Origin of the sequence: Nocardiopsis sp. NPDC006198 (genome assembly GCF_040613895.1) — a bacterium.
Classification (GTDB): domain Bacteria; phylum Actinomycetota; class Actinomycetes; order Streptosporangiales; family Streptosporangiaceae; genus Nocardiopsis; species Nocardiopsis tropica.
Genome location: NZ_JBEXSY010000012.1, coordinates 1 through 57,048, shown reverse-complemented (window position 1 = coordinate 57,048; position 57,048 = coordinate 1). Strand labels below are relative to the sequence as shown.

The 57,048-nt window shown below is 73.0% G+C and carries 50 protein-coding genes (1 of these 50 only partly in view); 25 read left to right on the top strand and 25 right to left on the bottom strand.

All coding sequences use genetic code 11. The features are described from left to right. The 3 genes from ABZ234_RS11020 to ABZ234_RS11010 all read left to right on the top strand — a co-directional run. A protein-coding gene (locus tag ABZ234_RS11020) for a hypothetical protein (protein ID WP_355011861.1) crosses the window boundary here: on the top strand, nt 1-166 show its 3' portion. It extends 806 nt beyond the left edge of the window; 166 of the gene's 972 nt are visible here — the last part of the coding sequence; its start codon lies beyond the left edge, outside the window; the stop codon is at nt 164-166. A gap of 149 nt (nt 167-315) precedes the next feature. Then, a complete protein-coding gene (locus tag ABZ234_RS11015) occupies nt 316-1,581 on the top strand; it encodes a sensor histidine kinase (RefSeq protein WP_267950195.1) in 1,266 nt (421 codons plus the stop codon). Continuing rightward, nucleotides 1,533-2,180, top strand: a complete 648-nt coding sequence (locus ABZ234_RS11010) for a response regulator transcription factor (protein WP_267944492.1) — start codon at nt 1,533-1,535, stop codon at nt 2,178-2,180. The genes ABZ234_RS11015 and ABZ234_RS11010 overlap by 49 nt, the downstream gene beginning before the upstream one ends. 58 nt (nt 2,181-2,238) lie before the next feature. Here the strand turns inward: ABZ234_RS11010 and ABZ234_RS11005 are convergent, their stop codons facing one another. The 5 genes from ABZ234_RS11005 to ABZ234_RS10985 form a co-directional block, all read right to left on the bottom strand. Further along, nucleotides 2,239-4,197, bottom strand: coding sequence for an AMP-binding protein (locus ABZ234_RS11005; RefSeq protein ID WP_352985343.1), 1,959 nt, complete (start codon nt 4,195-4,197; stop codon nt 2,239-2,241). Between the two features lie 142 nt (nt 4,198-4,339). After that, a complete protein-coding gene (locus ABZ234_RS11000; protein ID WP_352985354.1) occupies nt 4,340-5,506 on the bottom strand; it encodes a multidrug effflux MFS transporter in 1,167 nt (388 codons plus the stop codon). A 285-nt stretch (nt 5,507-5,791) separates the two neighbouring features. Then, nucleotides 5,792-6,229 carry a DUF3037 domain-containing protein gene (locus ABZ234_RS10995; RefSeq protein WP_355011860.1) on the bottom strand — a complete coding sequence of 146 codons (438 nt, stop codon included), beginning with the start codon at nt 6,227-6,229 and terminating at the stop codon, nt 5,792-5,794. Next, the gene (locus ABZ234_RS10990) at nt 6,226-6,993 is read right to left on the bottom strand and encodes a HipA family kinase (RefSeq protein WP_355011859.1); all 768 of its coding nucleotides are present in this window, start codon (nt 6,991-6,993) and stop codon (nt 6,226-6,228) included. Before ABZ234_RS10990 ends, ABZ234_RS10995 begins: the two co-directional genes overlap by 4 nt. 332 nt (nt 6,994-7,325) lie before the next feature. Next, nucleotides 7,326-8,036, bottom strand: a complete 711-nt coding sequence (locus ABZ234_RS10985) for a hypothetical protein (protein WP_267944495.1) — start codon at nt 8,034-8,036, stop codon at nt 7,326-7,328. A 149-nt stretch (nt 8,037-8,185) separates the two neighbouring features. Between ABZ234_RS10985 and ABZ234_RS10980 the strand changes: the two genes are divergently transcribed. The 5 genes from ABZ234_RS10980 to ABZ234_RS10960 all read left to right on the top strand — a co-directional run bounded on the left by ABZ234_RS10980 (nt 8,186) and on the right by ABZ234_RS10960 (nt 12,903). After that, a complete protein-coding gene (locus tag ABZ234_RS10980; protein ID WP_355011858.1) occupies nt 8,186-9,253 on the top strand; it encodes a MoxR family ATPase in 1,068 nt (355 codons plus the stop codon). Nucleotides 9,254-9,257: 4 nt separating this feature from the next. Next, on the top strand, nt 9,258-10,226 hold the full coding sequence (locus ABZ234_RS10975) for a DUF58 domain-containing protein (protein WP_344176150.1): 969 nt from the start codon (nt 9,258-9,260) through the stop codon (nt 10,224-10,226). 77 nt (nt 10,227-10,303) lie between these two features. Further along, entirely contained in the window at nt 10,304-11,251 is a 948-nt protein-coding gene (locus tag ABZ234_RS10970) for a VWA domain-containing protein (RefSeq protein WP_267944498.1), read from the top strand. Between the two features lie 141 nt (nt 11,252-11,392). Then, nucleotides 11,393-12,133, top strand: a complete 741-nt coding sequence (locus ABZ234_RS10965; protein ID WP_267944499.1) for an HAD family hydrolase — start codon at nt 11,393-11,395, stop codon at nt 12,131-12,133. Further along, the gene (locus tag ABZ234_RS10960; RefSeq protein WP_355011857.1) at nt 12,130-12,903 is read left to right on the top strand and encodes an NUDIX domain-containing protein; all 774 of its coding nucleotides are present in this window, start codon (nt 12,130-12,132) and stop codon (nt 12,901-12,903) included. The genes ABZ234_RS10965 and ABZ234_RS10960 overlap by 4 nt, the downstream gene beginning before the upstream one ends. A gap of 37 nt (nt 12,904-12,940) precedes the next feature. Here the strand turns inward: ABZ234_RS10960 and ABZ234_RS10955 are convergent, their stop codons facing one another. Both ABZ234_RS10955 and ABZ234_RS10950 read right to left on the bottom strand, forming a co-directional pair. Then, on the bottom strand, nt 12,941-14,206 hold the full coding sequence (locus ABZ234_RS10955) for an APC family permease (RefSeq protein ID WP_267944501.1): 1,266 nt from the start codon (nt 14,204-14,206) through the stop codon (nt 12,941-12,943). A gap of 342 nt (nt 14,207-14,548) precedes the next feature. Then, nucleotides 14,549-15,055 (bottom strand): dsRBD fold-containing protein, encoded by a 507-nt coding sequence (locus tag ABZ234_RS10950; protein WP_267944502.1) that lies wholly within the window; start codon nt 15,053-15,055, stop codon nt 14,549-14,551. Between the two features lie 140 nt (nt 15,056-15,195). On the opposite strand from ABZ234_RS10950, the gene ABZ234_RS10945 reads away from it, so the two are divergent. The 4 genes from ABZ234_RS10945 to ABZ234_RS10930 all read left to right on the top strand — a co-directional run bounded on the left by ABZ234_RS10945 (nt 15,196) and on the right by ABZ234_RS10930 (nt 19,160). Further along, nucleotides 15,196-15,852, top strand: coding sequence for a methyltransferase (locus ABZ234_RS10945; protein ID WP_267944503.1), 657 nt, complete (start codon nt 15,196-15,198; stop codon nt 15,850-15,852). Nucleotides 15,853-15,974: 122 nt separating this feature from the next. Continuing rightward, on the top strand, nt 15,975-16,535 hold the full coding sequence (locus ABZ234_RS10940; protein ID WP_267944504.1) for a TrmH family RNA methyltransferase: 561 nt from the start codon (nt 15,975-15,977) through the stop codon (nt 16,533-16,535). A gap of 235 nt (nt 16,536-16,770) precedes the next feature. Continuing rightward, nucleotides 16,771-18,153: a hemolysin family protein gene (locus tag ABZ234_RS10935; protein ID WP_267944505.1), complete on the top strand. Its 1,383-nt coding sequence runs from the start codon at nt 16,771-16,773 to the stop codon at nt 18,151-18,153. Then, on the top strand, nt 18,150-19,160 hold the full coding sequence (locus tag ABZ234_RS10930; RefSeq protein ID WP_267944506.1) for a hemolysin family protein: 1,011 nt from the start codon (nt 18,150-18,152) through the stop codon (nt 19,158-19,160). The genes ABZ234_RS10935 and ABZ234_RS10930 overlap by 4 nt, the downstream gene beginning before the upstream one ends. Nucleotides 19,161-19,464: 304 nt before the next feature. Here ABZ234_RS10930 and ABZ234_RS10925 read toward each other — a convergent pair whose 3' ends face one another. From ABZ234_RS10925 to ABZ234_RS10915, 3 genes are all read right to left on the bottom strand, one after another. Beyond that, entirely contained in the window at nt 19,465-19,893 is a 429-nt protein-coding gene (locus ABZ234_RS10925) for an organic hydroperoxide resistance protein (protein ID WP_267944507.1), read from the bottom strand. A 65-nt stretch (nt 19,894-19,958) separates the two neighbouring features. Continuing rightward, nucleotides 19,959-20,450: a MarR family transcriptional regulator gene (locus ABZ234_RS10920; protein ID WP_267944508.1), complete on the bottom strand. Its 492-nt coding sequence runs from the start codon at nt 20,448-20,450 to the stop codon at nt 19,959-19,961. Nucleotides 20,451-20,600: 150 nt separating this feature from the next. Continuing rightward, nucleotides 20,601-22,148: an aldehyde dehydrogenase family protein gene (locus ABZ234_RS10915; protein ID WP_355011856.1), complete on the bottom strand. Its 1,548-nt coding sequence runs from the start codon at nt 22,146-22,148 to the stop codon at nt 20,601-20,603. A gap of 201 nt (nt 22,149-22,349) precedes the next feature. On the opposite strand from ABZ234_RS10915, the gene ABZ234_RS10910 reads away from it, so the two are divergent. Both ABZ234_RS10910 and ABZ234_RS10905 read left to right on the top strand, forming a co-directional pair. Continuing rightward, nucleotides 22,350-23,444 (top strand): pyroglutamyl peptidase, encoded by a 1,095-nt coding sequence (locus ABZ234_RS10910; RefSeq protein WP_355011855.1) that lies wholly within the window; start codon nt 22,350-22,352, stop codon nt 23,442-23,444. 143 nt (nt 23,445-23,587) lie between these two features. Next, nucleotides 23,588-25,225, top strand: a complete 1,638-nt coding sequence (locus ABZ234_RS10905) for a polysaccharide deacetylase family protein (RefSeq protein WP_355011854.1) — start codon at nt 23,588-23,590, stop codon at nt 25,223-25,225. A gap of 147 nt (nt 25,226-25,372) precedes the next feature. Here ABZ234_RS10905 and ABZ234_RS10900 read toward each other — a convergent pair whose 3' ends face one another. Next, the gene (locus tag ABZ234_RS10900) at nt 25,373-26,785 is read right to left on the bottom strand and encodes an aldehyde dehydrogenase family protein (RefSeq protein WP_355011853.1); all 1,413 of its coding nucleotides are present in this window, start codon (nt 26,783-26,785) and stop codon (nt 25,373-25,375) included. 59 nt (nt 26,786-26,844) lie between these two features. Between ABZ234_RS10900 and ABZ234_RS10895 the strand changes: the two genes are divergently transcribed. Continuing rightward, on the top strand, nt 26,845-27,498 hold the full coding sequence (locus ABZ234_RS10895) for a TetR/AcrR family transcriptional regulator (protein WP_355011852.1): 654 nt from the start codon (nt 26,845-26,847) through the stop codon (nt 27,496-27,498). 183 nt (nt 27,499-27,681) lie between these two features. Here the strand turns inward: ABZ234_RS10895 and ABZ234_RS10890 are convergent, their stop codons facing one another. From ABZ234_RS10890 to ABZ234_RS10875, 4 genes are all read right to left on the bottom strand, one after another. After that, complete coding sequence (locus ABZ234_RS10890; protein ID WP_355011851.1) at nt 27,682-29,142, bottom strand: aldehyde dehydrogenase family protein; 1,461 nt, start codon at nt 29,140-29,142, stop codon at nt 27,682-27,684. 92 nt (nt 29,143-29,234) lie between these two features. After that, nucleotides 29,235-30,083, bottom strand: coding sequence for an ABC transporter ATP-binding protein (locus ABZ234_RS10885; RefSeq protein ID WP_355011919.1), 849 nt, complete (start codon nt 30,081-30,083; stop codon nt 29,235-29,237). A 64-nt stretch (nt 30,084-30,147) separates the two neighbouring features. Then, entirely contained in the window at nt 30,148-31,005 is an 858-nt protein-coding gene (locus ABZ234_RS10880; RefSeq protein WP_267944515.1) for an ABC transporter permease, read from the bottom strand. Continuing rightward, nucleotides 31,002-31,865, bottom strand: a complete 864-nt coding sequence (locus ABZ234_RS10875; RefSeq protein ID WP_355011850.1) for an ABC transporter permease — start codon at nt 31,863-31,865, stop codon at nt 31,002-31,004. Before ABZ234_RS10875 ends, ABZ234_RS10880 begins: the two co-directional genes overlap by 4 nt. A 295-nt stretch (nt 31,866-32,160) precedes the next feature. On the opposite strand from ABZ234_RS10875, the gene ABZ234_RS10870 reads away from it, so the two are divergent. Continuing rightward, entirely contained in the window at nt 32,161-33,324 is a 1,164-nt protein-coding gene (locus ABZ234_RS10870; RefSeq protein ID WP_267944517.1) for a 4-hydroxybenzoate 3-monooxygenase, read from the top strand. An 81-nt stretch (nt 33,325-33,405) separates the two neighbouring features. On the opposite strand, the gene ABZ234_RS10865 is transcribed toward ABZ234_RS10870, so the two are convergent. Further along, the gene (locus ABZ234_RS10865) at nt 33,406-34,071 is read right to left on the bottom strand and encodes a lytic polysaccharide monooxygenase (protein WP_355011849.1); all 666 of its coding nucleotides are present in this window, start codon (nt 34,069-34,071) and stop codon (nt 33,406-33,408) included. A gap of 751 nt (nt 34,072-34,822) precedes the next feature. Further along, entirely contained in the window at nt 34,823-36,631 is a 1,809-nt protein-coding gene (locus ABZ234_RS10860) for a protein kinase (protein ID WP_355011848.1), read from the bottom strand. Nucleotides 36,632-37,217: 586 nt separating this feature from the next. Between ABZ234_RS10860 and ABZ234_RS10855 the strand changes: the two genes are divergently transcribed. Together ABZ234_RS10855 and ABZ234_RS10850 are read left to right on the top strand one after the other, a co-directional pair. Further along, on the top strand, nt 37,218-38,471 hold the full coding sequence (locus ABZ234_RS10855) for a cytochrome P450 (RefSeq protein WP_355011847.1): 1,254 nt from the start codon (nt 37,218-37,220) through the stop codon (nt 38,469-38,471). 201 nt (nt 38,472-38,672) lie between these two features. Further along, nucleotides 38,673-39,827 (top strand): endo-1,4-beta-xylanase, encoded by a 1,155-nt coding sequence (locus tag ABZ234_RS10850; protein ID WP_355011918.1) that lies wholly within the window; start codon nt 38,673-38,675, stop codon nt 39,825-39,827. Here ABZ234_RS10850 and ABZ234_RS10845 read toward each other — a convergent pair. Then, nucleotides 39,751-40,719: an MBL fold metallo-hydrolase gene (locus tag ABZ234_RS10845; protein ID WP_355011846.1), complete on the bottom strand. Its 969-nt coding sequence runs from the start codon at nt 40,717-40,719 to the stop codon at nt 39,751-39,753. The genes ABZ234_RS10850 and ABZ234_RS10845 overlap by 77 nt on opposite strands. Nucleotides 40,720-40,841: 122 nt before the next feature. Next, complete coding sequence (locus tag ABZ234_RS10840) at nt 40,842-41,702, bottom strand: serine hydrolase (protein ID WP_267944522.1); 861 nt, start codon at nt 41,700-41,702, stop codon at nt 40,842-40,844. 38 nt (nt 41,703-41,740) lie between these two features. Between ABZ234_RS10840 and ABZ234_RS10835 the strand changes: the two genes are divergently transcribed. Together ABZ234_RS10835 and ABZ234_RS10830 are read left to right on the top strand one after the other, a co-directional pair. Further along, complete coding sequence (locus tag ABZ234_RS10835) at nt 41,741-42,709, top strand: LysR substrate-binding domain-containing protein (RefSeq protein ID WP_355011845.1); 969 nt, start codon at nt 41,741-41,743, stop codon at nt 42,707-42,709. 177 nt (nt 42,710-42,886) lie between these two features. After that, nucleotides 42,887-43,822 (top strand): aminoglycoside phosphotransferase family protein, encoded by a 936-nt coding sequence (locus ABZ234_RS10830; RefSeq protein WP_355011844.1) that lies wholly within the window; start codon nt 42,887-42,889, stop codon nt 43,820-43,822. Nucleotides 43,823-43,915: 93 nt separating this feature from the next. Here ABZ234_RS10830 and ABZ234_RS10825 read toward each other — a convergent pair whose 3' ends face one another. Next, nucleotides 43,916-44,857 (bottom strand): AraC family transcriptional regulator, encoded by a 942-nt coding sequence (locus ABZ234_RS10825; protein ID WP_267944525.1) that lies wholly within the window; start codon nt 44,855-44,857, stop codon nt 43,916-43,918. 80 nt (nt 44,858-44,937) lie between these two features. Here ABZ234_RS10825 and ABZ234_RS10820 point away from each other — a divergent pair, with 80 nt between their 5' ends. After that, nucleotides 44,938-45,858, top strand: a complete 921-nt coding sequence (locus ABZ234_RS10820; RefSeq protein WP_355011843.1) for an NAD(P)H-binding protein — start codon at nt 44,938-44,940, stop codon at nt 45,856-45,858. A 389-nt stretch (nt 45,859-46,247) separates the two neighbouring features. On the opposite strand, the gene ABZ234_RS10815 is transcribed toward ABZ234_RS10820, so the two are convergent. The 5 genes from ABZ234_RS10815 to ABZ234_RS10795 all read right to left on the bottom strand — a co-directional run bounded on the left by ABZ234_RS10815 (nt 46,248) and on the right by ABZ234_RS10795 (nt 51,464). Beyond that, on the bottom strand, nt 46,248-46,814 hold the full coding sequence (locus tag ABZ234_RS10815) for a hypothetical protein (RefSeq protein ID WP_355011842.1): 567 nt from the start codon (nt 46,812-46,814) through the stop codon (nt 46,248-46,250). Nucleotides 46,815-47,070: 256 nt separating this feature from the next. Further along, nucleotides 47,071-48,255, bottom strand: a complete 1,185-nt coding sequence (locus ABZ234_RS10810) for a GDSL-type esterase/lipase family protein (protein ID WP_355011841.1) — start codon at nt 48,253-48,255, stop codon at nt 47,071-47,073. Between the two features lie 180 nt (nt 48,256-48,435). After that, nucleotides 48,436-49,005 carry a WHG domain-containing protein gene (locus ABZ234_RS10805; protein ID WP_355011917.1) on the bottom strand — a complete coding sequence of 190 codons (570 nt, stop codon included), beginning with the start codon at nt 49,003-49,005 and terminating at the stop codon, nt 48,436-48,438. Between the two features lie 138 nt (nt 49,006-49,143). Continuing rightward, nucleotides 49,144-49,845 carry a pentapeptide repeat-containing protein gene (locus tag ABZ234_RS10800; RefSeq protein WP_267944530.1) on the bottom strand — a complete coding sequence of 234 codons (702 nt, stop codon included), beginning with the start codon at nt 49,843-49,845 and terminating at the stop codon, nt 49,144-49,146. Between the two features lie 44 nt (nt 49,846-49,889). After that, the gene (locus ABZ234_RS10795; RefSeq protein ID WP_355011840.1) at nt 49,890-51,464 is read right to left on the bottom strand and encodes a PucR family transcriptional regulator ligand-binding domain-containing protein; all 1,575 of its coding nucleotides are present in this window, start codon (nt 51,462-51,464) and stop codon (nt 49,890-49,892) included. Nucleotides 51,465-51,708: 244 nt separating this feature from the next. Here ABZ234_RS10795 and ABZ234_RS10790 point away from each other — a divergent pair, with 244 nt between their 5' ends. The 4 genes from ABZ234_RS10790 to pucD are packed head-to-tail and all read left to right on the top strand — an operon-like array spanning nt 51,709 to nt 56,895. Further along, nucleotides 51,709-52,578: an FAD binding domain-containing protein gene (locus ABZ234_RS10790; RefSeq protein ID WP_355011839.1), complete on the top strand. Its 870-nt coding sequence runs from the start codon at nt 51,709-51,711 to the stop codon at nt 52,576-52,578. Further along, nucleotides 52,569-53,084, top strand: a complete 516-nt coding sequence (locus ABZ234_RS10785) for a (2Fe-2S)-binding protein (protein WP_267944533.1) — start codon at nt 52,569-52,571, stop codon at nt 53,082-53,084. Before ABZ234_RS10790 ends, ABZ234_RS10785 begins: the two co-directional genes overlap by 10 nt. Beyond that, the gene (locus ABZ234_RS10780; protein WP_355011838.1) at nt 53,081-54,463 is read left to right on the top strand and encodes an 8-oxoguanine deaminase; all 1,383 of its coding nucleotides are present in this window, start codon (nt 53,081-53,083) and stop codon (nt 54,461-54,463) included. The genes ABZ234_RS10785 and ABZ234_RS10780 overlap by 4 nt, the downstream gene beginning before the upstream one ends. Beyond that, nucleotides 54,463-56,895, top strand: a complete 2,433-nt coding sequence (pucD, locus tag ABZ234_RS10775; protein ID WP_355011837.1) for a xanthine dehydrogenase subunit D — start codon at nt 54,463-54,465, stop codon at nt 56,893-56,895. Before ABZ234_RS10780 ends, pucD begins: the two co-directional genes overlap by 1 nt. The last annotated feature ends 153 nt before the right edge of the window (nt 56,896-57,048 follow it).

Below are 57,048 nucleotides of genomic sequence, written 5' to 3'. Positions count from 1 at the left end.
CTTCGCCGGAGCCATGTCCCAACACACCGCCTGCCAACAACGCACCTGCAACAACACCGACAACACCCCCCGCCAGGCCTGGACCCAACTCACCGACGCCCTCAACGCCCACGCCAGCACCCGCATCCCCGCACTCGACACCGCCACCGACATCCGCTGGCCCTGACCCACAACCACCACCCACCCGCCCCCACCAGGGCGGGCCACACCCATGCCCACCCCCAAAAAAGGGGAGCCACCACCACCGCCACCCACCCCCACCACAAGCCAGAATGGACACCACACACCACACCAGCAGGAACGGAAGAACCACCCATGGCCACCGCACCCCACCACCGCGCAGGCCGCCTCACCACCCTGGCCTACCTCTTCCTCCTGCTCTCCCAGAACATCGCCGCACTCCTCCTCCTCCCCCTCGTCCTCGCCTCCGCCATCCTCACCCTCTTCTGGATCGGCCTCCCCTTCGTCATCCTCACCGGCACCCTCCTACGCACCCTCGCCGACAGCCAACGCCGCACCCTCGGCCACCTCCTCCCCAAAGGCCCCATCCCCTCCGCCTACCGCCCCATCCCCCCAGGAGGCCTCACCCGCCGCGGAACCACGATCATCACCGACCCCGGCACCTGGAAAGACCTCCTCTGGCTCATCGCCGGAACAGCCAACATCACCCTCATCGCCATCCCCGGCGCCCTCATAGGCCACGCCCTCTACCAACTCCTCTTCGCCCTCGGCCTCGCCGGCAACGCCCTCTACAACACCTACGCCCCCACCACACTCACCGACCAACTCATCCTCCTCGCCCCCTCCGCCCTCCTCCTCACCCTCGGCCTAGTCCTCCTCCCACCCGCCCTCGACATCTACATCCGCTTCAACCGCCTCCTCCTCGCCCCCTCCGAAAAAGCCCGACTCACCGCCCGCGTCGCCCACCTCGCCACCAGCCGCGCCAACACCATCGACACCCAGGCCTCCGAAATCCGACGCATCGAACGCGACCTCCACGACGGAGCCCAAGCCCGACTCGTCGCCCTCGGCATGCACCTCGGCATGGCCGAACAAATCGTCGAACAAGACCCCCACACCGCCCGCACCATGCTCACCGAAGCCCGCGAAACCACCCGCCACGCCCTCACCGAACTCCGCGACCTCGTCCGCGGCATCCACCCACCCGTCCTCGTCGAACGAGGACTCCACGGAGCCGTCCACGCCCTCGCCCTCACCCACCACCTCCCCATCACCGTCACCATCGACCTCGACGGCCGCCCCGCCGACCCCGTCGAATCCGCCGCCTACTTCGCCATCGCCGAACTCCTCACCAACACCGCCAAACACGCACACGCCACCCAGGCCTGGATCCACATCAACCACGGCCGCAACCGCCTCGTCATCACCGTCACCGACAACGGAACCGGCGGCGCCGACCCCGCCCCCGGCAGCGGCCTCGCCGGCATCAGACGACGCCTCGACGCCTTCGATGGCACGATGAACATCACCAGCCCACCGGGCGGCCCCACCATCGTGACCCTGGAGATCCCGTGCGCGTTGTCATCGCCGAAGACCTTGCCCTCCTCCGCGACGGACTGATCAGACTCCTCGAAGCACACGACTTCACCGTCGTCGCCGCAGTCGACAACGGACCCGACCTCCACACAGCCCTCACCGAACACAAACCCGACGTCGCCGTCGTCGACGTCCGACTCCCCCCCACCTTCACCGACGAAGGCCTCCAAGCAGCCATCGGAGCCCGCGCCCAGATCCCCGGACTCCCCATCCTCGTCCTCTCCCAACACGTCGAACAGCTCTACGCCCGCGAACTCCTCTCCGACGCCGAAGGCGGAGTCGGCTACCTCCTCAAGGACCGCGTCTTCGACATCGGCCAGTTCATCGAAGCCGTCCGCCGCGTCGCCGCCGGCGGCACCGCCATGGACCCCGCCGTCATCTCCCAACTCCTCGCCCGCCAGGACCAGAGCGGCCCCCTCGCCCAACTCACCCCCCGCGAACGCGAAGTCCTCGCCGAAATGGCCGAAGGACGCTCCAACTCCGCCATCGCCGGACGCCTCTACATCACCGAAAAAGCCGTCAGCAAACACATCAACAACATCTTCACCAAACTCGACCTCCCCCCCTCCTCCGACGACAGCCGCCGCGTCCTCGCCGTCCTCGCCTACCTCAACGGCCAATAGACACAAAAAACCGCGGCCCCCGGAAACAACACCGAGGGCCGCGGCCACCACCACACCACTACCGATCCCGACGCGCCCGATACAACCCGTCGATCTCCTCCGAAAACGCCCGCAACACTGCCTCACGCCGCAACTCACCCGAAGGCTGCACCAACCCCGACTGCACCGTGAACTCCTCAGCCAACACATGGAACGACCGCACCGCCAAATGCCGCGGCACGCTCCGATTGGCCTCATACACCAACCCCTGCACCTCACGCAGCAGATCACGATCCCCCGCGATCTCCTCAGGCGCCATCGCCAACGGCCGACCGTTCACCAAACGCCAGTACTCCAACTGATCACGCACCAACGTCACCAGAGCACTCGCGAACGGACGACCCTCCACGATCACCAACACCTGACTGATCAACGGATGAGCACGCAACCGCGCCTCGAACTCCGCCACCAACTCCGCATCACCGCGCTCCACCGGCTCCTCCACCGCCGGCAACGCAGCAACCGCAGCAACCGGAGAAACCGCCGGCTCCACAACCCGCCCCACCAAAACCGACTCCGACTCCGACGACACCTCCAACTCCGCCACGGCCCCGGACACGAACCGCCCCGGCACCTCCACCGAAGCCGCCTGCGGACGCAACCGCCCCACCACACTCACAAAACCGTCCCCGTCCACCTCCACCGCGAACCCCGTCGCCAACCACCCCTCACGGAACGCACTCCGCGTCGCCTCCTCGTCCCCCCAATAACCCGAGAACACGCCCCCGCCACGCACATGGGCCTCACCCTCCCGCGAGACCCACACCTCCCGACCGCCAACCGCACGCCCCACCGTCCCCGGCACCCGCTCCCCCACACCGGCCGCCGCGAACGCCCCCGCCGTCTCCGCCGTACCGAACACCTGGAACACCGGAATCCCCACACCACCGAAGAACGAGTCCAACCGGTCCGACAACCCCCCGCCCCAGCACACCGCCAAGTGCACCCGGTTCCCCAACGCCTCACGCAACCTCGCGAACTGCCAGTCGTACATCGACCTCGACAACCGCTGCCAGGCACCCTTCCTCGGCGACCGGTCGAACTGCACCGCCGAATCCACCGCAGAATTGAACGTCCCCAACGAGTCCCACCCCGTCGAACGCGCACTCCCGCGCTCGGACTCGAACACCGACTCCAACAACCCCGCACCACACACCAACACCGTCGGCCGGAACACCTCCGCCCCACGCAAGAACCCACCCGGCCCCGCCAAACCCACACGCACACGCCCCACCATGCACGCCAACAACGAAGCCAACCCCTGAACCTGCGACAACGGCAGATCCAACAACGCACTCGCCCGCCCCGCCGGCAACTCCGACAACCGCGGCCACACCCGATCCACCACACCCGCCGCAGACGCCAACAACGCCCCGTGCGACAACACCACACCACGCATCGAACGCGACACCGTACTCACCGGATACAGCACCACCGCCGCATCCTCCGGCATCGTCTCGTCCCGCCTGAACCGCACCGACGACGCATCCATGTACTGGCCCAACGAGACGATCCCCTCCAGGCCCGCCTCCATCCGCCACACACGACCCAGATCCGGCAACTCACGCTGCAACCCCGTCGCAGCACGCAACAACCGATCCCCCTGGATCACCGCCGCCGCCGGACGCGTCTGCCGCACCACATGCGCCACCCGCTCCACCGAAGCCGACTCCGGCAACGGAACCAGCACACCCCGCACCGACCACACCGCGAACGCCACACGCACCCAGTCCTGATGCGCCGAAGCCGCCACCAGGACACGGTCCCCCGCCCCCACCCCGGCAGCCACCAACCCCTTGGCCACCGCCGTCACCTCGGTCGCGAACTCACCCGCCGTGACCCGCTCCCAACCACCCTCACCCCGGGGCACCGAGAACACCTCCGCATGGGCGTCGGAGTTCGCCACCCCATAGACCAGGTCACTCAGACCCGAAAGGCCCACAGCCCACGCACCAGGGGTGTCACTCGGCTCGCCCATACCAATTCATCCTCTGCCACATCGGAAGACGGGCCCACACAAGACCAGACCCGCCTCAATCGGTGAATTGTGACCTACTGTGCCCACAATCCACACCCCACGGCAACCTGGCACCACGACCCGAACCCCAACACCCCCGGGATCACCGAACCTTCGCACGCACCGTCCACACATACGCCGCCAACGACAACGACGCAGCAGACACCATCACCACCGCCATGCTCAACAACGACGCCTGCCCCGAAGGCGTCATCCCCGCCAACGCCGCCACACCACCACCCAGCGCGAACTGCAACGACCCCATCAACGCCGAAGCCGTACCCGCCACCGAGACCGGCTGCCCGTCAAGAGCCGTCACCGTCGCATTCGGCATGATGAAACCGACGCTGAACATCATCAACGCCAACAACCCCACAGCCGTCCACAACGACGCCACACCCACCGACGCCAACACCGCGAGCACACCCACCGAAGCCAGAGCCATCCCCAGCCCCAACCCCAGACGCCGCAACGTATCCACACGACCCACCAGGAAACCGTTCGCCTGCGTACCCGCCATCATCCCCAACGAGTTCACCGCGAACAGCCACGCATACGTCTGCGGCGACGCACCGAACTCCTGCTGCGACACGAACGAGAACGCCGACACATACGTGAACAACATCCCGAAACTCAGACCCAGCGTCAGCACCGGACCCACGAAACGCGGCTGACGCACCAACCCCGCCACCGTCGACAACAACTGACGCGGCCCCTGACGACGACGCGCCTCCACCGGAAGACTCTCCGGCAACCACACCAGCACCAACACGAAACTGACCGCCGACATCACCGCCAGCACCCAAAAACTCACCTGCCACGGACCCACCAGCAACAACTGCGCACCCGCCAAAGGCGCCAACAGCGGAGCCAGCATCATCACCAGCGCCAGACGCGAGAAGAACCGCACCGCGTCATCACCGGCGAACAGGTCACGCACCACCGCACGCGAAATCACCGCACCCGCAGCACCCGCCACACCCTGCACGAACCGCAACACGATGAACGACGTCACATCCGGCACGAACACACACAGCACCGACGTGACCGTGAACACGGCCACACCCACCAACAAAGGACCCCGACGCCCCCACGCGTCACTCATCGGCCCCAGGATCAACTGCCCCACGGCCAGACCCAGCATCATCGAGGTCAGCGTCAGCTGGATCTGCGCCTCACCCGTCCCCAGAGCCCGCGTGATCTCCGGAAAAGCCGGCAGGTACATGTCGGTCGCCAACGGCCCCGTAGCCGTCAGAACACCCAGCACCATCACCAACAGCGCGATCGACCTACGCGACCGCGTCCAGGGCACGGTCCGGGACACAGCAGGACTCTCGGACGACAGGTTCTCGGACCTCTCACCCGCCCCCTGCGCAGGGGGCGAGGCGGGGGAGTTCGGGGACTGCACAGGCGCTCCAGCTCAAGAAAGAGGAAAAGGGGGCCGCGTGGGAGCGAACCCACAGGCATGGACCACTCCATACCAACACCCCAAAGGGACGAATCGCTCCCCCGCCGACCGCCCAATCGCCTGTGATGTCCGTTACCAACCCGTGCGTCACCGCACCAGTCGATCCAACAACCTCTCCAACTCCGCCTCCGGATCCTCCGCCAACCCCCCGTGAATCGGCCCCGGCTGCACCACCGTGCTCCGCGGAGCGGTCAACCACCGGAACCTCTGCCCCGGCCGCTCACGCCCCGCAGCACCCGCCCCGGCCCCACCCCGGCACATCGCCTCCACCGCCTCCAGCGCACGCCGCACACCGGCCACGTCCACCCCCGGCGACACCGCACGCAGACGCCCCTCGTCCAACGACCACCGGGCCGCCAGGAACCCCCGCTCCTGGCTGTACACGATCACACCGGCGTTCACGCACTCACCGCGCTCCAGACAGGGAACCACCCGCAACAACGCGTACTCGAACACCACCCGGTCACGCTCCACGCCCACACGCCCCGTCGTCACCGCATCGCTGTAACGCCTCACGCCGCTCACCCCGCCACCCCCGGCAGCCACGAACGGTCGGCCACACGCGCCGACAGGTGCTTCACGTACGCCTCCCGCACCTCCTCCGGGGCGCTGAACCCCGGCTCGTCCACCAACCACTCGTCAGGCACCAGCCCCACCACACCCCGCAGCAGATCCTCGTCCACCAGGGCGGCGAACTCCTCGTCCGCCGCGGCCACGTCGGGCGAGAACCCCGACAGGACGTGGTCGGCGGCATCGTAGGCACGACCCACGAAGCGGTCGGCGCCCGACCAGTTGTGATGGAAGATCAGCGTCGCACCGTGGTCGATCAGATAGGGACTCCCGTGCCACAGCAGCATGTTCGGGTTGCGCCACGAGCGGTCCACGTTGCCCGTGAGCGCGTCGAACCACAGGACCCGCCCGGCGAACCCCGGGTCCACCTCGAACGTCAGGGGATCGAACCCGAGCGACCCCGGCAGGAAGTCCATCCCCAGGTTGAGCCCGCCACTGGCCTTGAGCAGCGCCTGCACCTCCTGGTCGGGCTCACCGCGGGCGATCACCGCGTCGAAGTCCACCAGGGCCAGCTCGGGAACCGGAAGCCCCAGGGCCCGGCCCAGCTCCCCCGCGACGACCTCCGCGACCAGGGTCTTGCGCCCCTGGCCGGCGCCGATGAACTTGACCACGTACATCCCCAGGTCGTCGGCCTCGACCAACCCCGGGAGCGAACCACCTTCGCGCAGCGCGAGCACGTATCGCGTCGCTATCACCTTTTTCAGCACGCGGACCAGCATAGGCACCGGCCCGCCGGCGCCCGGACGCCGCGGCGCTCAGATCTCTTGTAGGAGGAGCGTGCCTCCGCCCCTCCCCGCTTACCGGGTCCCTCCCCGGCGGGCCCACTGAACGACGCTGAACACGTTCCAGGCCCCTACCCCTCCGACCGCGACACGCCCGGTTTCTCCGGCCTCGGAAGTTTTAGAAGGGGGCGGCGTAGCCGCACGAATCAGGTTCTCTGTTCTGTTTCTACAGAAACAGTGGCCCACCTTTACGACGTAGATTTTTTTGATGGAACAAGAAGGGGGCGCGGACCTGTTCCGCGCCCCCGGCAATCTCCCCCGCCCCCCGGTCAGAGGTTGTCCTCGGGCTGCTCGCCCCACTCCCCGTCGCCCTCCCCCGGCGTCGGTATCGGCTGGGAGGGTCCGCTCCCCCCGTCCTCACCGGGGGTCGGCTGGGCCTCCTCCCCCTCGCCGCCCTCCTCCTGTTCCGCCTCCGAGGGCTGCGCCGGCCCCGGCATCTCGGGCGGCGGGAACTGGAGCATCCACCAGTACAGGAGCGACACCAGCAGCAGGAGCAGCAGCAGGACCAGGCCCAGCCCGCCGATCAGCCACCAGTTGCCCCTCCCCGACTCCACCGCACTGCCCCCGCGCGAGGCCCACGGCGCCCACCGCACCGCGGCGCCTCCCCGCGAACCCGCCCAGTGCGGCATGACCACCGGCCCGTGCTCGGACACGCGCCCCGACCTGGCCGCCGACTCCAGGAAGTCCTCCGCGCCCCGGCCGGAGCCGTCGTAGGGCACCGCCACCCACAGGGGCGAGCGTCCGTGGGTGCGCGCCGCCACCACGTCCTCGCTCCCCTTGACCGCCTCCACGAAGCGGGAGCGCGCCGAGCCGTCGCCGCCCGCGCCCGAGTCGAGCACGGCCACGCTGACCCGGTCCCCCGCACCGTCCCGTCCCAGGTACACCACGCCCAGGGAGGAGTCGCGCAACCTTCCCAGGAGGCGGTAGCCGCCCAGCTGGCGCGGATCGCCCTCGTTCAGTCCCATCGTGGGAACCGCCATGTCACGCCCCCTTTCCCGTCCCCACCCGGTCCGCTCCGCCGCGTCGTGTACCGGACCGGCGGCCGCGAAGCAGGTAGTGTCGCCACAGGTGAGTGATCCACAACCTATCCGGTGCCCCTCCCGGGGGCTCCCAGCCAGGAAGGCGGGACATGGCAGAAACCTCACCCGGAAACGGCTCAGCGCCCCGGTCGGGCTCCGAGAGCGCGCCGGGCGAGCCGACCAGGCTGCTGCGCGCGGCGCTGCACGAGGTGTCCACGGTCATCGTCGGCCAGGAACGCATGGTGGAGCGCTCCCTCATCGCACTGGTCGCCAAGGGCCACTGCCTGATCGAGGGTGTTCCCGGCATCGCCAAGACCCTGGCCGTGTCCACCCTGGCCAAGGTCACCGGCGGCTCGTTCACCAGGCTCCAGTTCACTCCGGACCTGGTGCCCTCCGACATCGTCGGAACGCGCATCTACCATCCCTCCACCGAGAAGTTCGACGTGGAGCTGGGGCCGGTGTTCGCCAACTTCGTGCTCGCCGACGAGATCAACCGCGCCCCCGCCAAGGTCCAGTCGGCCCTGCTGGAGGTCATGGCCGAGCGGCAGGTGTCCCTCGGGGGGACGACCTACCCACTCCCCTCCCCCTTCATCGTCATCGCCACACAGAACCCGGTCGAGTCCGAGGGCGTCTACCCGCTGCCCGAGGCCCAGCGGGACCGGTTCCTGATGAAGGTCGACGTCGGGCACCCCCGCGCGCACGAGGAGATGGAGATCCTGCGGCGCATGTCCAGCAGCCCTCCCACGGCACACCAGGTCCTGGACCCGGTCACGCTGGGCGAGCTGCAGGCCGACGCCGAGCGCGTGCACGTCCACCAGCTCATCGCCGACTACGTCGTGCGGCTGGTCATGGCCACCCGGGAGCCGGAGGCCTACCAGATGCCGGACCTGCGCCAGGTGCTGGAGGTGGGCGCCAGCCCGCGCGCCACCCTGGGCCTGGTGGCCTCGGCGCGGGCCCTGGCCCTGCTGCGCGGGCGCGACTACGTGCTCCCCGACGACGTGCGCGTGCTCGCCCACGACGTCATCGCGCACCGGCTGGTACTCACCTTCGACGCCCTGGCCGACGGGGTCACCCCGGCCCAGGTCGTCGACCGCATCCTGTCGACCGTCCTGGCGCCCCGCGTGATCTGGGACGAGCCTCCCAGCGGAGAGACCGCTTCCCTCGCCTCCCCGAGGTGACCCCGTGACCACTCCGGCGATCGGCACCGATCCCCGACTCCGCGCGGCACTGCGCCGCCTCGACCTGAACATCGTCCACCGGCTGGAGGGGCTGCTGCACGGCGAGCACCTCGGCCTGCGGCTCGGCCCGGGCTCGGAGGCCGCCGAGGCGCGCCTCTACCAGCCGGGCGAGGACGACGTGCGGCGCATGGACTGGGCCGTCACCGCGCGCACCGACACCCCGCACGTCCGCGACCTGGTCGCGGACCGGGAGCTGGAGAGCTGGACCCTGCTGGACCTGTCGCCGAGCATGGACTTCGGCACCGGTCTGCGCTCCAAGCGCGACGTCGCCGTCGGCGCGATGGTGGCGGCGAACCTGCTGACCCAGAAGGTCGGCGACCGGTTCGGCGCCCACTTCCTGCACCACGGCAGGATCCGGCGCTGGCCGGCCCGCTCGGGCAAGGAGGCGCTGCTGGCCCTCCTGGCCACGGTGGCCGCGGCCCCGACGGGCGACGAGCGCGCCCCCTCCGCCGACCGGGCGACCCTGGCCGACGCGCTCACGGACCTGGTTCGCACCCGTCGGCGCCGGGGCCTGCGCGTGGTGGTGTCGGACTTCCTGGACACCCCCGCGTTCGGCGGTGAGATCGACTGGGAGCGGCCCCTGCGCCAGCTGGCCTCGCGGCACCAGGTGCTGGTGGTGGAGGTGGTCGACCCGCGCGAACTCGACCTCCCGGAGGTCGGGGACGTGACCATGCGCGACCCCCGGTCGGGCCGGGTGCGCGACGTGCGGCTGACGAAGGCGGTGCGCGAGCGCTACCGGCGGGCCGCGGCCGACCAGAGGACGGCGGTGCGCGACGCCCTGCGCCGGTGCGGGGTGCACCACCTCCTGCTACGAACCGACCGGGACTGGGTACTGGATACGGCACGGTTCGTCATCCACCAACGGCGCACCGCGCACCACCTGGCCCGCCACACCCCGGGGTCTCCCCGGTGAGAGCGGAGCACGATGGAACCGAACGAGGGCGCGGGGCCGGACCCGCGGGACAGTGCCGACGCACGGGGGACTGAGCGATGACCTTCCTGGAGCCCCAGCGGCTGTGGTGGCTGCTCCTGATCGTCCTGGTGGTCGGGGCGTACGTGTTCGCGCAGAACCAGCGGCGCGAGTACACGCTGCGCTTCACGAACCTGGCGCTGCTGGACCAGGTGGCGCCGCACCGTCCCGACATCCGCAGGCACGTCCCGGCGGTGCTGTTCGTGTCCTCCCTGGCGGTCCTGATCGCCTCGATGGCCCTGCCGGCGATGCCGGTGGAGCAGCCGCGCGAGCGGGCGACCATCATGGTGGCCGTGGACGTGTCGCTGTCGATGGCGGCGACCGACATCGAGCCCGACCGGTTGCAGGCGGCCAAGGAGTCGGCGCAGGGGTTCGTGGAGACGCTCCCGGACCGGTTCAACGTGGGGCTGGTGGCGTTCTCCTCGACGGCGACGGTGGTGTCCTCGCCCACGCAGGACCACCAGGCGGTGATCGGGTCGATCGAGAACCTGCAGCTGGGGCCGGGCACGGCCATCGGCGAGGGGGTCTTCGCCTCCCTGGAGGCGATCAGCAGCTTCGACGAGGACTCCGAGGAGGACCCGCCCCCGTCGGCGATCGTGCTGCTGTCGGACGGGGAGAACACCAGCGGGCGCGACATCGTGCAGGCCTCCGCGACGGCGGCCGAGCAGGAGGTGCCGGTCTCCACGATCGCGTTCGGCACGGGGGCGGCGATGATCGAGATCGACGGGTACCAGGTGCCGGCCGACATCGACAAGGACGCGCTGCGCGGGCTGGCGCAGGAGACCGAGGGCCACTTCTACGAGGCGGAGAGCGAGACGGAGCTCAACGAGGTCTACGAGGACATCGGCTCGTCCCTGGGCACCGAGCTCGTCCACGAGGAGATCGTCACACGGTTCGTGCTGGTCGCGATCATCCTGGGACTGGCCACCGCTCTCACGTCCCTGCTGTGGTTCCAGCGGCTTCCGTGACGTCGGCGGAGTGCGGAAACCGGTCGTAAACCAGGGCTTCGGTGACGTTGGTCACAACCCTTTAGGTGGGGTTTACACCATTTATGTTATGTCCAGGGGTTAGCGTTGGCATGTTTTGTCAGGCCACCCTGTTGAGGAACGATGCCGAACCTACCCGCACCGCCGACCGCCATCTGCTTCGATCTGGACGACACCCTCATCGACGACACCGGGGCCTCGTCCCAGGGGCTGCGCGCGGTCATGGAGCGGCTCGGACACCCCGACTTCGGCGCGGCCCGCGCCCTGTGGGACGTACAGACCGAGATCTCCTTCGCCGCCTACCTGCGGGGAAACCTCAGCCTGGAGCAGCAGCGCCGCGAGCGCGTCCGCGCCCTGGCCGTCCAGGCCGGGCACGCCGACATCGCCGACCAGCACTGCGACGACCTCTACCGGCTCTACCTGGAGGCGCACCGCTCCGCCTGGAGGGTCTTCCCCGACACCGTCGCCGCCCTCAACGCCCTGGGATCGGCCGGCTACCGCCTCGCCGTGCTCACGAACGGGGCCGAGTCGCTCCAGCACGCCAAGCTGCAGGCCCTGGAACTGACCCCCTACTTCCACGCCGTCGTGTGCGCCGACACCGCGGGGGCGGGCAAGCCCGACCCGCGCATCTTCCACATGACCGCCCAGCGCCTGGGCGTGGACCCCGCCGCCTGCTGGCACGTGGGCGACCAGATCCAGTCCGACGGCGTCGGCGCGGTCGCCTCGCGGATGCGCCCGGTGCTGATCGACCGGCACGGCCGGCCGCGCGTCGAGGGCGTGACCACCATCGGCGGCCTCGACGAGCTGCTGCGCATGGTGGGCCTGGGCGCGCCCGGCCTGGCGCCGGCCGCGGGGTCCCTGTGACAGCAGTCCCCCCGGAGGCGCCCGCCCGGCGCGTCACCGCGCACCTGCTCACCGGGGGCCCCTCCGTCCTCGGCGCGCGCGTGCTGTTCGGGCAGGACCCGGCCGACGTGGTGCGCGAGCTGGGCGGGCTCTCCCCCCACACGCCCCTGGTCGCGGTGGACGTGCTGACCGAACTGGTGCAGGCCCCCGACGGCACCCCCCTGCACGTGGAGCGGGTCGTCTTCGCCGAGGCCGGGACCGCCCCGGCGGACGCCCCGCAGGGCGTGCTGGCGCCCTCGGCCGCCGAGCTGCTGCCCGAGGAGGAGCTCCCCGAGGACACCCGTCCCCGCCTGCGCCGGTTCGCCTCCTACGGGATCGTCACCGACCCCGCCGGGCGCATCCTGCTCAGCCGGATCGCCGAGGGGTTCCCCGGCGGCGGCACCTGGCACCTGCCGGGCGGGGGCGTGGACGCGGGCGAGGACGTGCGCACCGCGCTGCGGCGCGAGGTGGCCGAGGAGACCGGGCAGGACGGCGAGGTCGGGGAACTGGTCACCGCCGCCAGCCACCACCGGGTCCCGCCGACCGGCTACGAGATCTACGCCGTGTGGGCCTTCTTCCGCGTGTACGTCGCCAACCCCGGGCCGGCCCGGGTGATGGAGGAGAACGGCTCCACCTCGGACTGCGGCTGGTTCGAGCCCGGGGAGGTGGCCGGGCTGCACCTGTCCACGACCGCCCGCAGGGGCCTGGCCCACGTGGTCGCGGGCGACGGCCGGTCGGCCCCGCCCCGCTGAGGCGGCGCGTGCCGCCGGGGAGGCCCGCCGGGGCCGGCTAGCGCAGCGCGAGCCGCTCGCGCAGCCACCACAGGCCCGCTCCGGCGGCCAGGACCGCCATCCCGGTGATGACCGCCGGCAGCGGCAGGCTGCACGCCAGGACCACGCACCCCACCAGCCCGGTCAGGGGGACCAGCAGCGGCGGGCGGGTCTCGTCGGGGCCCAGCCTCAGCGCCGACGCGTTGGTGATGGCGTAGTACACCAGGACGCCGAACGCCGAGAAGGCGATCGCGCCGCGCAGGTCGGCCACCAGGACCAGGACGACGACCGCGGCCGCGACGGCGATCTCCGCGCGGTGCGGCACGCCGTGGCGCTCGTGGACCGCGGCCAGGGCGCGGGGCAGGTGCCCGTCGGAGGCCATCGCCGCGGTCGTGCGCGAGACCCCCAGGACGAGGGTGAGCAGCGCGCCCAGGCTGGCCACGGCGGCGCCCGCGGCCACCACCGGGACCATCCACGGGAACCCGGCCACCTGGACGGCGTCGGCCATCGGCGCGGCGCTGGTCGTGAGGCGCTCGCGCCCCAGCACGATCAGCAGGCCGGTGCCCACGACCAGGTACAGCGCCAGCACGCCGCCCAGGGACAGGGCGATGGCGCGGGGGATGGTGGTCCCGGGGTCGCGGACCTCCCCGCCCAGTGTCGCCACCCTCGCGTACCCGGCGAACGCGAAGAAGATCATCCCGGCCGCGCCCAGCACGCCGAAGGACCCGGGCCAGGGCCCCAGGCCGTCGACCTCGGCCACGGCCGCCAGCCGGCCGCTGAGCAGCATCGTGACGACGACGGCGGCCAGGACGGCCAGGACCGCGCCCAGCATGAGCTTGAGCACCAGGGTCGAACGTCTCAGGCCCCGGTAGTCGAGGGCGGTGACCGCGACCACCGCTGCCACCGCCAGGGGCTTCTCCCAGCCGGGCAGGACGTAGGCGGCGAAGGTCAGCGCCATGGCGGCGCACGAGGCGACCTTGCCGACGACGAAGGACCAGCCCGCCAGGTAGCCCCACAGCTCCCCCAGGCGCTCGCGCCCGTAGACGTAGGCCCCGCCCGACTCGGGGTGGCGGGCGGCGAGCCTGGCCGAGGAGACGGCGTTGCAGTAGGCGACGGCGCCCGCGATCAGGATGGCCACGGGCAGCCACGCCCCCGCGCCCAGGGCCGCGGGGGCGAAGACGGAGAAGACGCCCGCGCCGAGCATCGAGGCCGCACCGATGGCGACGGCGTCGACGGTACCGAGGACCCTGGCGGGTCTGGCCTGGGGCCCGGAAGGGGTGGTCAACGGGGTCTCCTTGCGTGAGTACTCCCGGCTCGCGCCGGACGGCGACGCGCTTCTCCCCGGAGTTCGTCCGGCAAAAGCACAGCGGTACCTCGGAACGTGACGTCGGGCCTTGTGCTGCTCGGGTGAATCCGCCCCTCGTCGTCCGTTCCCTGGCGGACACGACGAAGTCCCAGCCCGTCCGGGGCTGGGACGTCCCCCCGCCGAGGGGGCGGGAGTCGTGCCCGACTTCCGAGTGTGCCCGATGCCGGTGACCACCGGGTGCAAACCTCCTATGGCGGAGGTGGCCGGTTCCGGACCTCCGGGCGACCCGGGCGGGCGAGCGGCGGCCGTGCCTCCCGGGCGTCAGGTGGGACGCCAGGGGGTCCCGGTGTTGTCGTTGATGTCCTCCGCGGCGACCTGGCGGAGTTGGCGTGAGAGGTCGGAGAGCGCCCGCGAGACTGCGAGTTCCTCACCGATCTCCGGGACGTCGAGGTCGGTGGGGTGCTTGCGCGACATGCCGTGTCCGCGCAGAGCCGTACCGTCGTCGGCCACCAGCCCGACCTCGGCCCAGGTGCGCGCGCTCTCGCCCTCGTTCTCCTCCTCGACGACGACGTCGACGTTCCAGCGCTTGGTCGTGTGCATTGCGTCCGTCCCCTCTGCCTCCGCGCCCGTGCCGCCGGGCGGGTGTTCGATGTGGGCGTCCGGCCCCGGGTAGACCAGGGCGTCGTGCCCGCCTTCGGCGTCGGACCAGTGCACCTGGTACGGGGGCGACCCGCCCGCCCCCCGGATCCCGGTGACGACGCCGGTCCTGCGGTGGGCGTCGTCGCGCGGGCTCTCCACCACCAGTCGGTCCCCTACCTCTGCTCGCATGGGATACCCCACAAACCTCGGATACCTCCATCTTCCGCACTGTCCCGGGCACGGTCTCCGGGGTTGGGGATTTCGTTCCCCCGGGCAGGTGAGGTTTTTGCCGGTACGCGGCGCGCCACGGGCCCTGGTAGCGTCACGGCGTGGCCCAGCACTACTTCGACTCCGACCCCGACGCCGCCAGCCGGCCCTCCACCGCGGACCTGGTCCTGCCGGACCTGCACCTGCGCCTGAACACCGACCGGGGCGTCTTCTCCCCCGACAGGGTCGACCTCGGCACACGCGTGCTCCTGGAGACGGTCCCGGCCCCGCCGGCGGGCGGGCGCCTGCTCGACCTGGGGTGCGGCTACGGCCCCGTCGCCCTGACCATGGCCTCACGCGCCCCGGGCGCGACCGTGCTGGGCGTGGACGTCAACTCCCGCGCCGTGGGCCTGGCCCGGCGCAACGCCTCCGACCACGGGCTGGACAACGTCCGGTTCGCGGTCGTCTCCCCCGAGGGGGAGCCGGTGCCGGAGCAGGACCGGGAAGGGGCTCCCGCGCCCCTGGCCGAGGACCTGCTCGGCCCCTTCGACGCGCTGTGGTCCAATCCGCCGATCCGGGTGGGCAAGGGCGTGCTGCACGCGATGCTGCGCACCTGGCTCGGCCGGCTCTCCCCCGAGGGCGTGGCCCACCTCGTGGTCCAGCGCCACCTGGGGTCCGACTCGCTCCAGAAGTGGTTGGACGCCGAGGGCCTGCCCGCCGAACGTGTGGCCTCCCGGGCCGGCTTCCGGGTCCTGGCCGTGCGGCGTTCGGCCGACTGAGAGACGTTTTGCCTGGATGTGTCAGGGGTCATGCGTGCACGCGGGCCCGCTGACCGGTAGCCTGTTGCGAACATCCGCACACCGGGACCGCCCGGGTACACCCGCTGAGGAACACACCGCAGTTGAGCACGCAGTTGCGCCCCACCGACGTCAAACGCCTCAACCGTGAATGGCGTCGGCGCACCGAGGGGCGACTCGCCCTCATCGTCGAATCCGTCACCCAGCCCTTCAACCTGGGATCGATCCTGCGCACCTGCGCGACCTTCGGGGTGGACCAGGTCTGGCTCACGGGCAACAGCGCGGACCCCGACGACCCCAAGGTCGGCAAGACCGCCCTGGGCACCGCCGCCAAGGTGAGCCACACGCGGCTCTCCTCGACCGCCGAGGCCCTGTCCGCGGCGCGGGCCGACGGCTACAAGGTCGTGGCCGTCGAACTGGCCCGGGGCGCGGTGCCGCTGCACGCGGCCCCCCTGGAGCCGGACGTGTGCCTGGCCGTCGGCGCCGAGGACCACGGCTGCTCCCCCGCCCTCCTGGCGGGCGCGGACGCCGTCACCTACATTCCCCAGATCGGGCGGGTGGGATCGCTGAACGTGGCCGTCGCCACCTCGATCGCCCTCGCCGAGGCCCGCCGTCGCGAGTGGGTCTCCTTCGGCGAAGAGGCCGACGCTCCCGTCGGGAGCTGAGCGTCCGGGAACTTTCCCGGCGGCTTTTTCGTCATTCCATCGCAGTACCAACACCAGTCACACACTCAACGCGTGTCAGCGCAGAGAGAGGAACAGTGGACCCGTCCCGAAGTACCAGCAGCATCCCTCACGGATGCTGTGACCCAGACCTCGACGAGCCTCCTTCTCCGAAGGGTGCGCACCCTCGTAGCAACCAGGATCCGACCACGAACCGGAACCAGGCGGTGCGTGCCCGATGATGAGCACAGTCCTCAGTATCGCCTTCGGATTCCTGGTGGTCTTCCTGATCACCGTGGCGACGGGCTACTTCGTCGCCCAGGAGTTCGGCTACATGGCCGTGGACCGCTCGCGCCTGCGGGCGAGGGCCGCGGCCGGTGACGCAGGGGCCAAACGGGCCCTGGACATCACCAACCGCACGTCGTTCATGCTCTCCGGCGCCCAGCTGGGCATCACCGTGACCGCCCTTCTGGTGGGTTACGTGGCAGAGCCCATGATCGGCCAGGGCATCGGTGAACTCCTCGGCGGCGTCGGGGTGCCCACGGGCGCCGGCGTCGCGATCGGCACCGTTCTCGCCCTTGTCTTCTCCACCGTCATCCAGATGGTCTTCGGTGAGCTCTTCCCCAAGAACCTGGCCATCGCCCGGCCCGAGCCCGTGGCACGCTGGCTGGCGCTGTCCACGGGGATCTACCTCAAGATCTTCGGTCCGGTCATCTGGCTCTTCGACCAGGCCGCGATCCTGCTGCTGAAGGCGGTGCGGATCGAGCCGGTGGAGGACGTCCAGCACGCGGCGACCGCCCGCGACCTGGAGAGCATCATCGCCGAGTCCCGCGAGAGCGGGGACCTGCCCGCCGAGCTGTCCACCCTGCTGGACCGGACCCTGGACTTCCACGAGCGCACCGCCGGGCACGCGATGATCCCGCGTCCGGAGGTCACCACCGTGGAGGAGGGCGACCCGGTCAGCCGGGTCGTCGAGCTGATGGCCTCCGACCACTCCCGCTTCCCGGTCCTGGGCGACGGGGTGGACGACATCGTGGGCGTCATCTGCCTGCGGGACGTGCTCGCCCAGGGCGACCGCGACTTGTCCGACGTCAAGGTCAGCGAGGTGGCCCGGGAGACCGTCATGGTTCCCGCGTCCCTGCCGCTGCCCGTGCTGCTGGACCAGCTGCGCGAGGCGGGCGAGGAGTTCGCCTGCGTCGTGGACGAGTACGGCGGCCTGGCCGGGGTCATCACGACCGAGGACCTGGCCGAGGAGCTGGTCGGCGAGATCGCCGACGAGCACACCCCGGAGGAGGAGTCCCCGTCCTACCTGGACGGCGAGGGCTCCTACCTGGTCCCCGGCGCGCTGCACATCGACGAGGTCGAGCGGCTGATCGGGCACGACCTGCCCGAGGGCGACTACGAGACCGTCGGCGGGCTGGTCATCCACGAGCTGCACCGGCTGCCCGAGACGGGCGACCGGGTGGACATCGCCCTGCCCCGTCCGCCCAGCGCCCATGAAGGCGACCCCGACATGGCGCTGACCCTGATCGTCAACACCGTGCAGAGGCACGTTCCGCACACCGTGGAGCTGCGCCTGCGCGAAGCGGCCGAGAACGGCGCCGAGGAGGTGCGCGCATGAGTGACATGAACGTGTGGGTGGCCATGGCGGTGACCGCGGTCATCATCGCGTTGAGCGCGTTCTTCGTGGCCATCGAGTTCGCCCTGGTGGCGGCCCGCCGCTACCGGTTGGAGGAGGCCGCGGAGACCAGCGCCTCGGCGCGGGCGGCTCTCAAGAGCGCCCGCGACCTGTCGCTGCTGCTGGCCGGATCGCAGCTGGGCATCACGCTGTGCGCCCTGGCGCTGGGCGCGATCTCCAAGCCCGCGGTCCACCACCTGCTGGAGCCGCTGTTCGGCGGCCTGCCCAGCACGGTGGGGTACGTGGTCTCGTTCGTGGTGTCGCTGATCATCGTGACCTTCCTGCACCTGGTCGTGGGCGAGATGGCGCCCAAGTCCTGGGCGATCTCCCACCCGGAGAAGTCGGCGATCATGCTGGCGATCCCGATGCGGGCGTTCATGTGGTTCACCCGCCCGGCCCTGCTGATGCTGAACGGCATGGCCAACTGGTGCCTGCACCGGCTGGGTGTGGAGGCCGTGGACGAGATGTCCTCCGGCCACAACCCGGACGACGTGCGGGAGCTGGTGGAACACTCCGCCAAGGCGGGCGCCCTGGACGCCGAGAGGCGCGCCCAGCTGGCCACCGCCCTGGAGGTGAACTCCCGCCCGCTGAGCGAGATCGTCACCCGGCGCGAGGAGATCGCCTCGGTCGCCCCCGAGGACGGGGTCGAGGTCATCAAGCAGGTGTCGCGCAGCTCCACACACCTGAGGCTGGTGGTCATGGACCGCGAGGAGCCCGTGGGCGTCCTGCACGTGCGCGAGGCCCTGACGAGCCCCGCCGGGACGACCGCGGCGGACCTGATGCGCCCCGTGCTCACACTGCCCTCGGGCACGCCGATGTACGCGGCGATGAGCATCATGCGGGAGAGCCGCAGCCACCTGTCGCTGGTGGAGGAGGACGGCGAGGTGATCGGCCTGGTCACCCTCCAGGACATCCTGGACCGCCTGCTGCTGCTGGAGACGGCCGCCTGACGAGGGCGGAACCGGTGCGTCACGGGGGCCGGGAGGGACCGAGGGGTCCCTCCCGGCCCCTTCGCACGAGCGGGTCGCCGCGGGGGCTGCACGTGCGCCCGGCGGCCTGGCGCACGCGTGAGGGGGAGGGCGCTCACGCGCCCTCCCCCTCGTCGCGGATCGTGCCGGATGCGGCGGCCGGGGCCCGCCCTCCGCCGCCCTCCCCTGCCAGGGGCGCGTGCGGGCGTCGAACCCCGGCCGGCGGGCACGGGGACCGCCGGGGGCGGGCCCCCGCCCCGTACCGGCCGCGCCTGCGGTCGGCGCGTCAGGCGGTCTTGACCACCAGGTCGACCTCGATGTTGCCGCGCGTGGCGCGGGAGTAGGGGCACATCTGGTGGGCGGCCTCGACGAGCTCCTCGGCCTTGGCCTGCTCCACGCCGGGGATGGTGACGGTCAGCTGCACGGCGATGTCCAGGCCCTCGTCGGACTTGCCGAGCGTCACCCGGGCCTCGATGAACGAGCCCTCGACGTCGGTCTTGGACTGGCGGGCCACGTTCTTGAGCGCACCGTGGAAGCAGGCTCCGTAGCCGACGGCGAAGAGCTGCTCGGGGTTGGTGCCGAGGCCGTCGTCGCCGCCCACGCCCTTGGGCACGGACAGGTCGACCGCGAGGCGCCCGTCGTCGGTCTTCCCGCTGCCCTTACGGCCCTCGCCGGTGACGGTGGCGTTGGTGGTGTACATGGCCTTGTATGCCATTGCTTGCCTCTCTCCCGGCTCCGCACGCGCGGAGCCAACAGTGGTGGGTTTCTTCCGGTGCGTGGTCAGGTTCCGGGCGCTTCGGCCGTGTCGCACGGGGCGCGCCTGCTCGCGGCCGTCTCCACCGAGAAGGTGAGGCGGCCGAGCGCGTCCCGCAGCTCGCGGGCCTGGGCGGCCGTCAGGTCCGTGGCGCAGACCAGCCGGCCGGGGATGTCCGTCGCCCGCTCCCTCAGGGCGAGGCCCCGCGGGGTGGCGGTGACGCGGACGACGCGCTCGTCGGTGGTGCTGCGCTCCCGGGTCAGGAGCCCGGAGGCCTCCAGCCTGCGCAGCAGGGGGGAGAGCGTGCCCGAGTCCAGGTGCAGGGCGCGGCTGAGCTCCTTGACCGTGAGCGTTCCGCGTTCCCACAGGACGATCATCACCAGGTACTGGGGGTAGGTGAGTCCCAGGTCCCCCAGCAGCTCCCGGTACAGCCCGGTCAGGGCCCGGGAGGCGGTGTAGAGGGAGAAGCACAGCTGGTTGTCCAGCGCGAGGGGGTCGCCCTCGTCGGGATGCGCCACGGTGTTCCCTCCTGCCTCGCGGGCCCCCGCGCCTGCGGGCTTGCCGGTGGCACCACCGTAGCAGAATTCAGTTGCACACAACATGGTTGACCACAACTTTTTGTGCGGAGCGCTGTCCGCGCCCCGCCGCGGGGCGCGGACAGCGGGGTGTCACAGGAAGCGGACCCCCTGGGCCAGGGGCAGCTCTCCGCCGTAGTTCACGGTGTTCGTCGCCCGGCGCATGTACGCCTTCCAGGAGTCCGAGCCCGACTCGCGGCCGCCCCCGGTGTCCTTCTCACCGCCGAAGGCGCCGCCGATCTCCGCGCCGGAGGTGCCGATGTTGACGTTGACGATCCCGCAGTCGGACCCCGCCGCCGACAGGAACCGCTCGGCCTCGGCCTGGTCCTGGGTGAAGATCGCCGACGACAGCCCCTGCGGCACGCCGTTGTGCAGCTCGACCGCCTCCTCCAGCGTGCTGTAGGCCAGCACGTACAGGACGGGCGCGAAGGTCTCCTCCCGCACCACCTCGGTCTGCGCCGGCATGCGCACCACCGCGGGCTCCACGTAGTAGGCGTCCGCGGCGGCCTCCTCCCACCTGCGGGCGCCGCCCACCAGCACCTCGCCCCCGTCGGCCTGCGCGCGCTCCAGCGCGGCCCGCATCGCGGTGTGGGAGCGCTCGCCGATCAGGGGACCCACCAGGGTCGACTCCTCGAAGGGGTCCCCGATGCGGTCGCGCAGCTGCTTGTAGGCGTCCACGACCCGCCGGGCGACCTCGTCGGCCACGTCCTCGTGCACGATGAGCCGCCGCAGGCTCGTGCACCGCTGCCCCGCCGTCCCCGCCGCGGCGAACACGCTCCCGCGCACCACCAGGTCCAGGTCGGCGGACGGGGCGACCACGGCCGCGTTGTTGCCGCCCAGCTCCAGCAGGTAGCGGCCCATCCGCGCGGCCACACGCGGCGCGACGGCGCGGCCCATCGCCGTCGACCCGGTCGCCGACAGCAGCGCCAACCGCCCGTCCTCCACCAGGGCCTCACCGACCTCGCGGCCCCCCAGCACCAGCCGGTGGACGTCGGCGGGCGCGCCCACGTCCTCCGCCGCCCTCATCAGGAGCCCGTGGCAGGCGAGCGCGGTGAGCGGGGTCAGCTCCGAGGGCTTCCACACCACCGTGTCGCCGCACACCAGCGCCACACAGGTGTTCCACGACCACACGGCCACCGGGAAGTTGAACGCCGTGATCACACCGACCACGCCCAGGGGGTGCCAGGTCTCCATCAGGCGGTGGCCGGGCCGCTCGGAGGGCATGGTGCGGCCGTACAGCTGCCGGGACAGGCCCACCGCGAGGTCGCAGATGTCGATCATCTCCTGGACCTCGCCCAGGGCCTCGGAGTGGATCTTGCCCGCCTCCACGGTCACCAGCGCGGCCAGGTCCGCCTTGTGCTCGCGCAGGAGCTCGCCCAGCCGGTGCACGAGCCGGCCCCGCACGGGCGCCGGGGTGTCCCGCCACCGCGACGTGAAGGCCTCGTGGGCGGCAGTGACGGCCCGCTCGGCGGAGGCGGCGGTGTCGAACTCGACGGGGAAGAGGATCTGTCCGGTGATCGGCGTCCTCGCCACCCCGGCGGCCCCGACCGGCTCGCGCAGCCGCTCGACGCCGCACCGTCCCAGGGCGTCCCTCGCGCGCTCGGCGAGTCGCTCGGTGTCGGGGAGGGCGGAAGTGTCCATGTGATTCTCTCTCCGTTGAGAGGGCCTGCGGTCACCACACACCCTGCCAAGTCCGAGCCGCCCGGTCCAGCCCCCGGGACCTGTTCCGGGACGCGCCGCACACCCCTGCCACAGCGGGGTTCGGGCGACGTTAGACTCGGCTGGCTCCACCCCCCGGATCCCCGCACACGCCAGCCCCGCCTTCCGACAGACAGCGACCCCGTGCACCACGACACCACGCCCGAAGAGGACCGCGCCGGGCTCCCCGAGCCCCGCCGCATCCTGGCCCGTTCCGGTTTCGGCGCAGCCGAACCCCTGTTCAGCGCCGACCTGCGCGCCGCCAACGACCTCGCCCAGGCCCGCGAGGCGGTCTCCGCACACGCCTCCCGCCTGTGGACCGAGGCCACACGCACCGACGTCGACGGCCCCGACGACCGCCCCCCGTACTGGGCACGGCTGGTGCTCGCCGCCCGCCTGCGCACCTGGAGACCGGGGTTCGCGCTCTCCGAGGCCGAGCGCGCCGACCTGCTGCACCTGCTGGAGACCGGCTCGCGCGGGATCACCGACCTCGACTTCCCTCCGGGCGAGCGGTGGATCCGGATCGTCGTGACCGGTTTCGACCCCTTCCGCCTGGACGAGGACCCGGGGTGCTCCAACCCGTCGGGGGCCGCGGCCCTGGACCTCAACGGATGGACCTTCCCCGTGGGCGGGCGCACCGCCGTGGTACGCACCGCCGTGTTCCCCGTGCGGTGGGCGGACTTCGACGCCGGCCTGGTGGAGGAGGCCCTGGCCGACCAGCACGGGCGCGCCGACGCCGTGGTCACCCTCAGCCGGGGGCGCCCCGGGCGGTTCGACATCGAGGAGTGGAACGGGATCTGGCGCGGAGGGGGGCCGGACAACGTCCGCGAGGTCCGCACCGGCCGCGCCCCGGTGCCCGGCCCCGACGCGCCGGAGTGGACGCGCTCGTCGCTCCCCGGCGCCAGGATCGCGGAGGCCACCGCGGGGCGCCCCTACCCGGTGGTGGTCAACACCGCGGTCACCGAGGTCCCCGCCGGGGCCGACGAGCAGAGGGAGCGGCCCGACGGCCCCAGCGAGGGCTCCGCCGCGCGCCGCGGGGGCGGCGGGAACTACCTCTCCAACGAGATCGCCTACCGCAACACCCTGCTCCGGGACCGCTCCGGGTGGGATGTCCCGGCCGGGCACGTCCACCTGCCCAAGGTCGCGGACCCGGGCGAGAACGCCGCGGTCCTGGCCCAGGTGCGCGAGATCGTGCGCACCGTGGCCGAGGCCGCGGGGGCCGCTCCCCCGACGGCCTGAGGGGTCGGCCGACGGGGCCGCGGAGGCGTTCACGGTCCCGTTCGTCCTGGTGAGTGCATCGAATTGGCCAATTCGGTCCCCAGAGTGCTCCAGGAGACGCGCGGTGGTCCTCCCCCGGCCGGGCGCTTCGATATGGTCCCCCCGTGGCTGTCACCTCACTGCGACGAAATCTCTCTGTCAGCGCTGCCCTGGGCCTGCTCCTGGTCCCGGGCTGCCATGCCGCGGACCAGGCGCTCCCGTACGCCGAGGCGGTCCGCACCCCGGTCGACGAGATGCCCGGCCTGGAGTCGGAGACCCTGTCGGTGACCACCGACCACAGTGTGGTGAGTTACCGGTATCCGCTGCTGGGCGGCGCGCCCGCGCTCATGACCGAACTCCGCACCTCCATGGCCGAGCGGCAGACGGCTTTCCTGGAGGAGCTTCCCGGGGGCGGCACCCCGGAACTGCACCAGGACGTGGCCCTGCTGGCCGCCTCCTCCGAGGTCGTCGGGGTGCGGCTCACCGCGGCCGCCTCCGCGGGGACCAACGACACCTTCGACGCGCGCAGCCTGTGGTACGACGTCGCCGGGGAGAGGGTCCTGCCCTGGACCTCGCTCTTTCGCGACGAGGCCGCCATCGAGCAGGCGCACCTGGAGGTGGCCGGGATCCTGGAGGACAGCTACCACCTCCCGGTCCAGGAGATGCCGGGCCTGGTCGGCGAGGTCGCCGCCCGGGCCGCGCAGAACGGGGAGGAGGGCGAGGAGGGCACCGACACCGCCGCCGCCGATGGCGGCGCCCCGTCCCCCGGGGACGCCCGGGACGGGGGGCCGGACGGGGGCGGCGAGCCCCTGGACCTGACCGACCCGGAGCAGGCCGCGGAGGCCGCCGAGCGCTGGGCGGGCTCCCCTCTGGAGGACCTGGCGTTCAGCACCGCGGGCGGCCTGGCCGTCCGCATGGAGGCGGCCGACGTGCCGGGCGCGGGCCGTGTCGACGAGGTGCTGCTGCCGGTGGAGCCCGGGGACGCCGAGGAGCTGCTGTCCGAGCTGGGCTACCACGCCCGCGAGGCCGCCCTGGGCCGGAACACCGCCGACGAGGACTTCCCCCTGGGCGGGGGGCTGAGCGCCCGGGCCGGCGCCCTGGACTGCGAACGCCTCAAGTGCGTGGCCCTGACCTTCGACGACGGGCCCGGCGAGCACACCGACGAACTCCTGGACATCCTCGCCGAGTACGACGCCCGCGCCACCTTCTACGTGCTGGGGTCCCTGGTGGGCGAGTTCCCCAAGCCCCTGGAGCGCATGGCGGCGGAGGGGCACGAGCTCGGCAACCACACCTGGAAGCACGACGACCTCGCGGGCATGTCGGGCGAGGCGGTGCGGCGGGACATCGAACGCACCAACCAGGCCGTGAAGGAGGTGATCGGCTCCGACCCGCCGACCATCCGCCCGCCCTACGGGTCGCTCAACGGCACGGTGCGCGAGGCCGTCGACCAGCCGCTCATCCTGTGGGACGTGGACACCCTGGACTGGCAGAGCCGCGACACCGGCGCGATCAGCGAGCACGCGCTGGAGCACTCCGTGCCCGGCAGCGTCGTCCTCTTCCACGACATCCACGAGACGTCGGTGCGGGCCATCCCGGACGTGCTCTCGGGGCTGCACCGGGAGGGCTACCACTTCGTGACGGTCACCGACATCTTCGGCGCGGACGCGCTCACCGCGGGCAAGGTGTACACCGACGCCCAGCCCGCCGGACAGGACGGCGGGGACGGGGACGACGGGGGCGGAGAGGGCGGCGGCGGGGACTGATCCCGGGGATCGCATCCGCGGCCCGGTCCGGGCTCCCACGGGGCCCCGGTCCGGGCCGCGGGCGCGTGGCAGGTCCCCGGCGGCGGGCCCGCGGGCCGCGCTCCCGCCGCCGTGGAGTTCCGCGCGGCCCCGCCGGCCCGGCCCCGGTCACAGGAGCTTGCGGAGCAGCTTCTCCTTGACGCCCGTGATGGGCGCGTAGGCGACCTTCATCGTGTCCATGAAGAGCGACTTGTCGAGCACCGACTTGGTGTGCGAGAACGTGTCGATCGAGGCCGTCGAGTGGTAGGCGCCCATGCCGCTGTCCCCCACGCCTCCGAAGGGCAGGCCGGGGACGGCCAGGTGGGCGATGGGCAGGCCGAACGCCAGGCCGCCCGAGGAGGTCTCGGTCGTCAGGCGCCGCTTGGTCAGGTCCGAGGCCGTGAACCCGTACAGCGCCAGCGGCTTGTCCCGCTCGTTGACGAAGGCGATCGCGGCGTCCAGGTCCGGCACCCGGACGACGGGCAGGATCGGCCCGAAGATCTCCTCTCCCATCACGGGCGAGTCGGGGTCGACGTCGCCCAGCACCGTGGGGGAGATGTAGAGCCGCTTGCGGTCGCGCTCGCCCCCGGCCGTCACCGTCCCGCTCTCCAGCAGGGCGGACAGCCGGTCGAAGTGGCGCTCGTTGACGATGCGCCCGTAGTCGGCGCTGCGGGAGGGATCCTCGCCGAACATCTCCGTGATGGCGGCCGCCAGCTCCCGCTGGAGGGGTTCGGCGGTGTCCCCGATCGCGAGCACGTAGTCGGGGGCCACACAGGTCTGGCCCGCGTTGGTGAACTTGCCCCAGGCCAGGCGCCGTGCGGTGACCGCCAGGTCCGCGCCGGGCTCGACCACGGCCGGGCTCTTCCCGCCCAGTTCCAGGGTGACGGGGGTCAGGTGCTTGACGGCCGCGGCCAGGACGATGCGGGCCACCGCGCCGTTGCCCGTGTAGAAGATGTGCTCGAAGCGCTCCTCCAGCAGGGCGGTGCTCTCGGGGATGCCGCCCTCCACCACCGCGATCGCCTCGCCGTCCAGGTACCGGGGCACCAGCTCCCCCAGGACTGCCGAGGTGGCCGGGGCGAGCTCGCTGGGCTTGACCAGGGCCGCGTTGCCCGCCGCGATCGCGCCCACCAGGGGCGCCAGCGACAGGTTGACCGGGTAGTTCCAGGGCGCCACGATCAGCACGGTGCCGAGCGGCTCGCGGACCTTGCGCGCCCTGGCCGGGGCCAGGGCCACCGGCACCGGCACCCGCTGCGGGCGCAGCCACGACGCCAGGTGCTTGAGCGTGTGGTCGATCTCGTTGACCACGAAGCCGATCTCGGTGGTGTGGGCCTCCACCGGGCTCTTGCCCAGGTCGGTGTACAGGGCCTTCTCCAGGGCCGGCCGCTCCTCGGTGAGGAGGCGCCGCAGCGCGCGCAGCTGGGCGCGCCGCCACGCGATCGGCTTGGTGCGTCCCGACGCGAACGCCGAGCGCAGCCCTGCCACGATCGGCGGGATGTCGGTGGTCAGGGTCAGCGGTTCGGCGGGGGTGTCGGTTGTCGTCATGAACCGATGGTAAACGAAAGTGTTTCGTTTCCAACAGGGCGCTCGCATAGGATTCCGGTATGACCACCGACCATCTGCCCGGCGTCTCCCGCACCCCCCGCCGGGGGCGCCCGCGGGACGCCGCCCGGGACCGCGCGCTGATGGACGCCACCCTCGCCGAACTCCAGGCCAACGGCTACAGCGGCCTGACCACCGCGGCCGTCGCCAAACGGGCCGGGGTCTCCACCGCCACCCTCTACCGCCGCTGGCGCTCCAAGGAGGACCTCGTCGTCGGCGCCGCCCGCGCCTGGGCCGAGGAACTGGGCCCCGACCGCGACACCGGCGCCCTGCGCTCGGACCTGAGCGCCCTCCTGCACGACAAGGCCGCCGCCCTGGACGGGCCCTCCGGCCGCCTCCTGCGCGCCGTCCTGGGCGAGGCCGCCCACAACCGGGCCCTGGCGGACGTCCTCATGGACCAGTTCGTCATGCCCCTGCAGGAGCGGGTCGGCGCCGTCCTGGACCGGGCGGCCGGGCGCGGGGAGATCCCCCCGGTGGAGGACGCCCTCGTGGTGGGGGAGATGGTCATCGGGCCCATGGTGAGCCACACCTTCCTCATCCCCCACACCCCGGGGTCACGGCCGGGCGTGGACATGGCGGAGCGGCTGCTCCCCTACCTGCTGAGGGCGCTGGGAGCGGCCACCGCGCCCGTGCCCGAGGCCGCCGGGCGGGAGTGAGGAGCGCGGGCCCTCGAAGGGCCCGCGGCGCCCGCCTGCTCCGCCTCGGCGCGGACCGCGAGGGCGCGGGCGCGTGGCACGCTGCCCCGCCCGCAGGCCCCGGAACCCGGGGACCGGGCCCCGGCCGCCGGGGAACCGGTGGGGGCTCCGAGATCCCCGCGGCCCCCGCCGCCGGGCGCGGGATCAGAACGGGTAACGGGCCGGGTCGGCCTGCATCGTCACCCACTGGGTCTCGGTGAACGCCTCCAGGTTGGCGCGGGTGCCGCCGAAACGGGACCCCGTCCCGGAGTCGCCCACACCGCCGAAGGGGGCGACGGCCTCGTCGTCCACGGTCTGGTCGTTGATGTGCACGATCCCGCTGGGCACCCGGTCCGCGATCTCCATGCCGCGCATCGGGTTGCTGGTGAGCACACCCAGGGACAGGCCGTACTCCGAGGAGTTGGCCAGCTCCACCAGCTCGTCCACCGAGGAGAAGCGCACGACCGGGGCGACCGGCCCGAACACCTCCTCCGCGTAGGCGGGGGTCGCGGCGTCGACCCGGTCCAGGACGGTCGGCCGGTAGAACAGCCCCTCGTAGGTCCCGCCCGCGCGCAGCTCGGCCCCGTGGTCCACGCTGCCCGTGACCAGCGCGTGGATCTTGTCGCGCTGGCCGGCGTCGATGACCGGTCCGAGCGCCGAGCCGTCCGACTCGGCGTCTCCCACGGTCAGAGCGTCCGCCCTGGCCGAGAGCCGGTCCACATAGGCGTCGGCGACGGACTCGTGCACCAGGTGGCGGCCGGTGGTCATGCAGATCTGCCCCTGGTGCAGGAACGAGCCCCAGGCGCCGACGGAGGCGGCCGCGTCCACGTCCACGTCGTCCAGGACCACCAGCGGCGAGTTCCCGCCCAGTTCCAGGTGGACCCGCTTGAGGTGGCGCCCGGCCGCCTCTCCGACCCTGCGCCCGGCGGCGGTGGACCCGGTGAAGGAGATGACCCGCACGTGCGGGTCGGCCACCAGGGCCTCCCCCGCGGCGGCCCCTCCGGGCAGCACCTGGAAGACGCCCTCGGGGACACCCGCCCTGCGGAAGACCTCGGCCATGACGGCGCCCCCGCAGACCGCGGTGCGCGGGTCGGGCTTGAGGATCACGGCGTTGCCGACGGCCAGGGCCGGGGCGACCGAGCGGATGCCCAGGATCAGGGGCACGTTGAACGGGGCGATCACACCGACCACCCCGGCCGGCACCTGGCGGGAGAAGCTCAGCCTCGGCTTCCCGGTGCGCAGGATCTCGCCGTGCGGCTGGGAGGCCAGGGCGGCGGCCTCGAAGCACTCCCCCGCCGCCACGTGCACCTGGAAGCCGGCCATCCCGGCCGCCGCGCCGCCCTCGCGGCGCAGCCACCCCATGATCTCGCCGGCGTTGGCCTCCAGCAGGTCTCCGGCGCGGCGCAGGACGGCGGCCCGCTCCTCGAAGGACGCGGCGGCCCACCCCCTCTGGGCCCGGGCGGCCCGCGCGGCGGCGTCGCGGACGTCGTCGGCGTCGGCGATGCCGGTGCGTCCCAGCACCTCCCCGCTCGACGGCGAGACCACGGGGGCGTCACCGCCCTTGGCCGGGGTCCACGCCCCGGTGAAGACGGCGGAGGTGAAGTCCTCGGAGGCGATCAGGGTCACGGTGTGTCTCCTTCGACGGTTTCCCGCGCGTGCGTGCGGGAGCGGTTCGGTGGGGCCGGTGCACGGGACCGGCGCCCGTGGACGGTGGGCGGTCAGCCCGTCGGGGACCCGCCGGCGACCGGGCTGCCCTCCCGGCCCCCGGTCCGGTCCTGCGGGCGTCCGTCCGCCCCCGCGGCGCCCCTCTTCGCCCTCTGGATCTCGGCGTAGACGCGGGTGCGCAGCTCGGTGAAGCGACCGTCCCGGCGGGTGGTGAGCTGGTCCCGCCCGGCAGGCAGGTCGACGGTGACGTCGTCCTGCACCACGGTCGGCGAGGAGGAGAGCACGAGGACCCGCTCCCCCAGGTAGACGGCCTCGTCGATGTCGTGGGTGACGAACAGGACGGTGACCCCGAGACGCTTCCAGAGCGCGCGGATCAGGTCCTCCAGGTCGGCACGGGTCTGGGCGTCGACGGCGGCGAAGGGCTCGTCCATGAGCAGGACCTTGGGCTCGTAGGCGACGGCGCGGGCGATGGCCACGCGCTGCTGCATGCCGCCGGAGAGCTGCCAGGGGTAGGCGTCGGCGGATCCGGCCAGCCCCACCGCCTCCAGTGCCTCGCGGACGAGGCCGGTGCGCCGCTCCACGGAAAGCCTCTTCTGCTTCAGCGGCAGTTCGACGTTGGCGCGCACACTCATCCACGGGAAGAGGCTGCGCCCGTACTCCTGGAAGACCACGGCCATGTCGGGCGGCGGCGCGGTGACGGGGCGGCCTTCGAGCTCGACGGTGCCGCCGGTGGGCGGCATGAGCCCGGCGATGCACTTGAGCAGGGTGGTCTTGCCGCAGCCGGAGGGACCGACGAGGCAGACGAGTTCGCCCTCGGCGAGTTCGAAGGTGAGGTCGCGGACGGCCTCGACGGCGACGGCTCCCCCGTCGTAGACCTTCCGGAGGCCGGTGACCTTGAGCATGGTGGGGCGTTCTCCCTCGTGGTCGGTCGTGGTCGTGGTCGGTTCCGCGGCGGCGCCCACGGGCTCACCCGCCCCGGTTCGCGGCGCGCAGGCCCCGGTACCAGCCCAGGACGCGGCCCTCGACGAGCTCGAACAGCGCCGACAGGGCGAAACCGATCAGGCCGAGCAGGACCATGCCCGCCCACATCTCGGGGATGGCGAAGCTGCGCTGGAACTGGACGATGGCGAACCCCAGGCCGCTGGAGCTGGCGAACATCTCGCTGATGACCATGAGGATGATCGCCAGGGCCAGGGCCAGGCGCAGCCCGGCCATGATCTGCGGAGCCGCCGAGCGCAGGACCAGGACGCGCAGCCGTGTGGCGCCGGTGATGCCGTAGCAGCGGGCGGTGTCGGCCAGGACCGGGTCCACGGCGCGCACGCCCTCCACGGTGTTGAGCAGGACGGGCCACACGCAGCCGGAGACGATCACCATGACCTTCATGGAGTCGTCGATGCCGGCCAGCAGGATCATCAGCGGCACCAGGACCGGCGGCGGGACGGCGCGCAGGAACTCCAGGACCGGCTCCAGGAGAGCCCGGGTCCGGGGGGACAGGCCCAGCAGGACCCCCAGGCCCACACCGAGGACCGCCGCGACGGTGAAGCCGGTGAGCAGGCGGGCGATGCTCGGGAGCACGTCGGTGAAGAGGCGTTCGGAGAACCACAGCTCGACGAAGGCGGCGGCGATGAGGTCGGGGGTGGGCGTGTAGTAGCTGTCCGAGGCGGCACCGGCGTAGGCGTAGACCCCGACGAGCACGACGGGGAGCAGGAGCACGTGCAGGGTGCGCAGGCCCAGCCGGCCCGCGGCGCCGCGGCGCGGTCGCGCGGCCGGGGCCCGCGTCCCGGCGCTGTCGTCGGACCGGGCGGTCCCGAGGGGACGGTTCATGCCGCTGCCTCCCCGCGGACGGACGCGTGCCAGTGCAGGACGCGGCGTTCCAGGGCGCGCACCCCGGTGTTGACCAGGACCCCGAGGCCGCCGGTGGCGACGATGAGCGCGTAGACCGAGGCGACGGCGCCGCTGGACTGGGCGACGGCGATCTCGCGGCCCAGGCCCGGGGAGCCGATGACGAGCTGGGCGGTGACGGACAGGATGAGCGCGACCGCCGCGGCCAGGCGCAGGCCCGTCATCAGGTAGGGCAGGGTGGTGGGCCACACGACGTGGCGGACGCGGGCCAGGCGGCCGAGCCCGTAGGAGCGCGCGGTCTGCTCGGCGACGGGGTCGACGTCGGCCACCCCGTACAGGACCTGGATGTAGAGGAGCCAGAAGGAGGCGTACACGACCAGGAGCAGGGTGGAGCGCAGGTCGGTGCCGTACATGAGGACGGCGAGCGGGATGAGCGCGACCGAGGGGATGGGGCGCAGGAAGTCCACCGTGGAGTCGGTGAAGGCGCGCACCCGGGGCAGCGAGCCCAGGGTGAGGCCGAGCAGGACGGCGGCGGCGAAGGCGATGGCCAGGCCCAGTGCCCATCCGGTGAGCGTATCGCCCACGGCCGCCCAGAAGGCGGCCGTGGCGGCGCGTTCGGCCAGGGTGGCCAGGACCTCGGAGGCGGGCGGCAGGTGGCGGGCGGAGACGGCTCCCAGGCGCGGCGCGGCCTCCCAGAGCGCGAGGAGGGCGGCGATGCCCAGGGCCCCGAGGAGCGGCCTGTCGGGGCCCGCGCGCGCGGCCCGGCGCGTGCGGGCGCCGCCGCCCGCGGGTGCGGCCGGCGGTGCGGCCCCGGGGGTGAGGACTGCCGGCCCACGGCGCATCGGCGCTCCAACCGCGTCGGGGTGGGCACCGGCGCCCACCACTGTACGTTTTGCGAACACTTGTTCTTTTGGCGAACATAGGTGATGCGGCTCACCGGGTCAAGATGTGGCGCGGGCGCATTTCGACGCCATGGACGCCGACGGCGGGACGGCCGCGCCCGGGCGGGACGCTTCGGGATCCGCGCCGCCGGACGGGCCCACCGCCCCTCCTGCTCGTTCGTCATGTGAATATGTGTTCGCATAAGGAACTTCTGTGGCACCCGGGCGCCACGCCCGACCGACGAGGGGACACCTGATGCGCACACGCGTCGGCATCATCGGAGCAGGGCCCGCCGGCCTCCTGCTCTCCCACCTGCTGCACCTGGCCGGCATCGAGTCGGTGGTGCTGGAAACGCGGGACCGCGCCTACGTCGAGGCCCGCCAGCGCGCGGGCGTCGTGGAACACGGCGTCGCCCGCCTCCTCCGCCGCAGCGGTCTCGGCGAGCGCATGGACCGCGAGGGCATCACCCACGACGGCATCGAACTGCGCTTCGACGGCCGATCCCACCGCGTGGACTTCTCCGACCTGTGCGGGCGCAGCGTCGAGATCTGGGCGCAGACCGAAATCGTCAAGGACCTGACCGCCCGGCGCCTGGCCGACGGAGGACAGGTCCTCTTCGGGGCCCGGGCCACCGCGATCGAGGGGATCGAGACCGACAGCCCCCGCGTGCGCCACACCCTGGAGGGCCGGGAGGAGGTGCTGGAGTGCGACTACGTGGCGGCCTGCGACGGCTTCCACGGGATCGGGAGGCGCAGCCTGCCCGAGGGCGTCGTCCGCACCTTCGAGCGCCTCTACCCCTTCAGCTGGCTGGGCGTGCTGGCCGACGTGCCGCCCTCGTGCGAGGAGCTGGTCTACGCCCGCCACGAACGCGGCTTCGCCCTGCACAGCATGCGCTCGGAGGAGGTGAGCCGCCTCTACCTCCAGGTGCCCAACGGCACCGACCCCGACGACTGGCCGGAGGAGCGGGTGTGGGAGGAGCTGGCCGAGCGCATGGCCGTGCCCGGCTGGGAACTGCGACGCGGACCGCTCACCTCCAAGGGCCTGACCCCCATGCGCAGCCTGGTCACCGAGCCGATGAGCCACGGGCGCCTCTACCTGGCCGGGGACGCCGCGCACATCGTGCCGCCCACCGGGGCCAAGGGGCTCAACCTGGCGCTGCACGACGTGGCGCTGCTCGCGGAGGGCCTGCGCGCCCGGTACACGCACGGCGGGACGGGGGCGCTGGAGGACTACTCGGCCGCGGCGCTGCGCCGGGTGTGGCGGGCCGAGCACTTCTCCTACTGGATGACCACGCTGCTGCACACCTCGGGCGACGCCTTCGACCACCGCCTCCAGCTCTCGCACCTGGAGTACCTGGCCTCCTCCCGGGCCGCCTCGACCCAGCTGGCGGAGAACTACACCGGCCTGCCCCGCCCCTAGAGGCGTTCGGCGGCGGACGCGGGCACGTCGGCCGGCCGTGCCGTTCCCCCGCGCGGGGAACGGCACGGCCGGGGCGGCGGATCACCCGAAGACGACGTCCGAGCAGTTGTAGAACGCCTCGGGGCTGTCCGAGCGCTCCCACACCACGTACACGATGTGCTGGCCCTGCCGCTCGGGCAGGTCGACGTCCCAGTAGTACTCGGCGCCCTGGACGCCGCCCTGGCGCAGCGGCGGGTCGGTCACCTCGTCGATGAGCTCCAGGTCGTCCCAGGCGAGCGGGGAGCCGGGGTCCCACCCCTCCTCGGTGACGTAGGTGAAGAACGTACCCGGGTGCTGGGCCCAGGCGTTGTGGTGGAACTCGACCGTCTGCCCCGAGGGCAGGCCGGTGGTCGGCCAGTCGGTGCGCGCCGCGTTGAACGCGGAGAAGGCGGGAGTGGGCCCGCACAGCTCGCCGTCGGCCACGACCTCCTGGTGGCGGCCGTCGGCGTCGCTGATGAGGTTGCCGAACCAGTTCCAGAACGGGTACGAGCCGCCCTCGGCCAGGGCGTCGGCGCAGGCGGGGTTGGTCGGCTCGACGTTGCCGCCCGCGCCGCCCTCCAGTCCGTCGACGTAGCAGGCGTAGGTGCGGCTGGCGGGGTAGGTGAACGCGCCGTGGGCGGCGGCGGGCTGCGGGGCGAGCGACACGGCCAGCGCACCTGCGAGGGTGCCGGCCGCGGCGATCGCGCCCGCCTTGGTCACAGTCTTCACGGGGGGTCTTCCTTTCCGTCTGCGGGCCTGTCCGCCCGGCCTCCCGGCGGCTCCTCGCCCTGCCCGTTCCGGGTGGACCCGGCGAGGGCCCCGGCAGGGCTGCCCCGACCGCCCCTTTTCCTCGCACGATGGCGGCGCCCGCCGAGGAATCGGCTGCGCCGCCCCGACGGGGGCGGGGGCGTATCGGGACTTTCGTGAGCACCATGAACGGGCATTCATTTTGGGAACGCTCCCATGGCCTTGCACGGTGCAAGTTAACAGGAACGACACAGGCCCACAACGGGTCCTGGAGAAGAATTTTCGCGGTACGGATCGAACCGGACACGCTGAGCTACAGGCCCTTGCGGAACCCCGTCCGCCCTCGCAAGGAACGTGCGCCCCTGACGTGCGTCGACCACCGCCCGGGCACCCGGGGCCGCCTCCGCGCGAGCCCACCGCCGCGAACGCCGGAGTGCGCAAAGGTCAGTGTGTTCGCACCCTCAGGAAAGTATTCGGAACCGTGTCCGGCGAGGCCCGCCGACGCGCACCGCACGGGGTGGCGCGGCCCCCGTGCGCGAGGGGCCCGGGGACGTGGCCGGGGCCGCCCCGCCGACGGGGACCGCCCCGCACCCTCCCCGGGCGGCCGCCCGGCCGGACCGGTGCCCCCGGGCGCCCCCCTCCGGGCGGAGCCGAGCAGGCCCGAGGGCCCGCTCCGCTCCCACCGGCACGGCGCCCCCGGTCGGCCCGGGCCCCCCGGGAGCGCCCTCCCCGGTCAGCCCCAGAAACCGAAGCTGTACAGCAGGCCGTTGGTCGCCGCGACGACGCCCAGGGCGAGCACCGCCCCCGTGACGAACGAGGTGCGCAGCGAACGCACCAGGAACTCCAGCGACACCAGGTTGTTGAGGAGGAAGTAGCCCAGCATCGTCGCGTGCCAGAACCCGTCCATCGACAGCGGCTCGAAGTAGTAGGCCGAACCGGTCCACACATCCGTCTCGGTCGTGAACCACGCCCACGCCAGGGCCGCACCGTACCCCAGCGGGATCTGGATCAGCGGCAGGATCAGCAGCGGCAGGAGCTTGACGAAACCCCACAGGCCGGGCTGGTCGGCCCGGCGCGCCTCGGACTGCGCCCTGCGGGCCGCGTCCTGCTCCGCGCGCAGGCGGTCGCGGTGCACGCGCTCGGCCTCCTGCCGGCGGCGCTCCTCGATCCTCTGCTCCTCCATGCGGCGCCGCTGCTCCTCCTGCTGGCGCTGCTGCTCCGCGGCCAGGCGGCGCTGCTCCTCCTGCTGCCGGCGGCGCTCCTCCTCCTGGCGCCGCTGGTGGGCGCCGGTGTCGGCACGCCCGCCGCGGGGCCCGCCGTACAGGTCGGCGTAGGGGTCGTCCGCGCCCTGGTCGCCGTACGCCTGCCCCTGCTGGTACTGGGACGTGGCCCCCTGCCCGTACGGGGAGGCCGTCTGTCCGGGCTGCTGCTGCGTGGGCGGGAACTGCGCCGTGGGCTGGTACCCGCCCGGCGCGGAACCCGCCCCGTGGCCGGCGCCCTGCGTGCCCGCGACCCGGGTGGCCTGGTCGTCGCCGAACGCCCCTGCCGCGGCGGCTCCCCCCAGGGCCCCGGCCGCACCGCCCAGGGCGGCCGCGCCGCCGGCGCCGAGCACCTCCGTGCGCTGGTGGCCGCCGGTGGCCTGCGGGTCCCCCGCCGAGGTCGCCAGCGCCCGGTTGACCTTGGCCACCTGCTCCTGCACTCCCGCCATCACCGCCGGGGGCAGCCAGGACGCCCCGGCGTGCACATCGCCCAGGTAGTCGAGGATCTCGCCCGGCCCGGGCCGCCCCTGCGGGTCCTTGGACAGGCAGGCGGCGACCAGGTGGCGCAGGCTCTCGGGCACCGCCGACAGGTCGGGCTCCCGGCTGATGATGCGCATGACCATGGTGGGCATGTTGCCCTCGCCGAAGGGCCCGGTGCCCGACGCCGCGAAGGCCAGGACGGCGCCGTAGGCGAACAGGTCGCCGGCGGGCGTCAGGTGCTCCCCCTGCACCTGCTCGGGGCTCATGAACCCCGGGGTCCCGATGATGGACTGGGTGGCGGCCGTGCCGTCCGTGGCACGGGCGATGCCGAAGTCGATCACCCGCGGCCCGTCCTCGGACAGCAGCACGTTGCCCGGCTTCAGGTCGCGGTGGATCAGGCCGACCCGGTGGATCTCCACGAGCGCCTCGGCGAGCCCCGCGGCGAGCACCCGCACACTCGCCTCCGGGAGCGGCCCGTACGCCTGCACCGCCTCGTCCAGGGGCAGCGAGGGAACGTAGGAGGTGACCAGCCACGGCACCTCGTCGTCGGGACCCGCGTCGATCACCGGGGCGGTGAACGCCCCGCTCACCTGGCGGGCCGCGGTGACCTCGCGCGCGAAGCGCTGGCGGAAGGAGGCGTCCGCGGCCAGGTGCGGATGGATGCGCTTGACCGCGACGGCCCGGCCGGCGGCCGAGCGTCCGAAGAACACCTGCCCCATGCCGCCGGCGCCCAGGCGCCCGATCAGCCGGTACCGGCCAATGCGTTCGGGGTCAGTGTTCTCTAGGGGACCCAACGTCCTCATCCTCCGACTCTGCCGCGACTGTCGTCCCGCGACTGCGCTCCCGGGACCCCCGCGATCGTAGCCAACGGCGGGTGGCGCGCCGACCGCGGACCGACCCCCGCGTCCGCGCGGGAAGGGGCCCAGTCTAGGGGGTTCGGCCGACACGGCACCCCTCCCTCCCGGAAGCGGGGGCGCGTGTCCGCCGTTCGCCGGACCCCGCCGGAAACGCCCCGGCCGACCGCGAAGTTCCCCCCTGGCCGCCACCGGCCAAGTTGCCGCACGCAGTGGCTGCGGCCCTCACGTCACACCTAGTGTCGTCCACATCACCCCCACTCGCACGGAGGACGCCGCGGACGCCGGCCCGGGGACGGCGTCCGGCCCTGCACAGGACCGCCACGGCGGCCCCCCACCGCGCCCGCGGGGCGGGGACGCGTGCGCGAGGGAAACGGGGGACCGGGTACGCGCCCTCCGGCCCGGACCCCTCGGAACGGCACAGCGACCCCGGCCCGCCACCCGACAGCCGCTCCCCCGCCGCACCGCGTGCGAGGACGGGCCCCGCCCGCCCCGGCCGGGAACGCCGGAGCACCGAGGAGAGGACCACACGGCCATGCAGACCATCGACGCACTGCGCATCGACGCCCGGCTGCGCGCGGCCCACAGCCTGTCATGGCTGTCCGCGCAGACGGGCGACCACCCCAGCCGCCTCCTGCACCACCCCTGGCGCGACAACCCCTACCCGACCTACCGGCGGATGCGCTCCCAGGGCCCCTTCACCACCAGCAAGCTCGGCTTCCGCTCCGCCAACACCTACGAGGCGGTGAGCACCCTCCTGCGCAGCCGGGACTTCGGCGTGCAACCGCCCGCCGGGGCCGCCCTCCCCGGACAGTTCGACATCATCGACCTGTCCTTCCTCATGCTCGACCCGCCCGAGCACACCCGTCTGCGCGCCCTCGCCCGCCCCGCCTTCAGCCCGAGCCGCATGGCCGGGTACCGCACCGAGATCGAGAAGATCACCCACGAACTCCTCGACACGGCGACCGCCCGGCGCGACTTCGACCTCATGCGCGACTTCGCCCAACCCCTGCCGATCGCGGTGATCAGCCGCCTCCTGGGCATCCCCGAATCCGACGACGCCCGGTTCGTCCGGATCGGCCACACCATCGGCGGCGCCCTGGACGGCGCCCGCTCGGCGGGCCACCTGCGCCGGATCGACGAGGCCTCGGCCGAACTGGACGCCCTCTTCGACCGGCTCATGGCCGAACGGCGCGCCCGCCCCCGCGAGGACGTGATCTCCGCCCTGGTCGCCGAGGCCGACGACGGCGCGCTCACCCCCGCCGCACTGCGCGCGATGTGCCGCCTGCTGCTGGTCGCCGGGTTCGAGACCACGGTCAACCTGATCGGGAACGGGGTCATGGCCCTGCTGCGCCACCGCGAACAGTGGGAACGGCTGGTGCGGGACCCCGGCCTGGCGCCGGGGGCCGTGGAAGAGGTCCTGCGCTTCGACTCACCGGTGCAGATGACCACCAGATGGGCGCACACCGAGTCGACCGTGCAGGGCAGGCGACTACAGCCGGGCGACTACGCACTGTGCCTGATCGGGTCCGCCAACCGCGACCCGGACCGCTTCGAGGACCCCGACCGGTTCGACATCACCCGCGAGGACGCCTCCGACCACCTCTCCTTCTCCAGCGGCGCCCACTACTGCCTGGGAGCCCCGCTGGCCCGCCTCGAGGGCGAGATCGCCCTGCGCGCCCTCGCCGAACGGCTCCCGCGCCTGCGGCCCACCGCCGTCCCCACCCGCCGCGGCACCACCGTCGTACGCTCCCTGTCCCGGTTCCCCGTCACCACCGGCACCCCCTGAGGAGGAGCCCCCGCGCGACACGCGCGACCCGACCCCGGCGCGCCCCAACGGCACACAGGCCCAGCGAGAGGAACCCCGGTGGAACCGAGCCCGCGAGAACCCGAGGAACACGGCACACCGGCGGACCACGGGCACGACACGGCCCCCGGCGCCCGCCGGGCCCCCGCCCGGGCAAGGGGCGCGCTGCTGACCGCCGGCGCCCTGGGCGCGGCGGTCCTCACGGTCACCGCGACCCTGCTCCTCGCCCTGCCCGACCGGGCGCCGGTCGGCGAACTCCCCGCGCTGGCCCGCTCGCACGGCATCGGCCTGGGGGTGGCCGTGGCCGTGGACCCGCTGGCCCGCGACGGCGGCTACCAGGACGTGGTCACCTCCAACTACACCTCCGTCACCGCGGAGAACACCATGAAGTGGGAGTACGTGCAGCCCGAGCGGGACGAGTTCGACTGGAGCGGCCCCGACGCGGTGGTGGACTTCGCCCGACGCCACGGCCTCGGCGTGCGCGGCCACACCCTGCTCTGGCACAACCAGCAGCCGCCCTGGCTGTCCGAGGGGGACTGGACCGGCGCGGAGCTGCGCGAGGTGATGCGCGAGCACACGGACGCGCTGCTGGGCCGCTACCGGGGCAGGATCACCACCTGGGACGTCATCAACGAACCCCTCGTCGACGACGGCCCCCGGCTGCGGGACAACCTGTGGCACCGGGTCCTGGGCGAGGACTACATCGCCGAGGCGCTGCGCATGGCCCACGAGGCCGACCCCGGGGCCAGGCTCTACATCAACGAGTTCGGCATCGAGGGCGCCGGCCCCAAGGCCGACGCCCTCCACACCCTGGTGACCGACCTGCTGGACCGCGGCGTGCCGCTGCACGGCATCGGCTTCCAGGGACACTTCGTCCACGGCTCCGTCCCCGAGGACCTCACCGAGCAGATGCGCCGCTACAGCGACCTCGGCCTGGACGTCACCGTCAGCGAACTCGACGTGCGCATACCCGAACCGGCCGGACAGGAACAGCTGGAGGAACAGGCCCGGGAGTACCGGCGGGTGGTCCAGGCCTGCCTGGACGTGCCCCGGTGCGTCAACGTCACGGTGTGGGGCGTCAGCGACCAGCACTCCTGGATCCCCGAGTGGTTCCCCGGCTACACCGCGGCCCTGCCCTTCGACGGCTCCTACCGGCCCAAACCCGCCCTGGCAGGCATGGCGCAGGCCCTGGAACGACGCCGGACAGGGGCCCGACCGGGCCGGACGGCCCCGCGCACGCCCCCGGGCCACAGGACACGGCTCAAAAACTCAAAGGGACCAGGTACTCGGGAACCACGACCCGCGTCCGCGGAGCGACCCGCAACACCTCCGCCGTGAACTCCTCCACACCCATCCCCTTCCCCGTCCCGTCCAGGGGCGGGTTCACCAGCTCCCGCTCGAAGTGGTCCCAGTGCACGGGCACGACCGTGGCCGGCCTGTCCAGCGCCTCGATGAGCCGCGGCACGTACTCGTGCGTACTGGAGGTCGACGGCAGCGCGACCATCGCCACGTCCGGCGCCAGCCCCGCCACCTCCCGCTCCGCGAAGTCGCTCGCCCCCATCAAGAACACCGACGGCCCCGACCCCGGCCTCACCTGGAAGGCGAGGGTGTCGCCCTCCGGCAGGTCCGCGACCGTGACCGGGGCCTCGGGGACACCGACGCGCACCCCGGGGAAGAGCACCGACCTGGAGGCGTTGCGGCTGTGCAGCGCCCGGACGACCTCCACCACGCACCCGCCGAAGTCCAGGACCTCCCCGCCCCGCACCGTGGACACCTGGCCCGCGGGAACCCCCATCGCCCGGGCCAGGTGGTACGTCGTCAGGGTCCCCACGACCCGCGCCCCCGTCGTGGTCGCGATGTGGGGGACGTCGGAGAAGTGGTCCCAGTGGCTGTGGGTCACCAGGACGACGCCGTCCTCACCGATGTCGGCGGTGTGCTCGTCCACGAGCACCGGGTCCACGACCAGCTCCGTCGCGGCGTCGAACCCCCGATCGGGGTCGAACAGGCCGGTGGAGAACCGGGTGAGGAACGGATCCACCAGAATCGGCGCCCGCCCCGGGACATCGATGCGCCAACCACTGGTTCCCAGCCACCGGAACGTCGCACCCGACCCCCCGCCCGAGGACTCCGACGGCGCCCCCGCCACCGCACCCGCCGCCCCCGACAGCAAGGGCGTGAGCGCCCCCGCCGCCACCGCACCCCGCAGGAAACCCCGTCGTCCGATCGCCATGCGCCGGTCACCTCTTCCACCCGCTCCCGAGCCCGGCCCCGGTGGACCGAACGGCGCACAGCCAAACACGGGCTCCGAACAGGCGTCCAATAAGCAGGCGGCACCCGACCATAGGCGTTCGCCTATCGGCCCCGGTCCACCCCGGTCCGCCCCGCCGCGGGCAACCCGGAAACCCGGCGCAGCCGCTCCACCGCACCGCGCGCCGCCCGCCCCAGCGCCAGATCCGCCTCCAGCCCCGTCCTCCCCGGGTCGGGGCCGACCGCGCACACCGCCACGGCATAGCGCGCACCGTCCGGGTACTCCACCACGCCCGCCTCCGCACGAAGCCCCGGCAGCGTGCCGGACTTGGCACTCACCCGCACCCCCGGACCGAACCCCGACGCGATCCGCGTGCGCACGAGCTGGCGCGCCATGAGATCGCGGACGAACGCGCACGCCTCCGGCTGCGCGGCCCCGTCCGTCCACACCAGCCGCAGGAGCCGCGTCAGATCCGCCGGCGTGCCGGACGTGACCCGCCCCAGCACACCGGCCGGCAGGACCGCGGAACCCGCACCCCCCGGCCCGCCCTCCTCCAACAGGATCCGCAACAGGTCCCGGGGACCGCCCGTGAAACGGGTGGAACCCAGCCCCAGCTCGGCCGCCAGCAGCTGGACGGGCTCCACGCCCACCCGGTCCACGAGCAGGTCGGCCGCCGTGTTGTCGCTGACGGTCATCGCCAGGTGGGCGCAGTCGCGCAGGGACAACTCGACGTCGTCGGCGAAGTCCGCGATGCCCGACCCGCCCAGGCGGTCCGCGCGCCGCGCCACGACCCGCTCGGCCGGATCCAGGATCCCCGCCCCGGCCTGACGGGCGAACTCCAGGACGATGAGGACCTTGGCGACGGAGGCCAGCACGACGGGGACGTCCGCGAGGCGCCCCCACTCACGGGTCCCGTCGACCTCGCGAACGTGCACGCGCACGGCAGGGGCGTCGGTGGTGGTCACGGCGCTCACGCTACAACCCCTTCCGCTAGTGTCTGGCCGTGGATCTCGGACGACACCTGCGGTACTTCCTGGTCGTGGCACGCGAAGGCCACTTCGGCGAGGCGGCGGTCGAGCTGGGCATCGCCCAGCCGGCCCTGAGCCAATCGGTGCGCCGGCTGGAGGAGGAACTGGGCGTCACCCTCTTCGACCGGTCACGCCGCCGGGTCTCCCTCACCCCCGCCGGACGCCTCCTGGTCTCCCAGGCCCGCGACCTCGTCGCGGGCGAGGCCCGGCTCAGGGAGACCATGCGCCGCACACGCGACGGCGAACTCGGCACCCTCCGGGCCGCTGTACGACCCGGCACCCCGGCGACGGCACTGCGCGGCCTCCTCCGGGGCATGGCCGAACACGCCCCCGGACTGGACGTCGACCTGTGCGAGATGACCGGCGCCGAACTCGTGCGCGCCCTGGGCGAGGGCACCGTCGACACCGGCCTCCTCACCACACCCTTCGAGGGCTCCGGCCTGCTCGGCGAACCGGTGCTCCGGGAGGAGCTGGGCGCGGTGCTCCCCCGGGCCGAGGCGCCACCGCACTCCGCCCCCGTCGCCCTCGCCGACCTGGCCGACCGCGAACTCGTCCTGTCCGCGCGCCGCTCGGACCCCGCCTGGTTCGAGCGCGTCCTGTCCGTGTGCCGGGAACACGGATGGACGCCTCCCAGGGTCCGGGAGGCCGGCGACGCGGGATTCCTGCTGGGCCTGGTCCTGGCAGGCCTCGGCGTGGGACTGGAGAGCGCACGGGTGGCCGCACGGGAACCCCGCCTGGCCTGGCGCCCGCTGGAGGGCGCACCCCTGCTCCGGAACACGGAGGCGGTACGCCCCGCCCGGGACGCCCACCCGGCCGCCCCCGCCTTCGCCGAGGTGGCCGCACGGGTACTCGCCGAACACCCCCGCAGCGCCCTCGCCGACCCCCACGGGGAACGCCCCTGGTCACTGGTCTACGGAGGCGGAACCCTCACCCGCCCCCGGTGAGAACCCGGCCGGCGCCCCGCCGGACACCCCCCAATGGGAAGCGCCGCACGGACGGCGCCGGTAGGGTCGTGCCGTCCGTGACCGCCGACGAGCCGTGAGGTGTTCGGCATGCCTTAGACCCGTGGTCCCCCGCCCTTCTTCGTCACCGCCGGAACCGACGACGAAGAAGAGGAACCCGTGCACGAGACAACACCCCCACCACACCCCGTCAGGGTCCCCGAGACCCTGGCGCCGCTCCTGGACCGCGAGTTCGGCACCGAGTGGACCTCCGGCCTGCCCGCACTGACCGCACACCTGCTCCGACGGTGGAACCTGCACCCCACGGGCACGCCCATGCACGGCATGGTCGCCCTCGTGGTCCCGGTGCGGCGCGCCGACGGCGCCCCCGCCGTGCTCAAGATGCAACCCGTCGACGAAGAGACCGAGGGCGAACCCCGGGCCCTGCGCGCCTGGGCGGGAGACGGAGCCGTCCGCCTCCTGGACCACGACCCGGACACCGGCGCCCTGCTCCTCGAAGCCCTCGACCCCACCCGCACCCTCGAACACGCACCCCTGGACCAGGCCCTCACCACCGTCGGCGAACTCCTCGCCCGGCTCGGCGCCCACCCCGGACCGGCCGGGGTACGCAGGCTCGGAACCATGACCCGGTCCCTGGTGGAACGTGTCCGACCCTTCCTGACCGACGAGCGGATCGACAGCCGCGCACGCAGCTCCCTGGCCCGCTGGACGGCGGTCGCCCGGGAGATGGCCGCCGAACCCGGCGACCGGCTCCTGCACTGGGACCTGCACTACGCCAACGTCCTCGCACCCCTGCCCGGCACACGCCCCGACCCCTGGGTCGCCATCGACCCCAAACCGCTCGTCGGCGACCCCGGATACGAACTGATGCCCGCGCTCCGCAACAGGTTCGCCGAGGAGGCGGCACCCGGCGGCGCCCCCGCCTCCGTACGCCGCAGGTTCGACCGGCTGACCGGCGCCGCAGGCATCGACCGGGACCGCGCCCGCGCCTGGACCCTCGTCCGCGCCCTGGAGGACTGCCTCTGGCAGCTGGAGGAGGGAAAGCGCACACGGTTCGGCGCCACCAGGGCCGTCGCCGACGCCCTGACCGGGTGAGGCGCCCGCGGGGCGGCTGCAGGGCCCGCCGCCCCGCGGGCGTGCCCCGGCCCCTCCCGGCCGACACGTCCGGGCCGGGGACCGGCGAACCGCTCAGGCGGCGACGAGCGCCCGGCGGTACTCGGTGGGACTCACACCGCGCAGACGCTTGAACGCCACGCTCAGCGCGAACGTGTTCGCGTAGCCCACGCTCCGGGCGATCGAGGCGACCGTGGCGTCCCCTCCGCGCAGCAGGTCGGCCGCCCTGGCGATACGCCAACCGGTCAGGTACGCCATGGGCGGCTCCCCGACCAGCGACGTGAACCGGCGCGCCAGCGAGGCCCGGGAGACCCCGCAGCCGTCCGCCAGGGCGGCGACCGTCCACGGGCGCGCCGGGGCGTCGTGGAGCAGCCGCAGGGCCCGGCCCACCACAGGATCGCCCATGGCGGCGTACCAGGAGGGGGCCCGGGTGCCGGGGCGGTCGAACCAGGCACGCAGGGTGGAGATGAGCAGCAGGTCCAGCAGGCGGTCCAGGACCACCTGCTGCCCGGGCGCCCGGCAGACGACCTCCTCGGCGATCATGGAGGTGACAGGGCGGTGGCAGTCGTCCGCCGGCACCACCAGCACCTCGGGGAGGGCGGAGAGCAGGCGCCGGCTGACCTCTCCCCCGACCTCGTACGAGGCCCCGAGCAACCGGTCCGGGGCGTCGGGGCGGTCCCCGTAGGTGCGCGGCCCGAGCAGGGCCCCCTCGTCGAACTCCTCCCCCTCTGGGGTCGTGCAGAGGTCGGCGCCGTGCACCAGGCAGGTGGGCCGGGTGTCCGGACGGTCCGCCACGGTGTACGGATCGGGACCGCGCACGATCGCGACGTCACCGGTGCCGAGCGCGACCGGTTCACCGTGCGCCGGAACGACCCAGCCACGCCCGCGCACCATGGTGGCCACGCTCAACGGCGACCGGTTCTCGAAGCGCACGGCCCAGGGAGGGGCCATGATCGACTGGCTGAACAGGGCCCCCCGGGCCCGGACTCCGTCCAACAGGTCAGCGAGAGCATCCATGTCCCCACCTTAGACGCGAAGACATCGGAGTGAGGCTTTCGACCATGGATCGTCTCACTCTCCTCCGGTTGACTCAGGGCATGACAGACACAAGGAACACCGCGCGAAGCACGGCCCGGCGACCGGTCCTGGTGGTCGGCGCCACGGGCAAGACGGGCCGAAGGGTGGCGGCGCGGCTGCGCGCAGCCGGACACGAGGTGCGCGCGGCGTCGCGCTCCGGGGCATGGCCCTTCGACTGGAACGACCGCACCACGTGGGGCCCTGCCCTGGAGGGCGTGGAGACGGCCTACGTGGTCCCCTTCGATCCCGCACCGGTCGTACGGCCCTTCGTCGAGCAGGCCGGGGCCGCAGGACTGCGCAGGCTCGTGCTCCTCTCCGGCCGGGGGATCGACGACCCCGACTACCTGCCCGGAGACGCCCTGGCCGGCAGCACGCTCGTGGACGCCGAGGAGGCCGTCCGCTCCAGCGGCCTGGAGTGGACGATCCTCCGGCCGGGATGGTTCTCCCAGAACTTCGACGAGGGCTTCCTCGCCGACATGGTCGGCTCCGGCAGGATCGGGCTGCCCGCCGGGGACGGCGCGGCGAGCTTCGTCGACGCGGAGGACATCGCGGACGTGGCCGTCGCCGCCCTCACCGGGACGGGACACGCGGGCCTGATCCACGAACTGTCGGGACCCCGCGCCCTGACCCTGGCGGAGGTGGCGGCGGAGATCTCCGCGGCCACCGGACGGACGGTGGAGTACGTCGCGCTCCCACCGGAGGAGTTCGTCGCGGAGCTCGTCGGCCGGGGGGTGGGGGCCGAGGACGCCGAGGCGTTGGCGACGACGGTCTCCCCCATCCTGCGCGGCAAGGACGCGCACCTGTCCGAGGGGGTCCAGCGGGTTCTGGGACGCGAGCCGCGGGCCTTCGGGGAATACGTGAGGAACGCGGTGGCATCGGGTGCTTGGGCCGGTTCCAAAATGATTTTGGAAAAAAGAGGAACGGCCACCTTTACCTCGTAGATTCACGCAAGTCGCCGAGGAAGGCGGCGTGCACGCCGGGGCCGGCCCCCGACCCTCCTCCGCCGAGCGCTCGACGGAGCGGCTCGCGACCGGGTCCTGACACCCGCGAGCCGGCAGAGGTGGGAGCGGGCCCCGGGGGCGCACCTCCACGGGCTCCTCCGGGGGCGTCGGCGGGCCTGAAGGGGGAACGCACGCCCCCGGCAGGAGCGCCGGGGGCGTGCGTGCGCGGAGGCGTGCCCGGGGGTGCGGGGAGGTTCCCGCGCTCCCCCGCCACCGCGCCGGTCCGGGGTACGCCCTCCGCACGGGCGCACTATGGCGGGGCGTCCTCGTTCCACCCCCCGTGACAGGTGCGCCCTCCGCGCGGGAGCGCTATCGGCACACCCCCGCGGTCAGGCCCGCGACGCCTTCCAGTAGGCGACGTCCGCGGCGCGGTTGAAGTAGGCGTTGGTGCACACGTCGTACTTGTCGCCCTCGGTGGAGTGCTGGTTGGTCTCCAGGAAGCCGCCGTTGCCGGCGTAGAGGTTCCAGATCAGGAGCACGTCACCGGTGCGCACGTGCTGGTCGGTGGGGATGGAGGTCTGCGCGAAGATCCGCCACCGCCCGGTGCCCTCGGCGCGGTCCCGGCTCTGGGAGGTCGACACGTCGTACTTGGCTCCGGCGGACTTCTGGGTGCTGCTGGCGTGGCCGTTGGTGGCGAGGTAGCCGCCGTCGCCGCCGTAGAGGTTGCGCAGCCAGACGACGTCACCGCTCAGGACGTTCGCACCGGTGGCCTTGCCCTCGGGCGAGAGGATCTCCCAGGTCCCGGTTCCCGGTCCGCGGGTGGGGGTGTCCGCGGTCTGCACCCCGTACTTGGCGGGGGCCGGGCGGTGGTTGATGCTGTCGAGGTAACCGCCGTGCCAGCCGTTGTAGCCGTTCAGCAGGTGGATCCGGTCGCCGAACCTGATCTCGTTGGCCATACAACCTCTTCCTGTCCCAGTGCGCTGCCGGTGGCGGTGCTCGGCCGGGCCGGTGAGCCGAACCGGCCGACGACCACCACCGGGACAAAGGTATCCACTGGTTCACTTTGCGTAACAGGACTGTCCCGACCCGGCCAATCACACCGAATCCACCCCTGGGGCCGACCGGTGTGCTAAGCGCGCTCACCGGCGACGCGAGTCCGCCGTCCGGCGCGGGCACCGCCCGCCGGGCCCCGCGGGACGGACGGGAGGGGGCTCAGGCCGCCTTCCCGGAGAGCGGACCCCCTTCCCCGAAGGCGAACCCGGCGAAGCGCTCCCCGATGCGCCGGTGCGTGGCGGCGTCCGGATGGAGCCGGTCGGGCAGGGGCAGTTCGTCGGCGTCCGCCCCGCCGTAGAGGACCAGGCCGTCCAGGTAGTGCAGGTTCGGGTCATCGGCCGCCCGCTGCCGTACGATCCGCGCCAGCTCCTCCCGGACCACGGTGAGCGTCAGCTTGCCCTCGGCCCGCTCGGCCGGGTCCCCGTTGGCCCGGAACCGCAGCTCACCCGCCCGGAGGGCCTCGGCGTCGAAACCGCAGGGCCCGGGGGTGTCCTCGTGGATGGCGCAGTGGATCGGCGAGACGACCAGCAGCGGCGCCTCGGGGTGGCCCTCGCGGATCGTGTCGAGGAAGCCGTGCACCGCGGGGCCGAAGGCGCGCAGGCGCATCAGGTCGCCGTTGACCAGGTTGAGGCCGATCTTGACGCTGATCAGGTCGGCGTCGGTGTCGCGCATGGCGCGGGCGGTGAAGGGGTCGAGCAGGGCACCGCCGCCCAGGCCGAGGTTGACCAGGTCCACGCCGCCGAGCGATGCGGCCAGCGCGGGCCAGGTGGTGGTGGGGCTCGCCGCGTCGGAGCCGTGGCTGACGGAACTGCCGTGGTGCAGCCACACCCGGCGTCCCCGGTCCGGCAGGGGCGCTATCGGGGCGTCGGCCCGCAGGGCGACGACCTCGGTGGTCTCGTTGTGCGGGAGCCAGATCTCGACGTCCTTGTCCCGGTCGGGCAGGCCGGCGAAGCGGAGTGTGGCCGCGGGACCCCTGCTGTGCTCCACGGCGCCGGTCGCCAGGTCGACGCGCAGGGTGTCACCTCCGGTCGCGACGGCCTGGTCGGTGAGGCGGCCGTCGACGAGCAGGTCGTACACCCCGGCGGGGCGGGGCGGCGCTCCCGGGTAGACGCGTCTGGTGGGCACCGTGTCGAGTTCGACGGCGGTGGCCCGCGTGCGGAAGGCCAGGCGCACCCCGGAGGGCTGGGACTCCGCCATGGCGAGCTGCGGGTCGGCGCACTGGGCCCGGGCCCGGGCGGGGAGCCTGTGCGGGAGCAGTCCGCGTTCGGTGCGCTCCAGGTCGAGGGCTCCGCGCAGGAGCTCCGGTGTGACGGTCGTGGTGGTCCAGTCGTCCTGGGCGTGCATGGTGGCGGCCTCCTGTGGTGGTCGTGTGTGCGTGGTGGGCCGGTCCGGCGCCCGGGCACGGCAGATCCGGTCCGGCGCCCGGGCTCGGCGGGACGGCGCCGAGGCGACAGCTCACCTGAACCGGTGCCGGAACTGGGCACCGGCACCGTGCGCAGGGGGCGGGCGGGTGTCCGCCGCAGGTCAGGCCGCGGGCCAGTTGCGCAGCAGAGCGTCGAGGGCGTCGATGGTCCGCGACCAGGTCTCCTGGGTGTCGGGGGCGCTGTGGCTGAACCCTCCCCCCATCTCCAGGGTCACGTAGCCGTGGAAGACGCTGCCCAGCAGGCGGACCGCGTGGGTCTGGTCCGGTTCGTCCAGCTCGTAGCCGCGCAGGATCGCCCGGGTCGTCCGGGCGTGCCTGACCCCGGCGCTGGCGGCCGCCGTCTCCGGGTCGAGTCTGAGCTGGGCCGCCTCGTAGCGGCCGGGATGCTCGCGGGCGTAGTCGCGGTAGACGTTCGCGAGAGCGCCGAGGGCGTCCCTTCCCGCCCGGCCCGCCACGGCCTCGGAGGCCCGGTCGGCCATCTCCTCCAGGGCGAGCAGCGCGATCCGGGTCCTCAGGTCCCGGGAGCTGCGCACGTGCGAGTACAGGCTTGCGACCTTGACGTCGAACCGCCTGGCCAGCGCCGAGGCGGTCACGTTCTCGAAGCCGACCTCGTCGGCCATCTCCGCGCCCTCCCGGGCGAGGCGCTCCGGGGTCAGTCCCGCGCGTGCCATCATGCTTTCTCCGTTCGCCTTGAAGTACTCTACTTCTCCCTAAAGCCTTTAGGCAAGTCCTGTCAGGCTGAAGGCCGACGGGGACGGAAAAGGGCCGGGCCGTCCGCGAGGTGCGCGACGGCCCGGCCCGAAGGGCTCCTACTCCACGACGGTGATGCCGAGGGCGCCGAGGATGAGGCCGGCCTGGGCCGGACTGATGTTGGCCCCCCGCAGGTACCCCGCCTGGTCCAGGCCGAGCTCGCCCAGGTCGGCCCCGCGCAGGTCCGCGCCCGCGAATCTGGCGTTGACCAGGTTGGCGCCGCGCAGGCGCGACTCCTTCCACACGGTCTCCCGCAGGTCGGCGCTCGCCAGGTCGGCCTCGTCCAGGCGCAGGCCCTCCAGCGTGCGGCCGCGCAGCGAGAGCCCCTTGCAGCGGGCCAGCATCATGTTGCACTGGGAGAACGTGTAGCCGATCCCCCGCAGCGAGGTCAGCCCCGCGCCGGTGAGCCGGCACCCGGTGAACACCGTGTCGGTGAGCAGCGCGCCCTGCCAGCGGGTGTTGGCGAGGTCCATCCTCTCGAAGCGGGTGTCGGCGCACTCCGCCCCGGTGAAGAGAGCCCCGGGCGCCCCTCCCCCCGTGAACCTCGCGCCGTCCAGGACGGCGCGCTCGAACCGGGCGCCGTCCATGCGGCAGTCGGCGAAGACGGCATCGGTCAGGTCGGTGTCCCTCAGGTCGGCGCCGGAGAGGTCGCACCGGGTGAACACGCGCGGGGCGGATACGGCGTCGGCCAGGACGTCGCGCAGGTCGGAGTCGGACAGGTCCGCGTCCGTGGTCTCTGGAGAGGAAGGGTCGGTACTCATCGCGAGGACCCTAGCGGTCGCCGGTGACATCCGGCGCCGTCCCCTCAGTCGCGGAGCTTGAGGGCGAGGAACAGGTCCACTCTGTGCTCCAGGCTGCTCAGGTCCCGCCCGGTCAGTTCCTCCACCCGTCCGATCCGGTACCGCAGGGTGTTGACGTGGACGTGCATGGCGGCGGCGCAGCGCTGCCAGGAGCCGGAGTGGGCGAGGAAGCGCTCCAGGGTGTCCACCAGCTCGGAGCGGTGGTCGCGGTCGTAGGCGAGCAGCGGTCCCAGGAGGCGCTCCCGGTAGGAGGCCTGGACCTCCTCGGGGACCGAGGCGAGCAGGAGCTCGTGGGAGTCGATCTCGGCCCCGGCGATCACGCGGGACCGTCCGCCCCGGAGCTCGGCCAGCCGCCGGGCGTGGCGCGCCTCCACGGCGGCGCCGCGCAGCTCGGGGATGCCCCGGGCGGCCGAGCTGAGACCGATGGCGAGGCGGTGGTCGAGCAGGCCGCCGTCCAGCACCCGGGCGCGGTGGAGGAGCCGGGCGCGGATCTCCTCGGCCCGCGCGCGGGCGTCGGTCCCCGCGCCGGCCACCGGGAGGATCGCGAGGGTGTCGGTGTCCCCGGTGACGACGGCGCCGGGGTGGTCGGCGACGAGCTCGGTGACCACCCGCCGGGGCAGGTCGGGCACGCGGGGCTCGGGCAGCATGACGGCGCTCACGACGACGTGGCCCCCCTCCTCGGCGCCCGTGGCCGTCCCGGTTCCGCGCATCAGCTCGGTGACCTCGTCGAAGCGCTGTGCGGCCAGCAGGCGCGGCAGCCCCTCCAGGTGGCGCGCGTCGGCCAGCGCGCGTTCGTCGGCGCGGCTGCGGGCGAGGCCCGCGACGGAGGCGAGCTCGGCGACCGCCTCGTGCTCCTCGTCGGTCCAGGCGGTGTGGTCGCCGGCGCAGACCATCAGCCAGGTGGCGAGGGGGTGGGACTCCTTGGTCTGGACGGGGACCACGGTCAGGACGCGGCCCCCCTCCTCCGGCAGGCGTGTGGCGTGCGGGAAGTTCTGCCAGGTGAGCGCCTTGGCGGCGATCCACTCGCGGTCGGCCTCCGGCAGCGGCGCCCCCGAGGAGGCGACGTGGCGCCCGGTGGAGGAGATCACCCAGGCGGTCCGCCCCTCCTGCGCGGTGGCGGCGGTGAACGCGTCGGAGAAGTCGGCCCCGGCGGCGACGTCGGCCATCAGCCGGCGGTGGCGGTCGCGGGTCTCGGCGATGGTGGTGAAGCGGCGCTCGGTGAGGGAGCGCAGCACCTCCTCGGTGACCGCGCCGAAGGACGTCTCCGCCGGAACCTCGACCAGGGGGATGTCGTGGGCCCGGCAGGCCTCCACCAGGTCATCGGGGACCTCGCCCAGGGCGGTGCCGGCCCCCAGGGCGACGGCGCCGGCCCCGACCACGGAGGACACGAAGGCCTCCGAGTCCTGGGGGCGGGTACGCCACATCATGCCCGTGAGGACGAACTCCCCGCCGCGCAGGTAGCGGGCCGGGTCGAGCAGATCGGTGGTGTACGCCCACCGCAGGGTGCGGTGCGCGTGCTCCGCTCCCGACAGGAACCTCAGGTGCAGCCGCTTGATGGCGAGCAGCTCACTGATCTGCATTGACGTCCTTCTGTGCTTGTGCGGGCGGGTGTTCGCCCGTGACCGGTGGGCGGCGGTGGGAAGGTTTTTCGGAAACGCCGCTTGTAGGAAACGCCCAACCCTAACGGTTCGTTCCAGGATCACTTCATGTCATCACGTTCTGGCCGGGCCCGTGTATCGGTGTTGTACTTCACAACAGCAACGGACCGACCAGGGGTTGCGCGCCCGCCGACGACCTGACCGAACCCCGACGACGAGGACCAGCATGGAATTCCTGAGCCCCTCCACACTGGAGGAGGCGCTCGAAGCGAAGAGCGCCCATCCCGACGGGCTGCCCATCATGGGCGGCACCGACGTCATGGTGGAACTCAACTTCGACAAGCGGCGCCCGGCCGCCCTGATCGACCTGACCCGGATCCCCGAACTGGCCGAGTGGGGCGCCGAGGACGGCTGCACACGCCTCGGCGCGGGTGTGCCCTACACCCGGATCATCGAGCACCTGTCGGCGGCGGCGCCGGCACTGGCCAAGGCCTCCCGCTCGGTGGCCTCCCCGCAGATCCGCAACCGCGGCACCGTGGGGGGCAACCTGGGCGGCGCCTCCCCCGCGGGGGAGGCGCACCCGCCGCTGCTCGCCACCGACGCCGTGATCGAACTGGCGTCGCTGCGGGGCAGGCGCCGGGTGCCCGCCCGGGAGTTCTACCTGTCGTTCCGGACCACGGCCAGGCGTGACGACGAGCTGATCACGGCGGTCCTGCTGCCCGAGCCGTCGGGGCCCCAGCAGTTCGCCAAGATCGGCACGCGCAACGCGATGGTCATCGCGGTGACCTCCTTCTCCCTGGCGCTGGACGCGGAGCGCAGGACCGTGGGCACCGGCCTGGGCTCGGCCGGCCCCACACCGCTGCGGGCCGAGGCGGCGGAGGAGTTCCTGGCCGGGGAGTTCGACTGGGAGGGCGGCGCACCGCTCTCGGAGGCGGCCGTGCGCCGTTTCGGGGAGCTGGTGGCCGCGGCCTCCCGTCCCATCGACGACCAGCGGGGCAGCGCCGGGTACCGCAGGCACGCGCTCTCGGTGATGGCGCGCCGCGCTCTGAGCTGGTCCGTCACCGACTACAGGAAGGAAGCCACGCGATGCGCGTGAGTTTCAACGTCAACGGCGAGGACGTGACCGCCGACAACGTGTGGCCGGGCGAGAGCCTGCTGTACGTGCTGCGTGAGCGGTTGGGCCTGCCGGGCAGCAAGAACGCCTGCGAGCAGGGCGAGTGCGGTTCGTGCACGGTGTACTTCGACGGCGTGACGGCGTGCTCGTGCATGATCGCCGCCGGGCAGGCCGAGGGGCGCCGCGTGCGCACCGTGGAGGGCCTGGCGCAGGGGTCGGGCAAGGGCCCCGAACGCGAGCTGGGCACGGTGCAGGACGCGTTCGTCGAGGCGGGGGCGGTCCAGTGCGGCTTCTGCACGCCGGGGCTCCTCGTCCAGACCGACGACCTGCTGGAGCGGACCGTGGGGGCGGGCCTGCCCGCTCCGGACGACGCCGAGATCCGGGAGGCGCTGGCGGGCAACCTGTGCAGGTGCACCGGGTACGAGAAGATCATCGACGCGGTGCACCTGGCGGCCGAGCGCCACGCGGGAACCGGGGGCGGGGCATGAGCGCGGCGGACACCGTGGCGGGGACCGGCCGGTCCGTGGTCGTGGAGGGCGCGCACGTGGTCACCGTCGACGGGGCGGAGTACGCCGACGGCCACGTGGTGGTGCGCGACGGGAGGATCACCGCCGTGGGCGCGGGCCCGGCCCCGGCGGCCCCGGGCGCCGAGCGCGTGGACGGGCGCGGGTGCCTGGCCACGCCGGGCCTGGTGAACACGCACAACCACCTCTACCAGTGGGCGACGCAGGGGCTGTTCGCCGACGGCACGCTCTTCGAGTGGCTGGTGGGGTCCTACGAGATCTGGGGCCGCCTGGACGCCGCCGTGGTCTCGGGGACGACCTCGGCCGGGCTGGCCCACCTGGCCCTGTCCGGGTGCACGACCGCCTCCGACCACCACTACATCCACCCCTCGGGGCGCGGGGACATCGTGGCCGCCGAGGTGGAGGCCGCCCGCGAGGTGGGGGTGCGCCTGGACCTGGCCCGGGGGTCGATGGACCGGGGCCGGAGCCAGGGCGGGCTGCCCCCGGACGGCGTCGTCGAGACGCTGGAGGGGGCGCTGGCCGGGACCGCCGCGGCCATCGACGCCTACCACGACCGCGCCGACGACGCGATGACGCGGGTGGCCGTGGCCCCCTGCTCGCCGTTCTCCGTCTCGCGGGAGCTGATGGTGGAGGGCGCGGCGCTGGCCAGGGACAGGGGGGTGCGGATGCACACCCACCTGGCGGAGACCCTCGACGAGGAGGAGCAGTGCCTGGCCGAGTTCGGGTGCACCCCCGTGGAGTACGCGGAGAAGCTGGGCTGGCTGGGCGAGGACGTGTGGTTCGCGCACGCCGTTCACCTGTCCGACGCGGCGATCGCGAGGATCGCCGCGACGGGCACCGGCATCGCGCACTGTCCCACCTCCAACGCCCGCCTGGGCGCGGGGATCTGCCGGGTCACCGAGCTGCTGGACGCGGGCGTGCGGGTCGGGCTGGGCGTGGACGGCCCCGCCTCCAGTGAGCTGACGCCCCTGGCGGGGGAGATGCACCAGGCCCTGCTGATGGCCCGTGCCCGCAAGGGCCCGCAGGCACTCAGCGCGCGCCAGGCCCTGGAGATGGCCACCCTGGGCGGTGCCCGGGTGCTGGGCCGCGACGCGGAGCTGGGCTCGCTGACGGTCGGCAAGCTCGCCGACATCGCGCTGTGGCGGGTGGACGGGTTCGGCTACGACGTCGTCGCCGACCCGGTGGTGGCGGCGGTCTTCGGCCCCACCCCGCCGCTGGAGCGGCTCTGGGTCGGCGGGAGCACCGTCGTCGACCGCGGCGAGCTCCGCACCCTGTCCGCCGAGACGGCCGCCGCGCGCGGCCGGGCCGCGCACCGCGCACTGACACAGGAGGTGAACCGCTGATGGCGGCGACGACCCGTACCGTGACCGGCCTGACCAGCACCACGAAGGACGGGGTGGGCGCGAGCCCGCGGCGTCCCGACGGGACGCTGAAGGTGACCGGTGAGTTCGCGTACTCCTCGGACATGTGGATGGAGGACATGCTGTGGGGGGCGACCCTGCGCAGTCCCCATCCGCACGCCGAGATCCGCGGCATCGACGTCACCGGGGCCCTGGAGGTGCCGGGTGTGCACGCGGTGCTCACGCACGAGGACGTGCCCGGCGAGAAGCGCTACGGGCTGGAGTTCCAGGACCAGCCGGTGCTGGCCTTCGGCAAGGTGCGCTACAAGGGGGAGCCGGTGGCGGTGGTCGCCGCCGACCACCCGGAGACGGCCCGGCGCGCCATGGAGCGCATCCGGGTGGACTACGCGGTGCTGGAGCCGGTCACCGACTCCCGGCGCGCGGCGATGGACCCGGACTGCCCGCCGGTGCACGAGGCGGGGTCGCTGCCCGAGCACCCCGAGTTCAACCAGCGCGGCAACCGGCTGCGCCACCAGCCGATCCGCACGGGCGCGTTCGCCGAGGCCGCCGGGTCGGCCGCCCGCGAGGGCGCGGTGCTGGAGAGGCTGCGGTCGGAGGCCGCCGTGGTGGTGTCCTCCGAGTACGAGGTGGGCATGCAGGACCAGGCCTTCCTGGGCCCGGAGTCGGGGATGGCCGTTCCGGCGGAGGACGGCGGGGTGGACCTGTACGTGGCCACCCAGTGGCTGCACGTGGACCAGCGCCAGATCGCCCCCGCCCTGGGGCTGCCGCAGGACAAGGTGCGGCTGACCCTGGCGGGCGTGGGCGGTGCGTTCGGCGCGCGCGAGGACCTGTCGATGCAGATCCACGCCTGCCTGCTGGCGCTGCGCACCGGCAGGCCGGTCAAGTTCGTGTACAACCGCGAGGAGTCCTTCTACGGGCACGTGCACCGGCACCCGGCGAAGATGCGCTACGAGCACGGCGCCTCGTCCGACGGCAGGCTGCTGTACGCCACGGCCGAGGTGGTCGTGGACGGCGGCGCGTACGCGTCGGCGACCCCCGCGGTGGTGGGTGTGGCGTCCTCGCTGGGCATCGGCCCCTACGAGGTGCCCAACGTGCTGGTCGACGCCTACGGCGTGTACACGAACAACCCGCCGTGCGGCGCGATGCGGGGGTTCGGCGCGGTGCAGGCGTGCTTCGCCTACGAGTCGCAGATGGACAGGCTCGCGGCCGAGCTGGGGATGCACCCGGTGGACCTGCGGATCAAGAACGCGTTGTCGCAGGGCTCGCGGATCATCACGGGCCAGGAGATCGACATGCCGCTGCCCATGGCGGAGATGCTGCAGCGCTGCCGCGACCTGCCGATGCCGCCCGGGCGCGGGGCGCTGCCCGACCCCGGCGACCTGCGCACCCTGCCCGGCGGGGTGGCGGGGACCACCCGCGGCGAGGGCGTGGTGCGCGGCGTCGGCTACGGCGTGGGGCTGAAGAACCTGTGCTTCTCCGAGGGCTTCGACGACTACTCCACCGCCCGGGTGCGGCTGGAGGTCGTGGCGGGCGAGCCCGTGGTGATGGTGCACACCGCCGCGGCCGAGGTCGGCCAGGGGCTGGTGACGGTCAAGGGGCAGATCGCCCGGACCGAGCTGGGCGTGGAGAAGGTCGTCATCCACCCCTCCGACACCCAGGTGGGCTCGGCGGGCTCCTCCTCCGCCTCTCGCCAGACGTACATGACGGGCGGCGCCGTCAGGACGGCGTGCGCGTCGGTGCGCGCCGCCGTGTTCGCCCTGGCCCGCGAGCGCGGGCTGGTGCCCGGCGACCTGCCCGACACCGACCTGGCCCTGGCCGGCGGCAAGGTGGTGTCGGCGACGGCCGGAGCGCTGGTGTCGCTGGCGGACCTGCTGGGCGAGGCGGCGCAGGGCGGTGTGGTGGTCGAGGAGACCCGTGAGTTCCACCACCGGCCCACCGAGATGCTCGACCCGCTGCTGGGCCAGGGCGCCTCGCACACCCAGTTCGGGATGTGCGTCCACCGCGCCGTGGTGGACGTGGACGTGGACCTGGGCCTGGTGAAGGTGGTGGCCCTGGACGCGGTGCAGGACGTCGGCAGGGTGATGCACCCTCAGCAGCTGGCCGGGCAGATCCAGGGCGGGTCCGCCCAGGGCCTGGGCCTGGCGCTGATGGAGGAGATTTTGGTGGAGGACGGCGTGATCCGCAATCCGTCGTTCACCGACTACCTGATCCCGACGATCCTGGACACGCCCCCGATGCGGATCGAGGTCCTGGAGCATCCGGACCCGCACGCGCCGTACGGGCTGCGGGGCGCCGGCGAGCCGCCGACGCTGTCGTCGACCCCGGCGGTCGTCGCCGCGGTGCGCGCGGCGACGGGGCGTCCGCTGACGCACGCACCGGTGCGGCCGGAGGACATCGTGGGCATCGACCTGTAGCCCGTCGGGGCGCGGTGGGCGGGGAGCCCCGCCGCGCCCCGTGGACCCCCTGCTCCCGCTCCCCCGGTCCGTCGGCCCCGCCACGCGGGCGCCGCGGCCGGTGGGGGGGGGGGCTCCCCGGGGGCCACGCGCCGACGCGCCCCACCGAGAACA

What these genes read in the sequence shown, in the direction of transcription:
- ABZ234_RS11015 (WP_267950195.1), top strand. Translation starts at nt 316, where the DNA reads ATGGCCACCGCACCCCACCACCGCGCAGGCCGCCTCACCACCCTGGCC.
- ABZ234_RS11005 (WP_352985343.1), bottom strand. Translation starts at nt 4,197, where the DNA reads ATGGGCGAGCCGAGTGACACCCCTGGTGCGTGGGCTGTGGGCCTTTCG.
- ABZ234_RS11000 (WP_352985354.1), bottom strand. Translation starts at nt 5,506, where the DNA reads ATGGTGCTGGGTGTTCTGACGGCTACGGGGCCGTTGGCGACCGACATG.
- ABZ234_RS10990 (WP_355011859.1), bottom strand. Translation starts at nt 6,993, where the DNA reads ATGCTGGTCCGCGTGCTGAAAAAGGTGATAGCGACGCGATACGTGCTC.
- ABZ234_RS10985 (WP_267944495.1), bottom strand. Translation starts at nt 8,036, where the DNA reads ATGGCGGTTCCCACGATGGGACTGAACGAGGGCGATCCGCGCCAGCTG.
- ABZ234_RS10980 (WP_355011858.1), top strand. Translation starts at nt 8,186, where the DNA reads ATGGCAGAAACCTCACCCGGAAACGGCTCAGCGCCCCGGTCGGGCTCC.
- ABZ234_RS10970 (WP_267944498.1), top strand. Translation starts at nt 10,304, where the DNA reads ATGACCTTCCTGGAGCCCCAGCGGCTGTGGTGGCTGCTCCTGATCGTC.
- ABZ234_RS10965 (WP_267944499.1), top strand. Translation starts at nt 11,393, where the DNA reads ATGCCGAACCTACCCGCACCGCCGACCGCCATCTGCTTCGATCTGGAC.
- ABZ234_RS10950 (WP_267944502.1), bottom strand. Translation starts at nt 15,055, where the DNA reads ATGCGAGCAGAGGTAGGGGACCGACTGGTGGTGGAGAGCCCGCGCGAC.
- ABZ234_RS10935 (WP_267944505.1), top strand. Translation starts at nt 16,771, where the DNA reads ATGATGAGCACAGTCCTCAGTATCGCCTTCGGATTCCTGGTGGTCTTC.
- ABZ234_RS10930 (WP_267944506.1), top strand. Translation starts at nt 18,150, where the DNA reads ATGAGTGACATGAACGTGTGGGTGGCCATGGCGGTGACCGCGGTCATC.
- ABZ234_RS10925 (WP_267944507.1), bottom strand. Translation starts at nt 19,893, where the DNA reads ATGGCATACAAGGCCATGTACACCACCAACGCCACCGTCACCGGCGAG.
- ABZ234_RS10915 (WP_355011856.1), bottom strand. Translation starts at nt 22,148, where the DNA reads ATGGACACTTCCGCCCTCCCCGACACCGAGCGACTCGCCGAGCGCGCG.
- ABZ234_RS10900 (WP_355011853.1), bottom strand. Translation starts at nt 26,785, where the DNA reads ATGACGACAACCGACACCCCCGCCGAACCGCTGACCCTGACCACCGAC.
- ABZ234_RS10895 (WP_355011852.1), top strand. Translation starts at nt 26,845, where the DNA reads ATGACCACCGACCATCTGCCCGGCGTCTCCCGCACCCCCCGCCGGGGG.
- ABZ234_RS10885 (WP_355011919.1), bottom strand. Translation starts at nt 30,083, where the DNA reads ATGCTCAAGGTCACCGGCCTCCGGAAGGTCTACGACGGGGGAGCCGTC.
- ABZ234_RS10880 (WP_267944515.1), bottom strand. Translation starts at nt 31,005, where the DNA reads ATGAACCGTCCCCTCGGGACCGCCCGGTCCGACGACAGCGCCGGGACG.
- ABZ234_RS10875 (WP_355011850.1), bottom strand. Translation starts at nt 31,865, where the DNA reads ATGCGCCGTGGGCCGGCAGTCCTCACCCCCGGGGCCGCACCGCCGGCC.
- ABZ234_RS10870 (WP_267944517.1), top strand. Translation starts at nt 32,161, where the DNA reads ATGCGCACACGCGTCGGCATCATCGGAGCAGGGCCCGCCGGCCTCCTG.
- ABZ234_RS10860 (WP_355011848.1), bottom strand. Translation starts at nt 36,631, where the DNA reads ATGAGGACGTTGGGTCCCCTAGAGAACACTGACCCCGAACGCATTGGC.
- ABZ234_RS10855 (WP_355011847.1), top strand. Translation starts at nt 37,218, where the DNA reads ATGCAGACCATCGACGCACTGCGCATCGACGCCCGGCTGCGCGCGGCC.
- ABZ234_RS10845 (WP_355011846.1), bottom strand. Translation starts at nt 40,719, where the DNA reads ATGGCGATCGGACGACGGGGTTTCCTGCGGGGTGCGGTGGCGGCGGGG.
- ABZ234_RS10825 (WP_267944525.1), bottom strand. Translation starts at nt 44,857, where the DNA reads ATGGATGCTCTCGCTGACCTGTTGGACGGAGTCCGGGCCCGGGGGGCC.
- ABZ234_RS10820 (WP_355011843.1), top strand. Translation starts at nt 44,938, where the DNA reads ATGACAGACACAAGGAACACCGCGCGAAGCACGGCCCGGCGACCGGTC.
- ABZ234_RS10815 (WP_355011842.1), bottom strand. Translation starts at nt 46,814, where the DNA reads ATGGCCAACGAGATCAGGTTCGGCGACCGGATCCACCTGCTGAACGGC.
- ABZ234_RS10810 (WP_355011841.1), bottom strand. Translation starts at nt 48,255, where the DNA reads ATGCACGCCCAGGACGACTGGACCACCACGACCGTCACACCGGAGCTC.
- ABZ234_RS10805 (WP_355011917.1), bottom strand. Translation starts at nt 49,005, where the DNA reads ATGGCACGCGCGGGACTGACCCCGGAGCGCCTCGCCCGGGAGGGCGCG.
- ABZ234_RS10800 (WP_267944530.1), bottom strand. Translation starts at nt 49,845, where the DNA reads ATGAGTACCGACCCTTCCTCTCCAGAGACCACGGACGCGGACCTGTCC.
- ABZ234_RS10795 (WP_355011840.1), bottom strand. Translation starts at nt 51,464, where the DNA reads ATGCAGATCAGTGAGCTGCTCGCCATCAAGCGGCTGCACCTGAGGTTC.
- ABZ234_RS10790 (WP_355011839.1), top strand. Translation starts at nt 51,709, where the DNA reads ATGGAATTCCTGAGCCCCTCCACACTGGAGGAGGCGCTCGAAGCGAAG.
- ABZ234_RS10785 (WP_267944533.1), top strand. Translation starts at nt 52,569, where the DNA reads ATGCGCGTGAGTTTCAACGTCAACGGCGAGGACGTGACCGCCGACAAC.
- ABZ234_RS10780 (WP_355011838.1), top strand. Translation starts at nt 53,081, where the DNA reads ATGAGCGCGGCGGACACCGTGGCGGGGACCGGCCGGTCCGTGGTCGTG.
- pucD (WP_355011837.1), top strand. Translation starts at nt 54,463, where the DNA reads ATGGCGGCGACGACCCGTACCGTGACCGGCCTGACCAGCACCACGAAG.